The sequence below is a fragment of the Flavobacterium urumqiense genome (assembly GCF_900108015.1).
Taxonomy (GTDB): Bacteria; Bacteroidota; Bacteroidia; order Flavobacteriales; family Flavobacteriaceae; genus Flavobacterium; species Flavobacterium urumqiense.
Map to the genome: position 1 here is coordinate 57,672 of NZ_FNVP01000011.1, position 43,406 is coordinate 101,077.

General features: G+C 32.6%; 35 protein-coding genes and 1 pseudogene (1 of these 36 only partly in view). 21 read left to right on the plus strand and 15 right to left on the minus strand.

Annotated elements, in window-relative coordinates; genetic code table 11:
* The 4 genes in view from C4S35_RS12730 to C4S35_RS12745 are tightly spaced (at most 59 nt apart) and all read left to right on the plus strand, a layout consistent with a single transcriptional unit that may run on beyond the window.
* Nucleotides 1-1,077: the 3' portion of an SRPBCC family protein gene (locus C4S35_RS12730; RefSeq protein ID WP_104000541.1), read on the plus strand. 177 nt of this gene lie to the left of the window's left edge; only the last 1,077 of its 1,254 coding nucleotides appear in the window; its start codon lies off the left edge, out of view; the stop codon is at nucleotides 1,075-1,077.
* A gap of 59 nt (nucleotides 1,078-1,136) precedes the next feature.
* Entirely contained in the window at nucleotides 1,137-1,679 is a 543-nt protein-coding gene (locus tag C4S35_RS12735; protein ID WP_104000542.1) for an RNA polymerase sigma factor, read from the plus strand.
* Between the two features lie 33 nt (nucleotides 1,680-1,712).
* The gene (locus C4S35_RS12740; RefSeq protein WP_104000543.1) at nucleotides 1,713-2,126 is read left to right on the plus strand and encodes a hypothetical protein; all 414 of its coding nucleotides are present in this window, start codon (nucleotides 1,713-1,715) and stop codon (nucleotides 2,124-2,126) included.
* A 31-nt stretch (nucleotides 2,127-2,157) separates the two neighbouring features.
* A complete protein-coding gene (locus C4S35_RS12745; protein ID WP_104000544.1) occupies nucleotides 2,158-2,619 on the plus strand; it encodes a sensor of ECF-type sigma factor in 462 nt (153 codons plus the stop codon).
* 53 nt (nucleotides 2,620-2,672) lie between these two features.
* Here the strand turns inward: C4S35_RS12745 and C4S35_RS12750 are convergent, their stop codons facing one another.
* Complete coding sequence (locus C4S35_RS12750; RefSeq protein ID WP_104000545.1) at nucleotides 2,673-3,737, minus strand: WD40/YVTN/BNR-like repeat-containing protein; 1,065 nt, start codon at nucleotides 3,735-3,737, stop codon at nucleotides 2,673-2,675.
* A 115-nt stretch (nucleotides 3,738-3,852) separates the two neighbouring features.
* On the opposite strand from C4S35_RS12750, the gene C4S35_RS12755 reads away from it, so the two are divergent.
* The 3 genes from C4S35_RS12755 to C4S35_RS12765 all read left to right on the plus strand — a co-directional run bounded on the left by C4S35_RS12755 (nucleotide 3,853) and on the right by C4S35_RS12765 (nucleotide 8,712).
* Nucleotides 3,853-5,259: a hypothetical protein gene (locus C4S35_RS12755; protein WP_104000570.1), complete on the plus strand. Its 1,407-nt coding sequence runs from the start codon at nucleotides 3,853-3,855 to the stop codon at nucleotides 5,257-5,259.
* A gap of 125 nt (nucleotides 5,260-5,384) precedes the next feature.
* The gene (locus C4S35_RS12760; protein WP_104000546.1) at nucleotides 5,385-7,346 is read left to right on the plus strand and encodes a KUP/HAK/KT family potassium transporter; all 1,962 of its coding nucleotides are present in this window, start codon (nucleotides 5,385-5,387) and stop codon (nucleotides 7,344-7,346) included.
* Between the two features lie 118 nt (nucleotides 7,347-7,464).
* Nucleotides 7,465-8,712, plus strand: a complete 1,248-nt coding sequence (locus C4S35_RS12765) for an RsmB/NOP family class I SAM-dependent RNA methyltransferase (RefSeq protein WP_104000547.1) — start codon at nucleotides 7,465-7,467, stop codon at nucleotides 8,710-8,712.
* A gap of 667 nt (nucleotides 8,713-9,379) precedes the next feature.
* On the opposite strand, the gene C4S35_RS12770 is transcribed toward C4S35_RS12765, so the two are convergent.
* Nucleotides 9,380-10,423: an RluA family pseudouridine synthase gene (locus tag C4S35_RS12770; RefSeq protein ID WP_104000548.1), complete on the minus strand. Its 1,044-nt coding sequence runs from the start codon at nucleotides 10,421-10,423 to the stop codon at nucleotides 9,380-9,382.
* Nucleotides 10,413-11,036, minus strand: a complete 624-nt coding sequence (locus tag C4S35_RS12775) for a PASTA domain-containing protein (protein ID WP_104000549.1) — start codon at nucleotides 11,034-11,036, stop codon at nucleotides 10,413-10,415. Before C4S35_RS12775 ends, C4S35_RS12770 begins: the two co-directional genes overlap by 11 nt.
* A gap of 304 nt (nucleotides 11,037-11,340) precedes the next feature.
* Here C4S35_RS12775 and C4S35_RS12780 point away from each other — a divergent pair, with 304 nt between their 5' ends.
* From C4S35_RS12780 to C4S35_RS12800, 5 genes are all read left to right on the plus strand, one after another.
* Nucleotides 11,341-12,315, plus strand: a complete 975-nt coding sequence (locus tag C4S35_RS12780) for a D-alanine--D-alanine ligase (protein ID WP_104000550.1) — start codon at nucleotides 11,341-11,343, stop codon at nucleotides 12,313-12,315.
* Between the two features lie 38 nt (nucleotides 12,316-12,353).
* Nucleotides 12,354-12,578 (plus strand): DUF433 domain-containing protein, encoded by a 225-nt coding sequence (locus C4S35_RS12785; RefSeq protein WP_167386525.1) that lies wholly within the window; start codon nucleotides 12,354-12,356, stop codon nucleotides 12,576-12,578.
* Complete coding sequence (locus tag C4S35_RS12790) at nucleotides 12,575-12,916, plus strand: DUF5615 family PIN-like protein (RefSeq protein WP_104000551.1); 342 nt, start codon at nucleotides 12,575-12,577, stop codon at nucleotides 12,914-12,916. The genes C4S35_RS12785 and C4S35_RS12790 overlap by 4 nt, the downstream gene beginning before the upstream one ends.
* Before the next feature lie 109 nt (nucleotides 12,917-13,025).
* Nucleotides 13,026-13,493, plus strand: coding sequence for a pantetheine-phosphate adenylyltransferase (coaD, locus tag C4S35_RS12795; RefSeq protein WP_104000552.1), 468 nt, complete (start codon nucleotides 13,026-13,028; stop codon nucleotides 13,491-13,493).
* Between the two features lie 92 nt (nucleotides 13,494-13,585).
* A complete protein-coding gene (locus C4S35_RS12800) occupies nucleotides 13,586-14,164 on the plus strand; it encodes a PhnA domain-containing protein (protein WP_104000553.1) in 579 nt (192 codons plus the stop codon).
* 175 nt (nucleotides 14,165-14,339) lie between these two features.
* Here the strand turns inward: C4S35_RS12800 and C4S35_RS12805 are convergent, their stop codons facing one another.
* Complete coding sequence (locus C4S35_RS12805) at nucleotides 14,340-15,686, minus strand: DEAD/DEAH box helicase (RefSeq protein WP_104000572.1); 1,347 nt, start codon at nucleotides 15,684-15,686, stop codon at nucleotides 14,340-14,342.
* A 137-nt stretch (nucleotides 15,687-15,823) separates the two neighbouring features.
* Here C4S35_RS12805 and C4S35_RS12810 point away from each other — a divergent pair, with 137 nt between their 5' ends.
* The gene (locus C4S35_RS12810) at nucleotides 15,824-17,554 is read left to right on the plus strand and encodes a M14 family metallopeptidase (RefSeq protein ID WP_104000573.1); all 1,731 of its coding nucleotides are present in this window, start codon (nucleotides 15,824-15,826) and stop codon (nucleotides 17,552-17,554) included.
* Nucleotides 17,555-18,053: 499 nt separating this feature from the next.
* Here C4S35_RS12810 and rho read toward each other — a convergent pair whose 3' ends face one another.
* Entirely contained in the window at nucleotides 18,054-19,865 is a 1,812-nt protein-coding gene (gene rho / locus C4S35_RS12815) for a transcription termination factor Rho (RefSeq protein WP_104000554.1), read from the minus strand.
* A 182-nt stretch (nucleotides 19,866-20,047) separates the two neighbouring features.
* Here rho and C4S35_RS12820 point away from each other — a divergent pair, with 182 nt between their 5' ends.
* The 3 genes from C4S35_RS12820 to C4S35_RS12830 all read left to right on the plus strand — a co-directional run bounded on the left by C4S35_RS12820 (nucleotide 20,048) and on the right by C4S35_RS12830 (nucleotide 23,036).
* Nucleotides 20,048-20,461: a DUF4293 domain-containing protein gene (locus tag C4S35_RS12820; protein WP_104000555.1), complete on the plus strand. Its 414-nt coding sequence runs from the start codon at nucleotides 20,048-20,050 to the stop codon at nucleotides 20,459-20,461.
* Nucleotides 20,462-20,612: 151 nt separating this feature from the next.
* A complete protein-coding gene (locus tag C4S35_RS12825; protein WP_104000574.1) occupies nucleotides 20,613-21,275 on the plus strand; it encodes a response regulator in 663 nt (220 codons plus the stop codon).
* 66 nt (nucleotides 21,276-21,341) lie between these two features.
* Complete coding sequence (locus C4S35_RS12830) at nucleotides 21,342-23,036, plus strand: tetratricopeptide repeat-containing sensor histidine kinase (RefSeq protein ID WP_104000556.1); 1,695 nt, start codon at nucleotides 21,342-21,344, stop codon at nucleotides 23,034-23,036.
* 4 nt (nucleotides 23,037-23,040) lie between these two features.
* On the opposite strand, the gene C4S35_RS12835 is transcribed toward C4S35_RS12830, so the two are convergent.
* Nucleotides 23,041-23,538 carry a metallophosphoesterase family protein gene (locus C4S35_RS12835; protein ID WP_104000557.1) on the minus strand — a complete coding sequence of 166 codons (498 nt, stop codon included), beginning with the start codon at nucleotides 23,536-23,538 and terminating at the stop codon, nucleotides 23,041-23,043.
* Nucleotides 23,539-23,759: 221 nt separating this feature from the next.
* Here C4S35_RS12835 and truA point away from each other — a divergent pair, with 221 nt between their 5' ends.
* The 4 genes from truA (at nucleotide 23,760) to C4S35_RS12855 (ending at nucleotide 29,017) form a co-directional block, all read left to right on the plus strand.
* Complete coding sequence (truA, locus tag C4S35_RS12840; protein ID WP_104000558.1) at nucleotides 23,760-24,500, plus strand: tRNA pseudouridine(38-40) synthase TruA; 741 nt, start codon at nucleotides 23,760-23,762, stop codon at nucleotides 24,498-24,500.
* 110 nt (nucleotides 24,501-24,610) lie between these two features.
* Nucleotides 24,611-26,365 carry an ABC transporter ATP-binding protein gene (locus C4S35_RS12845; protein ID WP_104000559.1) on the plus strand — a complete coding sequence of 585 codons (1,755 nt, stop codon included), beginning with the start codon at nucleotides 24,611-24,613 and terminating at the stop codon, nucleotides 26,363-26,365.
* A gap of 160 nt (nucleotides 26,366-26,525) precedes the next feature.
* Nucleotides 26,526-27,914 carry a dihydrolipoyl dehydrogenase gene (lpdA, locus tag C4S35_RS12850; RefSeq protein WP_104000560.1) on the plus strand — a complete coding sequence of 463 codons (1,389 nt, stop codon included), beginning with the start codon at nucleotides 26,526-26,528 and terminating at the stop codon, nucleotides 27,912-27,914.
* 320 nt (nucleotides 27,915-28,234) lie between these two features.
* Entirely contained in the window at nucleotides 28,235-29,017 is a 783-nt protein-coding gene (locus tag C4S35_RS12855) for a hypothetical protein (protein ID WP_104000561.1), read from the plus strand.
* 417 nt (nucleotides 29,018-29,434) lie between these two features.
* Here the strand turns inward: C4S35_RS12855 and C4S35_RS12860 are convergent, their stop codons facing one another.
* From C4S35_RS12860 to C4S35_RS12895, 8 genes and pseudogenes are all read right to left on the minus strand, one after another.
* Nucleotides 29,435-30,985, minus strand: a complete 1,551-nt coding sequence (locus C4S35_RS12860; RefSeq protein WP_104000562.1) for an SDR family oxidoreductase — start codon at nucleotides 30,983-30,985, stop codon at nucleotides 29,435-29,437.
* Between the two features lie 229 nt (nucleotides 30,986-31,214).
* A complete protein-coding gene (locus C4S35_RS12865) occupies nucleotides 31,215-31,577 on the minus strand; it encodes a response regulator transcription factor (RefSeq protein ID WP_104000563.1) in 363 nt (120 codons plus the stop codon).
* Nucleotides 31,578-31,629: 52 nt separating this feature from the next.
* The gene (locus C4S35_RS12870) at nucleotides 31,630-33,984 is read right to left on the minus strand and encodes a hybrid sensor histidine kinase/response regulator (protein WP_104000564.1); all 2,355 of its coding nucleotides are present in this window, start codon (nucleotides 33,982-33,984) and stop codon (nucleotides 31,630-31,632) included.
* 14 nt (nucleotides 33,985-33,998) lie between these two features.
* Nucleotides 33,999-34,415 (minus strand): response regulator, encoded by a 417-nt coding sequence (locus tag C4S35_RS12875; RefSeq protein ID WP_104000565.1) that lies wholly within the window; start codon nucleotides 34,413-34,415, stop codon nucleotides 33,999-34,001.
* 20 nt (nucleotides 34,416-34,435) lie between these two features.
* Nucleotides 34,436-34,846, minus strand: coding sequence for a response regulator (locus tag C4S35_RS12880; protein ID WP_104000566.1), 411 nt, complete (start codon nucleotides 34,844-34,846; stop codon nucleotides 34,436-34,438).
* 4 nt (nucleotides 34,847-34,850) lie between these two features.
* Nucleotides 34,851-35,579, minus strand: coding sequence for a sensor histidine kinase (locus C4S35_RS12885; RefSeq protein WP_104000567.1), 729 nt, complete (start codon nucleotides 35,577-35,579; stop codon nucleotides 34,851-34,853).
* On the minus strand, nucleotides 35,580-39,089 hold the full coding sequence (locus C4S35_RS12890; protein ID WP_104000568.1) for a PAS domain S-box protein: 3,510 nt from the start codon (nucleotides 39,087-39,089) through the stop codon (nucleotides 35,580-35,582).
* Nucleotides 39,090-39,473: 384 nt separating this feature from the next.
* Nucleotides 39,474-40,294: pseudogene (locus C4S35_RS12895) on the minus strand (IS982 family transposase).
* A gap of 235 nt (nucleotides 40,295-40,529) precedes the next feature.
* Between C4S35_RS12895 and C4S35_RS12900 the strand changes: the two are divergent.
* On the plus strand, nucleotides 40,530-42,551 hold the full coding sequence (locus tag C4S35_RS12900; RefSeq protein ID WP_244175278.1) for a DUF349 domain-containing protein: 2,022 nt from the start codon (nucleotides 40,530-40,532) through the stop codon (nucleotides 42,549-42,551).
* A gap of 529 nt (nucleotides 42,552-43,080) precedes the next feature.
* Here C4S35_RS12900 and C4S35_RS12910 read toward each other — a convergent pair.
* Nucleotides 43,081-43,406: IS30 family transposase (locus tag C4S35_RS12910; protein WP_159916751.1), on the minus strand; the 326-nt coding region annotated here is incomplete at its 5' end.

Sequence of the window (43,406 nt, forward strand, 5' to 3'; positions counted from 1 at the left end):
TGGACCGCCCAAGATCCTGAAATGAAAATAAATTACCCGCAAAATACTATTGGTAAAGGAGCCTCTTATTCATGGGAAGGAAAAGAAGGAAATGGAAGCATGAAAACGATTTTTGTAAAAGAAAATGATAGTATAGCGCAAAAAATGAATTTTGAGGGAACCGCTTCAACTGTTTTTTGGAGTTTTAAGGACACGGTTGGCGGAACAAAAGTAACATGGAAAACTACAGGTAAAATGAGTTTTCTTTTCAAAATTTATACTGCTTTTAATGGCGGCGTAAATAAAGTTATTGGCAGCATGTATGAAAAAAGCCTTGCTAATTTAGACAAAATTCTCGATTATGAAATAAATACCTACACTGTAAAAGTTAATGGTTTGATAAAAATGCCTGAGACCTTTTATTTGCATCAAACCTTCACCAGTGAAATTTCAAAAGTCATTAAAAATTTTAGAATCGTTACTCCAAAAATTATTACTTTCTGCGAAAAAAATAATCTTCCATTAGCAGGAAAACCTTTCGTAATATACCATACTTATGATCTTGTGAATGGACTTACTAAAATATCTATTTGTGTACCAATCAAAAATCAGATCTATACCAGTGAGGGAAGCGATCTCTTAACCGGGAAATTAGAAGCATTCGAAGCCGTAAAGACAACTTTGACTGGAGATTATTCACATATTATAAAAGCAATGGATATAACTAATGCGTATATTGCTTCGCGACAAATCGCCATTAATCCTTCGCTATCTCATATTGAAGTGTACACTGCTGGTAAAACTGAGACAAAAAGTCCTTCAAAATGGGTAACAGAAATTTACTACCCAACAAAACCAACATTAGTGGCAAATCCAATAAATGCTGTGCCAAATAAAACAGCAATTATTCCAAATACGACAGCTATTTTAGCCCCTAAAACCGACATTGTTGTTCCAAAAGCCAGACTAGAAGTTATAGTACCAAAAACTAAAACAGACGTTGTTGTGCCAAAAGCCAAAAAAGACGCTGTTATCCCTAAAGCAAAAAAGACCGTCCCTACTCCTGTCAAGGAAGTAGAGATTCCTTCTGAATTTTAATTTTTTTTAAGATCCGATTAAACCTATTTGATAAATTCCATTCTAACAGATAAAAAACCTTGCAAGAAGAACAGGAATTCATTAAAAAATTATTGAACCCTAAAACGCAAAACGAAGCGTTCAAAGAACTCTTGCGGGATTATCAAAGGCCTTTATACAATCATATTCGAAATATTGTTTTGAACCATGATGATGCTGATGATGTTTTGCAAAATACTTTCGTAAAAGTGTTTCAATATTTAAAAAATTTCAAAGGCGAAAGCAAACTTTTTTCATGGATGTATCGCATCGCTACGAACGAAGCGCTAACTTTTTTAAATCAGAAATCAAAAATTAACGGAATTTCATCAGAAGAACTACAAAACAAAACTATTGATAATTTACAAGCTGATGTATTTTTTGACGGAAACGAAATTCAACTAAAATTACACAAAGCCATTGCCATTTTACCCGAAAAACAACAATTAGTTTTTAAAATGAAATATTTTGAAGAATTAAAATATGAAACAATATCAGAAATTCTAGGAACATCTGTTGGTGCCCTAAAAGCTTCTTATCATCATGCAGTAAAAAAAATAGAAGCCTTTGTAACGGCAAATTAAACCTTTTATATCTAATTAAGTCTAATGAGTATTATGAAAGCATTTAAATTAGAAAACGAACCTAAAATAGCGTCGGGATTCAAAACTCCAGAGCATTACTTTGATCATTTTTCGGCTAAAGTTTTACAACAATTCCCCGAAAATGAACCTATAGTGATTTCGATTTTTCAAAAAAGAAAAATGGTAATCATGATGGTTGCAGCCCTTTTAATCCTGGCATTGATGATTCCAATTTATATTAGTATTTCAACAAATTTAAAAGAATTAGATGAAACCACTTTGGAAAATTATTTAGCCTATCAAACTAATTTGAATCAATATGATTTAGTTAGTGAATTAGAAACTAAGGATATTAGTAAAATGCAACCTGTTTCTTCTACAGAAGACAAAGTCATTGAAGATATTTTAGCTGCAGACTCTGATATAGAACATCTTCTTACTGAATAAAAATTAAAATTGAACGTGAAAAATTAAAACAATGAAAATTAAAAAATTATTTCTAATCCTATTATTATTATTTTCTTTCAGCTTTTACGGTCAAGGTGAAGGAATGAGAGGGAAGAGAGAACAAATTAGAGCGATGAAAGCTGCTTTTTTGACAACCGAATTAAAATTAACTTCCAATGAAGCAGAAAAATTTTGGCCAGTTTACAACTCTTTTGATGACAGGCAATTTGAATTAAGACATCAAAAAATGAGATCATTCAGGAGTAAAATGAATGACGAAACTTTAAATAAAATGTCTGAAAAAGAAGCCATTGCATTCTTAAACCAACTGGAAAGCACGGAAGAAGAATTATTTTCTTTGCGAAAAAATTTCATAGCGACACTCAAAGGAATTGTTCCAGCTACAAAAATCATTAAACTCCGAAAATCAGAAGAAGATTTCAATAGGAAACTTTTGCACCAATATAGAGATAAAGGTCATAGAAAAGATTAAGCTCTTTCTTTAAAAAAACCCTAAACAAAAGATTTCTTATCGTTTAGGGTTTTTTAATTCTTGAAATTAATGCGAATCATTTTATTTTTTCCTGCAGCAATAGCAGTATGATTATTTATAAATCGTATTGTAAAAAGACTGGAATCTTTGGATAATTGCTTCCAGGAATTCCCCTTATCTGAGGAATAATACAAACCTGATGCACCAACTGTAACTAATGCTTTCCCATTACTATTGGGAACATATTGTACACAAGAAGCATAACCAAAACCTTGATTTTCGGCACGCAATTCCCAATTTTTTCCACCATCTTTTGTTGAAGCTTTATTACCGAAATTTTGGTTTAGCAATTCATAATTACCGCCAGCTATAAATCCATTTTTCGCATCATAAAAATCTGCTGTAAAAATCCCAGTCATTGTTTTACCTTGAATTATTGGAGTATCAAAAACCTCCCAAGAATTTCCTTTATCCGGCGAATAAAAAACTCTTGCTTTTTTGCCTCCGGAAACAATCCAAGTTTTATTTCCCTTAATTACTATGTTTGTGTTACTTGCTGCAAATGCTGCTTCACCTTCATTAAGTTTTGGTAATTTATCACACGGAATTTTATTCCATGAATTACCACCGTCGTGCGTCATTATTATATTAAGACAATTGGTTATTGGATCACCTATAGCTATTCCTTCCGCATCATTCCAAAATTGCAAACTGTCATAAAACACTTTTTCATGATTTTCTTGATACACTAATTTTGTTTCTAAGCCGTCTTTCGAGATTTTATAAAGCAAAGCTGGATTAGAAACATTTAAAATAAAAATGTTTTTTGTTGTTTGAGCAATACTTCTAAACTCTGCTTTCGATTTATCAGTGCCAATAGTACTTTCAGTCTTTTTATTTTGTTCCAAATCAAATAATCCAAATCTTGAGTTATCAGCGGCATACCAAACTTTTTTTCCATCAATAACAATGGCCCGAATACTGACTTTATCTTGAAAAAGCGTATCAATTTGAACTGATTGATAATTCGTTTTTATCGATTTTTTATTGTTGTAATTAGTTGTTTTACAGGAACATAAACAACCAAAAACCAATGATATTAAAAAAAAATTCTTCATTTATTATAATTATTTAGGCTAATTTACGATTTATAACGGGAATACAAAAGGGTCTTCAAATTTATTGGCACAGTAATTGGATATTGAAAAAATAATAAATTTAATTCCATTAATTATGAAAAGCAAACTACTACTATTGAGTCTATTGACTTTTGTTTTCGCAACACAAATACAAGCGCAAGGCAGAACTTCAGTAAACGCAATGAATTCAGAAATTAGCGATAACTTAGATCTGAGAGCTATTGCATCAATTTTTGGTGATTCTCGCGATCTTCAAGATTTTGAAAGACAATTGAATGATCCTAAACTTCAAATATCAAATTTAGATTTGAACAATGATGATGAAGTTGATTATTTACGGGTTATTGAATCCGTTGAAAATAGAACTCACGTAATTATTATACAATCCGTTATTGATCAAGATTTGTATCAGGATGTAGCAACTATTGATGTTGAAAAAGACAGATACAATAATGTTCATGTCCAAGTCATAGGGGATGAATTCTTGTATGGAGAAAATTACATTTATGAGCCGGTTTATTATACCACGCCATTCTTTTATGCATCTTTTTGGTCTTTTAATTATCGCCCTTATTATTCAACTTGGAACTGGAATTATTATCCAAGCTATTATTATGCATGGAATCCATACCCAATATACAGATACAGAAGCAACATTAATATTTCCTTGAATATAAATAATAATTATAATTATGTTAGTTCAAGAAGAAGCAGCATAGCCTTGAATTTATATAGTTCTCGCCGTTCTAATGGCTACGAAAGACAATATCCAAATTATGCGTTTTCAAGAAGAAATGCTCAAGTAACAAATCGCTATGAATTAGAGCAAAGAAGAGATAATAGAAATTTAAGTTCCCGAAATGAAACTGCAAATTCTGGAAACAGAACCAATCCTTCGAGAGAAGGGGGTACACAAAGACAAGGTCAACAAAGAGATTATTCTCAAAACAGAACCAATCCTTCCAGAGAAGGGGGTGCAGAAAGACAAGGCCAACAAAGAGATTATTCTCAAAACAGAACCAATTCTTCCAGAGAAGGGGGTGCAGAAAGACAAGGCAAACAAAGAGATTATTCTCAAAACAGAACAAATTCTTCTGGTGAAGCTGCTCCGCAAAGACAAGGACAACAAAGAGGAAATTCTGAAAACAGAAATGATACTTCAAGAGAAGCAACTTCGCAAAGACAAGTACCACAAAGAGACTATTCTCAAAACAGAACAAATCCTTCTGGTGAATCTGCTTCGCAAAGACAAGTACCACAAAGAGACTATTCTCAAAACAGAACAAATCCATCTGGTGAAGCTGCTCCACAAAGACAAGCACCACAAAGAGACTATTCTGAAAACAGAAATAATACTTCAAGAGAAGCTGTTCCACAAAGAACAGAATCACAAAGAGGAAATTCTGAAAACAGAAACAATACTTCAAGAGAAGCTGCTCCACAAAGAATAGAATCACAAAGAGGAAATTCTGAAAACAGAAACAATAATAGAAGATCCTAAGGCAATAAAATCAGATTATAAAAACACGGTTCCTACGATCGTGTTTTTTTTTGTGCCTTTTTTTAAATAAACAGCTTTATTTTATTTTAAAAGAGTAAATTTGACGAGTTTTTTAAAAAATATACATGAGCGCATCGCACAAAGACTTGCACAGTAAATTAACATTAGGCGGGTTATTAATTTCTTTAGGAATAATTTACGGTGACATAGGAACCTCTCCATTATATGTTATGAAGGCCATACTTGGCGATCATATTATCAACGCGGATATTGTTTTAGGTGGGATTTCAGCAGTATTCTGGACGCTAACTTTGCAAACAACGATAAAATACGTAATTATCACCTTGAGTGCTGATAATCATGGTGAAGGTGGAATTTTTGCGTTGTATGCTTTAGTAAAGAAAACTAAAATTAAATGGCTGATTGTCCCCGCAATTATTGGAGGAAGTGCCTTATTAGCTGATGGAATTATAACCCCTCCTATATCTGTATCATCTGCCGTTGAAGGAATTAGAACATATTATCCTCAAATAAATACAATCCCAATTGTAATCGGTATTTTATTTGTGTTGTTTACTATTCAACAATTTGGAACAAAATTGGTTGGTAAATTCTTCGCTCCAATGATGATGATCTGGTTTGGAATGCTTGCAATTCTTGGCGTCGTACAAATTTCACAGCATATGGAAGTTTTCAAAGCATTAAATCCATATTATGCTTATCATTTATTATCTATTCATCCCGAAGGCTTTTTTGTGCTTGGTTTTGTTTTTTTATGTACTACTGGTGCAGAGGCACTATATTCAGACATGGGTCATTGTGGCCGAAAAAACATTAGAATCAGTTGGATTTTTGTAAAAACGGCATTAGTTCTTAATTATTTTGGACAGGGAGCTTATTTAATTCATCACGAAGGACAAACATTGGAATCTTTAGGTGGTACAAATGGAAATCCATTTTATCTAATAATGCCAGATTGGTTTCAGCCAATAGGAATTATAATTGCCACACTTGCTGCAGTAATAGCTTCTCAAGCATTGATTAGTGGCTCATTTACATTAATAAATGAGGCCATGCGTCTAAATTTTTGGCCAAAAGTAAAAATTAAATATCCAACTGAATTAAAAGGACAACTTTATATTCCGTCAATAAACTGGTTGTTATTCTTTGGCTGTGTTGGTATCGTATTACATTTTGAAGAATCCAGCAATATGGAACATGCTTATGGATTGGCCATTATATTATGTATGATAATGACAACCATTTTACTCAATTATTATTTGATATTAAAAAGAGTAAAATTATATTTTATAGTTCCATTAATAACCATTTATTTAGCAATTGAATTTAGTTTCCTTGCAGCCAACATCACAAAATTTGCAGAAGGAGGCTATGTAACCCTATTTATTGCGGCAATATTAATATCCATTATGACTATTTGGTATTTAGCCAAAAAAATCAATAAAAGTTATACTAAAATTGTCAAAATTGAAGATTATAAAAAAGTACTTGTTGAACTAAGTGCCGATTTATCAATCCCAAAATACGCAACGCATTTAGTTTATATGACTAACGCCGGCAGAGTTGACGAAATAGAAGAAAAAGTAATGTATTCTATTTTACAAAAAAGACCTAAGAGAGCTGATATATATTGGTTTGTACACGTAAATATATTAACAGAACCTTATAAGACAGAATACAGAGTAACAGAAATAGTTAAAGATGATCTATATCGTGTTGACTTTAATCTGGGCTTTAGAGAACCTACGAAAATAAATTTGATGTTTAGAGAGGTTATCAGGGATATGGTTAAAAAAGGAGAAGTAGATATTACCAGCAGATACGAATCTTTGAATAAAAATAACATTATAGGTGATTTCAAATTTGTATTATCTGAAAAGTTCCTTTCTAATGACAGTGACTTAAGATGGCATGAAAAAATAATTATGAACTCTTATTTCTTTATTAAAAAACTAAGTTTATCCGAAGAAAGAGCATTTGGCCTCGATAGTAGCTCTGTAAAAGTGGAGAAATTCCCAATGGTATTTCATGCACCTCAAAATATCGGTTTAACAAGAGTAAAATAAAGCTTTTTCACATAAAATTTACAAAAACACTGTTTTTTAAAACAGTGTTTTTTTTATTAAAAAATTTAAAATAACATTCAATCAAATTAATAGTACCTTTGCACCTCAATTATTTAAAATGAGATTACACAGAAATTTAGTTTATACTACCATCGATGCTTTGAACGCCATATTTAATGAAGGCGAATATGCTGATAAAGTGGTGGCAAGATCCTTAAAAAAAGACAAACGTTGGGGAAGCTCTGACAGAAAATTTGTTGCCGAAACCATCTACGAAATCGTACGTTGGAAAAGATTATATGCCGAAATAGCTGAAGTAAAAGAACCTTTTGACAGGGATAATCTTTGGAGAATGTTTTCGGTATGGGCGGTTCTAAGAGGATACCCAATTCCGGATTGGCGTCAGCTGGAAGGAACTCCTGAACGAAAAATTAAAGGACGTTTTGACGAATTATCTAAAGTAAGAGCTTTGAAAGAATCTATTCCAGATTGGATGGATGAATTAGGAGTTAAAGAATTAGGTGAGAAAGTGTGGGCTACGGAAATAACAGCTCAAAACCAACCTGCTAAGGTAATCTTAAGAGTTAACACCCTTAAAACAACCAGAGAAGCACTTCGTGCTATTTTAATGGATTTAAACATTGAAACAGAAACATTAAAAAATCAACCGGATGCTTTAGTTTTAAAAGAAAGAGCTAATGTTTTCTTAACTGATGCTTTTAAACAAGGTTTCTTTGAAGTACAAGATGCAAATTCACAACTGGTGGCTGCTTTTCTTGATGTAAAACCAGGAATGCGTGTTGTTGATACTTGTGCAGGCGCCGGAGGAAAAACATTGCATATCGCTTCTTTGATGGAAAACAAAGGACAATTAATAGCAATGGATTTGTATGAAAGCAAATTGAAGCAATTAAAAATCAGAGCCAAAAGAGACGGCGCCTTCAATATTGAATACCGTATCATTGACTCTACTAAAATCATTAAAAAATTACACGAAAAAGCAGACCGTGTTTTAATTGACGCACCTTGTAGTGGTTTAGGAGTACTTAAAAGAAATCCGGATGCCAAATGGAAATTAAAACCAGAATTTATTGACAACATTCGTAAAGTACAGTCGGAAGTTTTAGAGAGTTATTCTAAAATTGTAAAACCGGGAGGAAAACTAGTATATGCGACTTGTTCAATATTACCATCAGAAAATCAAGAACAAATTGCTCGTTTTTTAACTACCGATATTGGTCAACAATTCAACTTTGTTAAAGACCAAAAAATATTGGCTTCAGAATCTGGTTTTGACGGATTCTATATGGCTTTGTTAGAAAGAAAAGAAGCGGCAGAAATGCCCGCAAAAATAGAAAAGGTTTAAGGTTTATTCCCGTAAAAAAAGTCTTCTTAATAGACTAAAAAAAAAATTCAGATAAATCTATAATTAATTTTTATAATAATGAGCTCGATATTGTATCGGGCTTATTCCTTTTAAATTCCTTTTACTCTTTCATAATTTTACTATAGTATTACCATTTAATTCCCAATTTTAAATGGTTTATTTCTCTAAATTTCGTAATATAAAACACTTCTGATTTTATTATGCCAAAGAAATTTTATAGCATTGCAGTATTTAAACGGTTTCCTTTTCTTGACATACCCTGCACTACTCCTTTTTTCCTAGCGCATTTAATTTTGTTTCATTTGATTTTGCCAGCCTTAATCGGAATGAAATATTAAATAAGTATTATTAGATATTTTCCTTAAAGCCTTTTTTAGCGTATTAGTTGTAGGATTAAAATTTGGTTTTTCAGATAATTCATAACTTCTTATTTCTCTTACTATAGTAATTAATTTCAAGTTAAAGATTGGAACCAGCTATGCTATTCTGTTGGCTTTAGTGCTTACTGGTAAATGTTTTTTTTAAAACTTCTTCAACACTGCCGCCTTAAAATTCATAATAGTACTGAATTTTACTTTCCATAAAAATGCCCCCAAATAGTGTCTAACTTTTTTGGGGGCGATTCTAGTTTGGATGCCTTTATATTTTAATTTTCGTCTTCTTCCGTACTATGGGATTTCGAATATCCTCGCCATTTTTCGATGCAATCCTGAAAATCCTGCGGCATTTTCGTATCAAAACGCATCAACTCTCCTGTTGTAGGATGCACAAAACCCAAGGTTTTGGCGTGCAATGCCTGTCTTGGTAATGCTTTAAAACAATTGTCAATAAACTGTTTGTATTTAGTAAACGTCGTTCCTTTCAAAATCAAATGACCGCCATAACGCTCATCATTAAATAAAGTATGACCTATATGTTTTAAGTGAACACGTATTTGGTGCGTTCTACCGGTTTCTAGTTGACACGATATCAAAGTCACATACCCAAAACGCTCTAGAACTTTATAATGTGTCACAGCAGGTTTTCCTATTTCCGGATCCGCAAAAACTGCCATTTGCATACGGTCTTTTACGTGACGGGCCACATTTCCTTCAATCGTACCTTGATCAGCAATTACATTTCCCCAAACCAAAGCGATATATTCTCTTTCAGAAGTTTTGGCTTCAAATTGTTTGGCTAGATGCGTCATCGCCGCTTCAGTTTTGGCAATCACCAATAAACCCGAAGTATCTTTATCAATTCTATGAACGAGTCCTGGACGTTCGCTGCTGTTCATTGGCAAATTATCAAAATGATACGCCAAAGCATGCACTAAAGTCCCCGTGTAATTTCCATGTCCAGGATGAACTACCATTCCTGGTTCTTTATTTATCAGTAACAGCGCATCGTCCTCATATACAATATCAAGCGGAATATTCTCCGGGATAATATGATTTTCAAACGGTGGATGCGATAACATTACGCGTACCACATCATTGCCTTTTACTTTGTAATTTGACCTAACGATAACGTCATTTACAAAAATATTTCCTTCGGTGGCGGCTATTTGTATTTTATTCCGAGTCGCATTTTGTATCAAACTCATCAGGTATTTATCAATTCGCAAAGACGCTTGGCCTTTAGGAACTTCAAATCTAAAATGTTCAAATAACTCCTCTTCTAAATCTATTGTTTCTATATTATTGTTCATTTGCTGGTACTTGTTCTTCTACTGGTGTTGCTACACTATCTACTACACTTTCATCTACATAACTCGCTTTTCCGTCTCCTAAAACCAAATCAATTTTAGACGATTTCAATACTCTGTCCCCTACTTTCAAGTTTCTTCCTTTGTAACGCATCTCCAGAACCATATCTTTTCCAAGATTCGGAATATAAGTAATCGTTCCTTCTTCAAGTCCCAATGCTTTCAAAGTTGGAACCGCTTCACGGTATGTTTTTTCAATTAAATCCGGAATTTTTACGGATGAAAACCCTGATGCATTAATTTTGATATATACTTTTCTACCCACTTTTACTTTAGCGCCTGGCAAAGGATCCTGCTCCACCACACTAAACTTAGGAAATTCATTTCTAAAATCTACGCTATCCAAAAGCACATAATCTAAATCCAGCGCATCAAGCTTCTCCTCCACCTGTTCCACAGTCAATTTTCTCAAATCCGGCACCGTTATCTCATGACCATGATCAGTCGTAAAAGTTAACCAATGAATAAACAAATAGCCCAAAACGGCAATAATAGCAAGAGCAGATAATGCTTGTAGAAAAAATACACGGCTTGTAAGATACTTACGTAAACTCATAAATTTATTTTTATATGTGGCAAAGATAAACCTATTTCGTTTCAAAAAAAATGATAATTTTGTTTAATAGTATTTGTGATTCATTTGTAATCCTGAGCGTAGTCGAAGTACGGAGCCATTTCCCGCTATTCGTTGCAATCTTTTTATCCGCCGAAAAGGCGTACAAAAAGGATTTCCACTGCTATCGGGGCTAAAAACAAATAGCATGCAACAAAACTGTTCTTATACCAATTCTAAAATAATCCGTTTTCTTGTCCCGCTCCTTTGGAAAGGGCTGAGGAGAGGATAAACTTAAACTAAAACAATGAAAAACATTGCTATTATCATGGGCGGCTATTCCAGCGAGTACAAAATCTCACTAATTAGCGGAAACGTCGTATATCAATTTCTGGACAGAAATAAATTCAACGGATTCCAAATCCATATTTTCAAGGAAAAATGGGTTTATGTCGATGTTAATAATGTTGAATTTCCTATTGATAAAAATGATTTTTCAGTAACAGTAGATGGAGCTAAAATCACTTTCGACTGTGTTTTTAATGCTATCCACGGTACTCCGGGCGAAGATGGATTGATGCAGGCGTATTTCGAATTGCTGAATATTCCACAAACATCATGTGATTATTACCAAGCCGCATTAACGTTTAACAAACGCGATTTACTATCTGTCTTAAAACCATACGGAATCAAAACAGCTATTTCCTATTATTTAAATAAAGGTGATAGTATCAACACCGAAGAAATTGTGACCAAAGTTGGTTTGCCTTGTTTTGTAAAACCAAATAAAGCTGGTTCCAGCTTCGGGATTTCAAAAGTTAAAACTGCAGCTGAATTACCAATTGCAATAGAAGTAGCTTACAAAGAGGACAACGAAATCATTATAGAAAGTTTCCTTGATGGCACCGAAGTTTCTGTTGGAGTCATTAATTACAAAGGAACTATAACCGTTTTACCCATAACCGAAATAGTTTCCGACAACGATTTCTTCGATTATGAAGCCAAATATTTGGGTAAATCACAAGAAATTACACCAGCGAGAATCTCGGATGAAATGACCCAAAAAGTCAGCGAAATAGCCAAACGTGCTTATGAAGTGTTAAAAATGAAAGGCTTCTCCAGAAGTGAGTTCATCATCGTAAACGGTGAACCGCACATGCTCGAGATGAATACTATTCCCGGACTAACCACTGAAAGTTTGATTCCGCAACAAGCCAAAGCTGCCGGAATTTCATTGGAAGATTTATTTACAAATTCGATAGAATTAGCGTTACCAGAATAACTGATTATTTCGTTAACTTTGTATAAAACAAAATCATCATGATTGATTACAAACAATATATCGCTATAAATTCACAAGTTCGTTTTGGTAAACCAACAATAATTGGTACCAGAATTACAGTTTTTGATGTTTTAAATTGGCTTGCAAATGGAATGACAACAAATGAAATCATTGAAGACTTTCCGGAACTTAATGAAAATCAGATTAAAGCTTGCCTAGCTTACGCTGCCGATAGAGAACATAAAATTCAAATTGCATCGTGAGCTTGTTGTTTGACCAGAATATTTCTTTTAGAATCATCTCTAAAATTAAATTCAATTTCCCTGAAGCAAAACAAGTCAAACAACTCGGAATTGAAATTTATTCAGATGTTGAAATATGGGAATATGCCAAAGAAAACAAATTTACTATTGTAACTTTCGATGCAGATTTTTTTGATTTATCCAATTTTAAAGGCCATCCACCAAAAATAATTTGGTTGCGTTTTGGAAATACAAAAACTGATTTTCTAGCAAATATTATAAACGCTAGAAATACAATCATTACAGATTTTATAAATTCCATTACTTATTCCGAAATCGCCTGTTTAGAAATTAAATAATTTTAGTGTGAATTTAATTGATAATTATTTCAGCATAAAGTTGTCATTTTACAAAGGATAAATCCCTACAATAAGTTACTTCCTTCGTCGGAATAACAAAGAAAAACAAATGAGAAAAGCCATATTTCCCGGATCATTTGATCCCATTACCTTAGGACATGAAGATATCATCAAAAGAAGCATTTCGTTATTTGATGAAATCGTAATTGCGATTGGTATCAATGCCGAAAAAAAATACATGTTTCCCTTAGAAGAAAGAAAACGTTTTATCGAAGAAACATTCAAAAATGAACCCAAAGTTTCGGTGATTACGTATGAAGGTTTGACCATTGATTTGTGTCATAAAATAAAAGCCGATTTCATACTTCGTGGTTTGCGCAATCCGGCCGATTTCGAATTCGAAAAAGCCATTGCCCACACCAACAGACGTTTGTCTAAAATAGAAACTGTATTTTTATTGACTGCTGCAAGTACTTCTTATATCAGTTCCAGTATTGTAAGAGATGTAATTCGCAATGGCGGACAATATGAAATGCTTGTTCCAGATGCCGTAAGAGTAAACGATTTATATTTATAAAAATATAGAAGTCACACTTTTCCTAACTTCAATATAAATTTGTGAAAAGGGCTATTTAGCCGTATTTTTGCCAAAAATAAAAGCCATTAGACATGAGTATAGAAAGAGAATTAAATAAACGCAGCGGATCAAAATGTGAACTTTGTGGAGCAACTGAAAACCTAAAAGTATATGAAGTGCTTCCAACAAAAAAGGGTGGAATAGATGAAAGTATATTGGCTTGCAGTACCTGTATAGACCAAATAGAAAACCCGGATAATGTAGATTTAAACCACTGGAGATGTTTAAACGACAGCATATGGAGTGAGCACACAGTTGTTCAAGTGGTCGCTTGGAGAATGTTGAGTCGTTTACGTTCAGCAGGTTGGCCTAAAGAATTATTGGACCAAATGTATTTAGACGAAGACACTTTAGCGTGGGCTCAAGCAACTGGTGAAGGTGAAGAAGATGATAATAAAATTATACATCGTGACAGCAACGGAGTAATTCTGGAGCATGGTGATTCAGTAGTTTTAATCAAAGATTTAAAAGTAAAAGGATCAAGTATGGTTGCTAAACAAGGAACCGCAGTGCGTAACATTCGATTAGATCACGAAAATGCGGAATATATAGAAGGAAAAGTAGATGGTCAGACTATTGTAATTATTACACAATACGTTAAGAAAACATAGTCATCAATTTTAGTGATCAGAAAGGAGCCTGATCAGTGACTTCATTATAGCAAAAAATCGTTAACAGTAAAATTGTCTTACTATTAACGATTTTTTTATAAGTCTATTTTACTGCTCACTAGAAACTGAACACTGATTACTAATCACTGATCACTTTTTTTTAAATGAACACAAATTACTCCTCTTCTTTCTTGATAACTTTTCTAGCCACTTCAATTTTAAACTTCTTGCCTTTCATTTTTTCATCTTTAATGGCATTAAGTAAATCTTTCACTTTATTAAATTTCACGGCAGCAAAAGAGATAAAATCTTTCACTTCAATCAAACCTAAATCGCCTTTTTCCAGTTTTCCTTTTTGGGAAAAGAAACCTACAATATCAATTTTATTTAGTTTATTTTTCTTTCCGCCACTGATGTAAATCGTTTGAAATTCAGGTGGTTTTGGCAACGAAGTAGAATTTTCAACTTTCAAAGCTTCCATACCATAATCAATATAATCCATCTTTTTCTCGCTTTCGTGAGCAATGATGTAAGCGGTTCCAGAAGCCAGCATACGTGCCGTTCGACCGTTCCTATGCGTGAATTCGTCTTCTTTGGATGGCAAATGATAATGAATAACATGATTCATTTCAGGGATATCAAGTCCTCGAGCAGCCAAATCTGTTGTAATTAAATAACTCACACTGCCGTTACGAAATTGGATTAGCGCCCGCTCTCTTTCGTCCTGATCCATTCCGCCATGATAATACGTAGAATAAATTCCTTTTTGGTTTAACGTATCACTGATGCGTTCTGCAGCGTCACGGTGATTGCAAAAAATAATAGCTGATTGCGATTTCAGGGAACAAATCAAATTGAACAAACTTCCTATTTTGTCTTTTTCTTTCGAAACCACCATTTTCACGGAAAGATTTGTTTCTTCTACGTTTTCTGGAATAAAATCTAAAATTGTTGGATTTACGACTCTGGTATATCTTGGAATTTCAATATCTGAAGTTGCTGAAACCAAAACACGTTTGTTCAATTTCGTTAATTTCCCAATAATAAAGGACATTTGCTCATGGAAACCCAATTGCAATGATTTATCAAATTCATCCAGAATCAACGTTTGAATTTTATCGGTACGGAAAGTTCCTCTGTCAATATGATCGGCAATTCTTCCTGGTGTTCCTATTAAAACAGCAGGCGGATTGCTTAAATTCTTTATTTCAGTATCAATGGAATGTCCGCCATAGCAAACATTTACTTTATAATCAGTTCCCATTTTTTTCCAAACTTGTTCAATCTGCAACCCCAATTCACGTGATGGAACCAAAATCAAACATTGAACCGATTGAAATTCAGGCTGTAACATTTCTAAAATAGGCAATAAAAAAGCTAGGGTTTTACCGGAACCTGTTGGCGAAAGCAATAAAACATTATTATCATTCAAGATAGCGTCTTGGGCTAATTCCTGCATTTCATTCAGGCTTTCGATGCCTAAATTCAAAAGTATATTGTTGGAATGGTGTCTCTTATTCATTTTTTCAATTTGGGCAAAGGTAATTTTTAATTTTGAGTTATGAATTTTCATTTTTATTATTATTTACATAGAAATTGTCATTTACATTGACCTTGAAAAAAATAGTATATTTGGATTCTGCTTTTAAAAACTTAAATATGAGATTTTTTACTATTCCACTAGTACTACTTACAGTTTCGCTATTCGCACAAAACACGAACAAATACGAAACTTTTTTCGAAAAAGGAAACGGAAATCAATCCGCTACCTATCAAGAAACAATAGCGTATTACAAACTTTTAGCAAATGATTTTCCTACAATAAAAATGCAGGAAATGGGCTTGACAGATAGCGGAGAACCTTTGCATATTGTGACTTTCAACCCTGAAAAACAATTTGATTTTGAAGAAATTAAAAAAAACAAAGTAGTGCTTCTCATTAATAACGGTATTCATGCCGGCGAACCGGACGGAATTGATGCAAGCATGCAGTTGTTTCGGGATTTGGCTTTAGGAAAGATAAAAGCGCCAAAAAATACCGTAATCGTCTGTATTCCGGTATATAACATTGGTGGTGCTTTAAATAGAAATTCCACTTCAAGAGCCAATCAGGACGGTCCTGAAGAATATGGCTTTCGTGGCAATGCAAGAAATTTCGATTTGAATCGTGATTTTATCAAATCAGATACAAGAAATACGAAAAGTTTTGTCGAAATTTTTCATAAAATTAATGCAGCTGTTTTTATTGATAATCATGTCAGCAATGGCTCCGATTACCAGTACAAACTAACGTATATCATGACACAACACAACAAACTAGGTACTGTTTTGGGTAATTTTTTAAATACCGAAATGATGCCCGCTATAGTCAAAGATTTACAAAAAAAGAAAATAGAAATGACACCTTATGTCAATTCGTTTGCAGATACACCAGATAAAGGTTTTGGTCAGTTTTTTGAAAGTCCAAGATTTGCAACCGGTTACACTTCTCTATTCAATACCATTGGATTTGTTGTAGAAACACACATGCTCAAAAAATATGCGGATCGCGTGAAAGTAACTTACGAATATATGAGATCGGCTATTGATTATACCGATGCTAATTTTCAAAAAATCAAAGACTTGCGTTTGAAAAATGAAGAGCAGTACCAACCAAAAAAATCATATACGATAAAATGGGAAATTGATAGCACAAAAAAGACAACTTTTCTGTTTTTAGGTTACGAAGCAATTTATAAAAAAAGTGATGTTACCTCAGGAAACCGTTTGTTTTATGACCGAAAAAAACCATACAAAAAAGACATTTCTTACATCAAAGAATTTAAATCTGTAAAAGAGATAATTATTCCAACTGCGTATATTATTCCAAAAGGATTTTGGCCTGTAATCGATTTGCTAAAGAACAATACAATTATCTGCAGCCAACTTAAAAATGATACCGTAATAGAAGTCGAAAGTTATAAAATTTCAGATTTTAAAACGACAACATCAGCGTACGAAGGTCATTATTTACATCGAAATACAAAAACAAATTCTAAAATAGAAAAGGTGGCTTTCGCCAAAGGGGATTATATTATTTCAACACAGCAAAAGGGAATCAAATACTTATTAGAAACTTTAGAGCCTGAAGCAATTGATTCATTTTTCAATTGGAATTTTTTCGATACCATGCTACAGCAAAAAGAAGGATATTCTGATTATGTTTTTGAAGATACGGCAACCCAAATTCTAAAAGAAAATCCAAAACTAAAAGCAGAATTTGAACAACAAAAGCGTACAGACAACGCCCTTATTAATAAACCTGAAGCACAATTAGATTGGATTTACAAGCATTCCGTCTATTATGAAAGCGCCCATTTGCAATATCCCGTTTATCGTGTTTTGCAATAAAAAAAAGTTAGTATCATGCTACCCTCTGGACACATTTTTTTTCTTACATAAGAAAAATACAAAACAGATACTTTCTTGAGATAAATGAGAAACGATTAATAAATAAAAGCACTTTTATTCATTAATCGTTTGTTTTCTTATATCATTATTTAAAATATCAGTTAGCCCGTAGCGATTCTTAAGCAAAAAGTATTTGCCATTTATTGCAAAATGACAGTATTATCCTAAAAAATGAAAAACCTACATAAATGACTGATTTAAAACAATATATAGGGATTAACGCTAAATTAATTAAATATAAAGACCATCATATTGAAAGGAAACCAGGAATAACAACTTTTGGGATTGGTATTCAAAAATTTTCCTCAATTATGCAGAACTGCAAACTCTTTAAAGATATGTACAGACGGTAGTCTTTTATGGGCTTTTTTTGTCGCTATTTTTCAGCTTTATCCTTTTCTAACTTTATACCTTAAACTAAAAAACCTTAAATATTTTCTTAATCATTCATTGATATTAAAAACTCTTCATTATTTTTTGTTTTCTTAAAACGGTCATTAATGAAATCCATAGCTTCTACCGGATTCATATCAGAAAGGTATTTTCGCATAATCCACATGCGTTGCAATGTTTTTTGATCCAATAATAAATCATCTCGCCTAGTACTCGAAGACGTTAGATCAATAGCAGGGAAAATACGTTTGTTTGCAATTTTTCTATCCAATTGCAATTCCATATTTCCTGTACCTTTAAATTCTTCAAAAATAACTTCATCCATTTTAGATCCTGTTTCCGTCAATGCTGTTGCAATAATACTCAACGAACCTCCATTTTCAACGTTACGTGCAGCACCAAAGAAACGTTTTGGCTTTTGCAATGCATTAGCATCTACACCTCCACTTAATACTTTTCCAGACGCCGGCTGTACGGTATTATAAGCTCTTGCTAAACGAGTAATAGAATCCAATAGAATCACGACATCGTGACCGCATTCAACCAAACGTTTCGCCTTTTCGAGAACGATATTCGCAATTTTCACATGTTCTTGCGGTTCTCTGTCAAAAGTAGAAGCAATTACTTCCCCACGCACACTGCGTTGCATGTCCGTTACCTCTTCTGGACGTTCATCTATCAATAAAACTATTAAATAAACTTCGGGATGATTCGCTGCAATTGCATTTGCAATATCTTTCAGCAACATCGTTTTACCGGTTTTAGGTTGTGCCACAATCATACCACGTTGGCCTTTCCCAATTGGTGAAAACAAATCGATAATTCGGGTTGAAATAGTACTTTGCTTTTCAGCCAATTTGAATTTTTCAGAAGGAAAAACGGGAGTCAAGTGTTCAAATGAAACTCTGTCACGAACCACTTGAGGGTCGTGTCCGTTTATTTTTAACACTCTTACAAGTGGAAAAAATTTCTCTCCTTCTTTTGGTGGCCGAACCACACCTTTTACAGTATCTCCAGTTTTAAGTCCAAATAATCTAATTTGTGATGTCGATAAATAAATATCATCTGGTGAAGCTAAATAATTATAATCCGAAGAACGTAAAAAACCATAACCATCAGGCATCATTTCTAGTACACCTTCACTTTCTATAATCCCGTCAAATTCAAAATCAGAATCTTTAAAATTACTTTTCTTGTTTTTAAAGTTTGGATTTTGATTCCCATTCCCATTCCCATTTAGATTTTGATTAGGGTTTGGATTTTGCTTGTGCAATTGATTTGGATTAATCTTCTTTACTGGTGCAACTGGAACTTCACTAATTTCCTCATTTACTGAATCGGTAATTTCCTCGCTTTCTTTAGGAGTTTCCTTAACTTCTTCTTTATCCTTTTTTAAGGCAATTTTCTTCTCGTAAGCTGATTTACTAAATTTTACAATTTTGCCTACTTTATTTTCAGTTTCAATCGGTTCTTTAGATTCAGGACTATCCACTGGAGTATTACCTGCTTCTGGAATAATTAGTTCGGCTGGAGAACTCTCTTCGGCAGGAGTTTCTTCCATTTGTTTAACAGAACTTGTCGGAGTTTTTTGAATTGCTACTTTTTTTACTGGCATGATTCGCACTCTTTTAGGCTTATCATCCTCCACTATTTCTTTTTCTTTTTTATCAACAATTGAAACAACTTTGCTTTCCTTATTTTCATCTAATGTCGAATCAACGCTAGCAGTTTGATGTTCTAAAATTTGACTAATTAAGGTCTCCTTTTTTACACCGTTAAACTTTATGGTTTTAGCTGATTTAGCTATTTCTTGAAGCTCAGATAGCTTCATTTCTTTTAATGCAGAAATATCAAACATGAATGTTCTATGAGTTTAATTAATTTGGAAAATCTTAAAGATAGGTAGTAAACTATTTTTTTTTGAATCAACCGCAGTATGAAGTGCTTACGGTATTGTCATGCAATAATACGAATAAAATTTAATCATACAATAGTATTTATTAAAAAGAAAAATATATTTTTGTAAAACAAATTCAAATCATGATACAGAGAATTCAGACCATATATTTATTTCTTGCTTTTGTAGTCACAGGAATCCTTCCCTTCTTTATTCCTTTATGGACAATGAATGATGGCAGTGATTACTATTTTATGCAAAACCAATTTTATGTTATTATATTGGGCCTAAGTACTACGCTTTCTGTATTGAGTATTGTTTCCTATAAAAAAAGACAAAATCAATTTGTTATTGGCAGATTGAACATCATATTAAATTTGATTTTATTAGGATTGTTTGTATATCGTTCACTAAATCTATCTGGAGAGACTCATGTGGTTTCGGAGAAAGGTATTGGGATGTTTCTACCTATCTTGGCTATCGTATTATTAGTTTTGGCTAATAAAGCCATCAAGAAGGATGAAGATCTTGTAAAATCTGTGGATAGATTGAGGTAAACCTATAAACTTAGTTTATTAGTGCGAAGGAAACCCGAATGTAATAGTTCGGGTTTTTTTGTGCCTAAAATTTTTATATTTAAAATAATAAAAATCTTATTAAATGATATGTTCATCATTTTTTTATAAATTTGATTTAAGCAAAAAAAATATGACGCCAAAAATTAGAATTTATTTAGCCGATGATCATCAAATACTTATTGACGGTATCAGTTCACTGTTACAAACCATCCCAGATTTTGAAGTGGTTGGATTCTCATTAAATGGCAATAATCTCTTTGACGAGGTCATTCAAAACAAAACCGATATCCTTATTTTGGATATAAATATGCCCCAGAAAGACGGTATAGCAGTCATTAAAGAATTTGCAGACAAAGGGTTTCCATGTAAAGTTATAATTCTCTCCAGTTACGATGATTTAAAGTTGATAAAAGAAATCATGAAATTAGGTGCCAATGCTTATTTGACTAAACAATGTGCCGGAGAAAATATTGTTGAAGGAGTTCAGGCTGTTTATCGAGGTGAAGAATATTTTTGCAAAACCGTAAGAGAAAAAATATTTTATAATGTCACAAAAGACAATCCAAAATTAAATAGGATAAACTCAAATATAAATTCGCTGCTGACAGGACGAGAATTAGAAATCGTTACTTTAATTTCATTGGAATATAGCGGCAAAGAAATAAGCGAACAATTATTCATCAGCACTAATACCGTAGAAACCCACCGAAAAAATATTATGAAAAAACTAAAATTAAAAAATATAATCGGTTTGGTTAAGTACGCTCTTAAAAATAATTTGATCACGTCTTAGGTTTTTATTTTAATTCTATTTTCACATCCATAACCTATTCTTTTTTTAATAGCTACTACCTTTTTTATGCCACAACAAGCGCGAATCATTTTATTGTTTTTGTTACTACTAAATATTTCCGGTTTGGGTGTTCTTGCTAAAGAAAAAATGCCTTCTAAAAAAGAAATTACAGTTTTAACAAAAGAGGCATGTCAAGACATGAAAGAGGGTAAATTTGAAAAATCCTTAATTAAGTCCAGAATTGCTTTACGGTTTGCCATTGCTATTAAAGATGACAATCTAATTGCCACTATTTACAATACTATCGGGGCAAATTTTGATGAAATGTCAGAATTTGACAAAGCCTTTTTTTACTATAACAAAGGTTTAGTGTATGCGAAAAAAACCGATAATTATCAATTAAAAAATTGGCTATACAATAATTTAGGAAACATCTATTGCTTTGATAAAAAACAGTACGAAAAAGGAATCTTCTATTATAAAAAATCGCTTGAATACAGCAAAAAAATAAACGATATCAGTCAAATAGTTTTTACAAAACTAAATATAACGTGGGCCTATTTTGACATTGGAAGTTTTGACGAAGGATACAACTATTTACAATTTATTAATAAACATCATGAAAAATATGGCGACGAAAGCACTATCGTTGCCTTAAACATGCTCAATGGAATGTATTACGGGCATAAAATGGATATTAAAAAAGCAAATCGTTTTTTTGAGAATGCCATTAAATTAGGAAATAAGGGTAAGGAGAAATCAGATTTATCTTTTTCGCATATGGAATATTCTAAATTTTTATTAAAAAATCGTCAGTATCAAAAAGCGTATGAAAACCTTGATAATTACAATACCATTTCTGCTGCACTTAATAATGAGGAAAAGCTCAAAAAAGCGAATGTGGCCGGTATAAATCTCGAATTAGATCAATATAAAAGAGAGATTGACATTATCGAAACTAAATACCAGACAAAACAACAAATATTGATAGAAAGACAATATAAAAACAAACAAATAAGTGTTATTATAATAGCGTCTTTACTATTGATAATCATACTTTTTTACTTTTTCTTTCAAAATACAAGACTAAAACAAAACAGCAAACTAAAGGATATTCAAAGTAAAATTCAAGAAAATATCATCAATGCCTCCATCAACGCCCAAGAAACAGAGCGAAAAAAAATCGCCTCTTTTTTACATGATAACATTAGCGCCATACTTTCTTCAGCGGGATTACATCTAACTGTTTTTACTTCACAAAACCAATCACCACCTGAAGAAATAATAAAAACTAAGTCCTTATTAAAAGAAGCACACGATAAAGTACGTGATTTGTCCCATGAACTTATGCCCACACTTTTAGCACGATTTGGTTTATTTTATGCAGTGGAAGATTTATGTGAAAAAAATTCAAATTCTGCTATTGATTTTAAATACTCAAGTGTAATACCTGCAAAAATACGTTACAATGAAGATTTCGAAATGAAAATTTATTTCATCATTACAGAACTCCTGAACAATATAACAAAACATAGTCAAGCCAGTAAAGGAACTGTTACTATTCAAGAAAATAATCAATCACTGTTCATTGATATCAATGATAATGGAAAAGGTATTGACACTGAAAAGTTTGAATTCATTGAGGGTTTTGGTCTAAACCAAATTCAAGCCAGGATAAACAATTTAAACGGCATTTTTTCCATTAGTTCAAAACTATATAACGGCACAGTAGTTTCTATCGTCGTTCCCGTCGTCCACTAAAAAATTATGCTTTTTTTTCGATTTCAATAATCTCGAGGTCTTTTATTTTATCCCCATCAATTACAAAACGTAACATGGTACGCACTTGGTGAAAACCGCTTTTTCCAGCAGCTCCGGGGTTCATGTGTAAAAGATTGTGTTTTTTATCGAAGATTACTTTAAGAATATGTGAATGTCCGCAAATAAATAACTTTGGGGGATCCGAAGCCATCTCTACTTTAATATTCGGATTATATTTCCCCGGATATCCGCCAATATGCGTAATCCACACATTCACTCCTTCGCACATAAAACGATTATGCAATGGAAATTCTAACCGCGCTTTGGCATCATCAATGTTGCCATAAACACATCGCAACGGTTTTAGTTTTTTTATCGCATCAGTCACCGCCAAATCGCCAATATCTCCCGCATGCCAAATTTCGTCAGCCAGAGCCACATATTTTAAAATCGTATCGTCAATATGACTGTGCGTATCGGAAAGCAAGAGGATTTTTTTCAAACTAGTTTTATTTGGAGCTATTTCCCGCTTTTCTCTTCAATCTTTTTATTCGCCGAAAAAGCGTATAAAAAGGATTTCCGTTGCAATCAGGGCTAGGATTTTGTTGCAAAATTAAACATTCCGATCCCAAATAAAAAATAAGTTTCAGACCAAAAACATTACTCCTTTGCCTGTTCGAGAAAAAAATTTATAAGTATCTTTGTATCTTCAAAAAAATTGACTTGAGGTATTTTATAAAATTAGCATACAACGGAACCCATTATCATGGCTGGCAATGCCAACCTAATGCTTCGTCAGTGCAGGAAACGATGAACAAAGCCGTTTCTACTTTATTAAATACCGAGATTAATCTCATGGGAGCGGGACGAACGGACAGTGGTGTTCATGCCAAGGAAATGTATGCCCATTTTGATTTAGAAACTTCTTTTGATATTCCCAATCTGGTACACAAACTCAACTCCTACTTGCCAAAAGACATTGCTGTTTATGACATTATTCCCGTTCAGGATGAAGCGCATACTCGTTTTGATGCCACAAAAAGAACTTACGAATACTACATAAACACTTTTAAAGATCCTTTTTTGCAAGAACAAAGTTGGTATTTCCATCAGTCGCTAGATCTAGATTTGATGAATGAAGCCGCTCAGTTATTGTTTAATTACACTGATTTTCAATGCTTCTCTAAAGTAAATACCGATGTAAATACGTTTGATTGCACGATTTTTGAAGCCAACTGGAAACAAGAAAACGGAAAGTTGATTTTCACCATTTCGGCCAATCGTTTTTTACGAAATATGGTTCGCGCCATTGTAGGCACTTTGATAAATATTGGTTTACACAAGATCACATTAGCTGATTTTAATGCTATTATAAAAAGCAAAAACAGAGACAAAGCTGGTTTTTCGGTTCCGGCTCATGGTTTGTATTTAACCAAAATAGAATACGATTACATTACGAAATAGCCCTGATAGAAGTGAAAATCCTTTTTAGTCTTGAACTTGTTTCAGGATCCTGAAACAAGTTCAGGACTAAAAAGATTGCAACGTATAGCAGGAATTAGCTCCAAAAAAAAATGAAAGCAAAAGCATTTGATACCCGATTATTCAAACGAATATTACAATATACTAAACCATACCAATGGCGTTTTAATGGCGTAATTATTTTTGCCATATCGCTTTCGGTATTTGCGGCTTTGCGCCCTTATTTACTGAAGCAAACCGTTGATGGCTATATAAAAACGCAAGATCAGCATGGATTATTACTGTATGTAATCCTGATGGGAATTGTGCTTTTGCTGGAAGTATTTTCACAATTTTTCTTTGTCTTTTGGGCCAACTGGCTTGGGCAAGACATTGTTAAGGACATTAGAACCAAACTATTTCGCCATATTCTAAGTTTCAGAATGAAATATTTTGATCTTGTACCTGTAGGACAATTGGTAACGCGTTCTGTTTCGGATATTGAATCGATTGCCCGTATTTTCAGTCAGGGACTATTTATGATTATTAGTGATCTGATGAAAATGCTCGTTGTTCTTATTTTTATGTTTTACATGAACTGGACCCTGACTTGGATTGTTATTGTTGCCATGCCAATTCTTGTTTTCATCACCCGAATCTTCCAAAAGAAAATGCAAGTGGCTTTTGAGGAAGTGCGTACGCAAATTGCCAATATGAACTCCTTTGTTCAGGAACGAGTGACGGGAATGAAAATTGTCCAACTATTTAACAGGGAAGACATTGAGTTCGAAAAATTTAAAGAAATCAATGACAAGCACAACAGAGCTTGGATAAAAACCATACTTTATAACTCCATATTCTTCCCTATTGCCGATATCATTTCTTCCCTAACCTTAGGATTCATAGTGCTTTATGGCGGAATGAAGATCTTAAACGGGGATCATTTTACCACTTTTGGTGATTTGTTTTCCTATACTATGTTCATAGGAATGTTGTTTAATCCATTGCGCCAAATTGCAGATAAATTCAACGAAATGCAATTGGGGATGATTTCCGCTAATCGTGTTTTTGATATTTTGGACACTCAAGATCAAATTCAGGATACAGGAACAATTGAAGCACCTCTTTTTAAAGGAAATATTAAATTCGAAAACGTTCGTTTCGGGTATATTCCTGAAGAAGAAGTAATAAAAGGAATTAATCTTGAAGTAAATGCAGGTCAAACCATTGCGATTGTGGGTTCTACAGGTGCCGGAAAATCAACGATTATAAACTTGTTAAACCGTTTTTATGAAATCAATAGCGGTTCTATTTATATTGACAATCACAACATCGAAAATTACACCTTAAGTTCTTTGCGCAATCAAATTGCGGTAGTTTTACAGGATGTTTTTCTTTTTGCTGATACCATTTTTAATAATATTACCTTAAACAATCCTGCTATTTCTCGCGAACAAGTTTTGGATGCAGCGCAAAAAATTGGTGTACACAATTTTATCATGAGCTTGCCTGATAATTATGATTTTGACGTAAAAGAACGCGGTGTTATGCTATCGTCCGGACAGCGCCAACTCATTGCCTTTTTGAGAGCCTATGTGAGTAATCCAAGTATCCTTATTCTGGATGAAGCCACCTCCTCAATCGACACATATTCTGAGGAATTGATTCAACGCGCCACCGAAACCATTACCGAAGGTCGAACCTCGATTGTCATTGCACACCGACTTGCAACTATTGTCAATGCTGACAAAATCGTGGTCATGGATAAAGGATTGATTGTAGAACAAGGAACGCATCAGGAATTAATCAACCGCGAAAGTGGATATTACAAAAACTTGTATGATTCCCAGTTTTCGGTAGCTAATTAAATTTTTTAACCGCAAAGGGCGCAAAGATTTAATTAACGAGTTTGAGGAGCGTGAATTTTTGAAAATTTGTTACTTTACTACTTTATTTCTTTGAAACTTTCTCAAAACAGAATAAATCCTTAAATTCGCCATCACAATTAATTTAGAAAAACACACGAAAATGAAATACGATATTATAGTTTTAGGAAGTGGTCCTGGAGGATATGTTACCGCCATTAGAGCATCACAATTAGGCTTTAAAGTTGCCATAATTGAAAAAGAAAACTTAGGTGGAGTTTGCCTAAACTGGGGTTGTATTCCAACAAAAGCATTATTGAAATCAGCTCAGGTTTTTGATTATCTAAAACACGCTTCTGATTATGGATTGACTGTTTCATCATTCGATAAAGATTTCCCTGCAGTAGTACAACGCAGTAGAAACGTTGCTGACGGAATGAGCAAAGGAGTTCAATTCCTGATGAAAAAAAATAAAATCGACGTAATAGATGGTTTTGGAAAACTAAAACCAGGAAAAAAAATTGATGTAACGGATAAAGAATCAAAAGTTACTGAATACGAAGCAGACCATATTATCATTGCCACTGGAGCGCGTTCTCGTGAGTTGCCTAACTTGCCACAAGATGGTGTAAAAGTAATAGGATATCGTCAAGCAATGACTTTGGCTACTCAGCCAAAATCGATGATAATCGTAGGTTCTGGAGCTATTGGAGTAGAATTTGCACATTTTTATAATTCTATGGGCACTGATGTGACCATTGTAGAATTCATGCCAAATGTTGTTCCTGTTGAAGATGAAGACATTTCGAAACAAATGGAACGTTCTTTGAAAAAAGCAGGAATCAAAATCATGACCAGCTCTTCTGTAGAAAAAATTGATGCTACTGGGGCAGGTGTAAAAGCATTTGTAAAAACAGCAAAAGGCGAAGTAGTTGTGGAAGCAGAAATCTTGCTTTCGGCAGTTGGTATAAAAACAAATATTGAGAACATTGGTCTTGAAGAAGTGGGGATTGCCACTGACAAAGATAAAATTTTAGTAAACGATTACAGCCAAACCAATATTCCGGGTTATTACGCTATTGGTGATGTTACTCCAGGACAGGCATTAGCTCACGTAGCTTCTGCCGAAGGAATAAATTGTGTAGAAAAAATTGCAGGCCTTCACGTAGAACCTATCGATTACGGAAACGTACCAGGTTGTACCTATGCTACTCCAGAAATAGCATCAGTAGGTTTAACTGAAAAACAAGCTAAAGAAAAAGGATACGAATTAAAAATTGGTAAATTCCCATTCTCAGCTTCTGGAAAAGCGAAAGCTGCCGGAACACCGGATGGTTTTGTAAAAGTAATCTTTGATGCCAAATATGGCGAATGGTTGGGTTGTCACATGATTGGCGCCGGGGTTACGGATATGATTGCTGAGGCGGTTGTAGCACGTAAACTGGAAACTACAGGACATGAAATCTTAAAATCAATTCACCCACACCCAACGATGAGTGAGGCTGTTATGGAAGCTGTGGCTGATGCCTATGGTGAAGTAATTCATTTATAGACTGTGCTCACGTAAAGACGCATTTCAATGTGTCTCTACCACAATGCTTGTTTGCGATACGTTTCAAAAAATGAATACCGAATCCGATTTGCTCTCGCAAGTCGGATTTTTTTTGTCCTCCATTCTAGAGATGCACTTTAATCCGCTTCTACATTGCGTATTTACATTTAAATCTCATTACATATTTACTATTAATTATGAAACTTTTCTAAATAATTTCGTAACAAAAATTTTACACCTAATTCCGTACTTTGAATATTAAAAGAGTTAAAATAAACAGAGTCCATTTTTCTTTTTATAATTATTTAAATATCCATCCTATGAAAAATATTTATCTAAATACCGGAACAATAAATGAAGTTTTCAATGAACTTGAAACCTCCTTTAAAGGGATTTTAAATTCAAATAATAACGAATTTAAATTGGCCTTAGATTCCGATTTGATTAAAGGAAATATTGATGGAGTTACCTTTATAAATGGCATTACTTCTGTTCAGGTTAGCCTAACATTTTTTGATGACACCTTGCTAAGTATTGAATCATTTAGCAAATCGTCTGTTTTATTTGCATACTGCACGGAGGGAACCATGCAACATAGTTATGGTATATCTGGCTACAAATCAACGCTTAGAAAACACCATTCAAGAGTAGTAACCACTAAACGAAGTATAAATACTATATTACATTTCAAAAAAAATAAAGCTGTAAAATTTTTTCTAATAAAAGTGGAAACTGAACAGGCAGCTCCAACCAACAACTCTCTAATTTCAGAACTGAAAAAGACATTTTTACAAAAAGAACCAAATTATAACTATCACGGTCTTCAAAATCTAAAAATAGCAGCAAAATTCAAGCAATTGACTGCCGTTACAGCGCATGGAATGACGGGACATATTATGAAAAAAGAAATCTTAGAATCCATCTTAGCGCTGGAAATTGAAGACAATACTGATAATTTACTTAAAATTTCACAAGCAATAAGACGTTCGACTCTAAACCAAATTAACGAATTAAAAAAGATACCTAATTTTATTAAAAACTATGCTGTTGAAACAATTTATAGTAAAGTTATTAATTCAAAAAACAGGATCATTATCAAGTAAACGTTAGAAGGTTTGTCCTAATCTATTTTGTCGACTCCTACACCTAGTCAAAGAGATCCCACTTATAATCCGATTTGTCAAAGCAAATTGGATTTTTTTATGCTTATAAATTAACCAAAAAAAAAGCTAGATTCAAGTTACAAATGCAACTTTTTGATTAAACATATAATTTGGTGTTTCAAAATTAAATCTTTTTCTTGGATGGTTATTTAATTTTTCAAGGATTGATTTACTAGCTTCCATTGCTGGAATTACAATCATTATTGTCATCGAAAATTATTATTTTAAAAAAGAAATAAAATATGCATCTAAGCCATAACTAATAAATATTTTATAAAAAAAACACTCATTTATTCCTGAATTGGTTTAAACCATTGTTTGCGTTTTACAGCTTTTTTATTTAGGAACTCCCGATCATTACCAAGGAATAGGATTGTAATCTTTTAAGAATTTTCCACACCAATGTTTCCCTGTATTAATACCGTCAAACAAAGGGTCCATAACGCGTGCGGCACCGTCAACAATATCCAGAGGAGGTTGAAAGTCCTCTAATTCTTGTTTCTTCTTGGCTAATTCCGCCGGATCTTCATCCGTTACCCAGCCAGTATCTACAGCATTCATGAAAATACCGGCTTTCGCCAATTCTCCTGCAGCGGTATGAGTAAGCATATTCAAAGCGGCTTTGGCCATATTAGTATGTGGATGTCTAGCTTCTTTAAAAAAACGATGGAACTTACCTTCCATCGCTGAAACATTTATGATGTGTTTTTTTCCCGTATTGTCTTTCTTCATAACTTCAGAAAGGCGGTTACACAATACGAAAGGTGCCACCGAATTAACGAGCTGTACTTCAATCATTTCGGTCGTTTCTATTTGCCCTAACTTTAAGCGCCAGCTGTTTGTCTTCCTTAAATCTACCTGCTGCAAATCAGCATCCAATTCCCCTTCCGGGAAAACTTCATTCGCCACCAGTGTATTATCAAAACTATAAGGAATTTGAGATAATTTGGCAGAAGCACGTAATCCAATTCCTGGTTCTGGTCCATGCCACGTCACTGGCATATTTTGATTTGAAGAAACGCCTGTAGTCAATACTTTTAATTCGTGTAAACAATCCGTATGATCCAGCAATAAATCCTGTGCGTATTTTGGTAAAAAGGCTATTGGGCGGTCTTCGTTATCCATTAAATGTGTATAAAATCCGGCTGGACGTCTCACGGTTTGCGCAGCATTATTAATCAAAATATCTAAACGTTCGTATTTTTGCTCAATAAAATTGCAAAAAATCTCTACACTCGGAATATGACGTAAATCCAATCCATGAATCTTCAGTCGATGTCCCCAATCCATGAAATCTTCTTCTTTAGCAAAGCGCAATGCTGAGTCTACCGGAAAACGCGTTGTTGCAATAACTGTTGCTCCTCCTCGCAAAAGCATTAATGTGATGTGGTATCCAATTTTTAACCGAGAACCTGTTATAACCGCTATTTGTCCTTTTACGTCAGCAGTTTGAAAACGTTTTGCATAATTAAAATCGCCACAATCAGTACACATTGTATCGTAAAAGTGGTGCATTTTAGTAAACTCGGTTTTACAAACATAACAATTTCTGGGCGTCTCTAATTCTAATTGCTGTTTGTTAACCAAATCGTTCAAGGCCAAAAGTTTTGGCGCAACAAAAATACTTGCTTCGCGGGCATGACGGATTCCTGTTTCTTTACGAGCCGTTTTGTCTTTCTTTTCTAATTTGCGTTTAGTTGCAAGTTTACCGTCCTTAACTCTTCGAGAAAACTCATCCCGATTTGGTCTTGAAAATTGACCTGCAGCCTTAATCAGCGCTATTCTTTGGGTAGCGGGAATATCAAATATTTGGTCTGTGTTCGTATTTAATTGTGCCAATATTGCGATGCACTTATCGATCTCTTCTGAAGTAATTGCACTCTTATTATCTATTTCACTCTTCATCATCATAAAAAAACTTGTATCGATCTTAGCGGAAATACCAAGGCCGCAAATATAGTTCTAAAATTTTGGCTGTCCAATGGCAATATAATCTACTATTCCCAAATTGAAAAACTAGTTTACAATTCTATAAGAAGTATTATTTTAGATATTTACTATTAAGCGCAATATCTGGATAATCGCTTTTTAAATATTATTGCTTTAAATGCAAGAAACCTACGGCCAAATTCGAATATTACTTATTCATTAATAGTCGTTTTACTCTTACTATCAACTCGTTTGGGCTAAATGGTTTTGTTATAAAGTCATCCGTTCCTAATTCAAAGGCTTTAAGTACCGTTTTTTCTAGACCTACGGCAGATAAAATAATTATTGGAATGTCTAGTTGCAATTCTATTTTTACTTTATTTACTATATCGAGTCCTGAAACAAATGGCATTTCTATGTCTGAAATAATCAAGTCTGGATTTTCCGAAACAATTTTCTCTAATGCTTCTTTACCATCACTACATGTAATGACTTCATATCCTTCTCGAATTAGTTTAAATTCCATGGTTTTTAACATCATCTCATCATCTTCGGCAATTAGTATTTTCATTTTTTTGATTATTTAAAAGCAAAATTAAACCATTGTAAATTAAAACAATTCATTATTTTTCAGAGTAGCCAGAGAGAATTTGCAACTCTGTAAAAACCTCTAGACATATTTCATTAAATTTTTCAACTTCTTCTTTCCTATTCTTTCCAAAGGGGTTTATTTTAATCTCATTTTCAATTATCTCAATAGATTTAGATGCCGAAGCAATGCCCAATAAACTAATAGAAGATTTCAATTTATGGATTTCTGCTTTTAGAATTTTTATATCATCCGTTTCGTTTGAATTTAATATTATTTCTAGCGACACAGGAAGATTGTGCATAAACAAATCTACCATTGATTGAATAAAAGTATCGTCTCCATCAGCAAATTCATTCAAATAGGAAAAATCAACTAGTGTTAAAACATTTTCTCCCTGCTTTGCGTAATCACTTAAAATATTCTCGTTCGTATTCATTAAATTATAATGTATTTTTTCAATTAACTCATTAAAATCAAAAGGTTTAGACAGATAATCATTCATCCCACTTTCCAAACATCGCTGTTCTTCTAGTAATGTGGCATGTGCTGTCAATGCTATTATTGGTATTTTTGATTTCGGTCCAAAGTTTGTTCGTATATATTGTGTGAGTTCAATTCCATCCATTTCAGGCATTTGAATGTCCATCAGAATAATATCGTAATTATTTTTCTCAATTTTTTCAATAGCAATTTTCCCGTTATCGGCAATATCAATTGTTTTGTCAAATTTCTCAAATACTTTAACCGTTAAAAGCTGGTTCAGTTCATTATCTTCAACCAAAAGGATGTTAATATCTTTCAAGAAATCTGTAGATGATAGCTCTTTTTCTATTTTTACCGTTTTAACAATTCCATTTTGGGCCTTTTTAAATTGAATTAAAAATGAAAATTTGCTTCCTTTTCCAATTTCACTTTCTACCGATATTGAACCTCCTTGCAATTCAATAAGTCTTCGGGTAATGGTAAGCCCCAAACCTGTACCTCCAAATTTTCTGGTCATTTCATTTGAAGCTTGATTAAAACTCTCAAAAATAGAATCAATTTTATCATGAGGAATACCTACACCGCTATCAATTATTGCGAATTGTAAAAAAGTTGCTGTTTCCGTTTCTTTCACTTGCGAAACGATTAATTCGACATATCCTTTATCAGTAAATTTCACGGCATTCCCAATCAAATTGATCAAAATTTGTGATAATCTTGTAGGATCTCCAATCAAAAAATCATTTATTTGACTGTCAATATCAAAAATTAATTTTATTTTTTTATCTGTAGCAATTGGTGAAAGAAGTTCTATCACTGCTTTTATATTATTTGACAAAGAAAAATTCACTTCTTCAAATATCATTTTGTCGGCTTCTATTTTAGAGAAATCAAGTATATCATTAATAACAACCATTAAATTATTACCGGCTCTCTTTATTGCATTTACACTTTGTCTCTGTTCTGAATCTAAATTAGTACCCTCCAGTATTTTAGCAAACCCAATAATTCCATTCATAGGTGTACGAATTTCATGACTCATATTAGTGAGGAACTGTTCTTTTACACGAGTTGATTGTTCTGCTAAATCTTTTGCTTTTATTAATTCTCTTTCAATTTCTTTCTGATTGCTTACATCTTGAATAGTACCTAAAATTTTGACTGGTTCATTGTTTTCCCCATTCATACATTTTATATATTCATTGATATATTTAATTGTTCCATTTCTACTGATTAAGCTATGGGTAAACTGTACTTCTGAATTATTTTCTTTGACATAATTAAGATTTTTTTCAAATAGTAATACATCCTCCCTATTGATCAAACGTGATTTTAAAAGATCGATAGTTGGAAAATTATTTTTTTCTATTTCAAAAATAGTATAGAATTGATCCGAAATAAAAACTTCTCCGTCATTTAGATTGATTTCCCAACTCCCAATTTTAGCCAATTGCTGCGCTTCAAAAAGTCTATTCGCATTTAATTTCAAAGCTAACTCCGTCTTCTTACGAAGAATAAGACTTTCATGGAGTTTAAGTGCATTTCTAATACTTTGAGAAATACCGTCAGGAGTTAATAAAGATTTTGGAATATAATCAGAGGCGCCTCCTAAAATAGCTTGGCTAGCAATTTTTTCATCTCCTTGAGAAGTCACAAAAATAACCGGGGTTTCAATACCCAAATCCCTCAGTTTTTTTAGAAAAGAAATTCCGTTACTGTCCGGCATCATATAATCTAAAAATATTAAGTCATAATTAAATGATTTAATCTTTTCTATACCTTCTTGAGCTGAAAAAGCATTTTCAACGTCTGCAACAATTCCGGAATGTGATATCGAACGAATTATTGTGACCGTATCAACTTTGTCGTCATCAATAATTAATATTTTTAAAGTAACAGCCATGTTTTTTATTTGTTTTACCTCGAAAATTCTATACTATTCCAATAATCATTCAAAATGGAAAAAAAAGCAACAATTTCTCCTTTTTCAGATGGTTTATGCATGTACCCTGCAATATTCAAATTTAAAGCATCACATTTTTTTTCTACATCATCTATGTTGCTAACCACAAATATTAAAATTGATTTTAGTTCAAAATCAAATCTGATTTTATTTATTAAATCAATTCCGTTGATGCCTTCAGCATTAATATCAATCAACATAATTTTTGGAAGTGGCAATAATTTATTTTTACCGTGAAGCATTGACCATGCTTTGCTGTCATTTTCGGCAAAACATAAAGTTGATTTAATACCAATTTGAGAAAAAGCATTTACTGTATTTTCAATGAAAATTTTACAGTTATCTACAATTAAAATGTTTGCGGCTACCATAGATCATATTGATTTAAAAATTACATCTCACATAAAGACCAAAAATTCTTTAGTGTAGCAACTGAATTAATAAATTTTTCAAAAGACAATGGCTTTAAAATATAGCCCGCAACATTCAGATTATAAGCATTAATCTTGTCACTATCTTCATTAGAAGTGGTCATTACGAAAACGGATATATTTTTAAGATTTTCGTCTTCTCTAATGATTTTAAGGAATTCAATTCCATTCATCTTTGGCATATTAATATCCAAAATAATGATTCTGGGTAATGGAATAATCGAACTACGTAACATATCTAATGCTTCCACGCCATTACCAGCAACAAAAAGTTCATTTTTGATATTATTTTTTGTAAATGCTCTCTTTACATTCATTACATCAACCTCATCATCTTCGACCAATAAAATATTCACCAATTTTTGTATCATAATTTTAATTTTTTACGCTTATTATTTTTGGCCAATTAATTTGAAAAATTGAACCATTATTTACTGACGGTGTATATTGAATCGCTCCACCCACCATTGCTACTATTTTGCTGCTAATTGTTAACCCTGCGCCTGTCGAATCTAAAACGTCTTTTGAATTCACGGTGTAAAAAATAGAAAAAATTTTCTGTCTTACCTCTTCTGCAATTCCAGGACCGTCGTCACTTATTTTTATTTGATACTCTGTTTCATTTTCACTAATATCTATAAACACATTTTTAATTTGTTTATCATGAAATCGAACTGCATTGTCTAGTAAATTAAAAATAACTTTGTTCAATTTTTTTCCTAAGGTAATACAGTTTTCATTGTACAAATTATAATTTTCATGAAACTTAACATTTGTTTTATTATCCAAAGTTGCCATGCATTCCTTCACAAGTTTTGGAATATTCACCTCATACTCTTCCATTTCAGTTCTATTAATTCTAGAGAGCTCCAACAATGCGTTCAACATGTTTTCGAGACGTGCGACTCTATTTTTTAATAAACTGAAATTGTTTAAAATATCTATGTTTATATCGGGGCCTAAATCATCTTCAATCCATGTTGCAATATTAGCAATTGCTCTCATGGGTGTTTTTATATCATGAGAAACAATATAAACAAAATCTTCATATTCTTTTTTAAGAGCTGAGAGCTCTTCCTGACATTTTTGTGCTGACTCTGTCATTTAGCTTTCTTTAGGAATTGTAAAAATAAAACTCGCTCCTTTATTTTCTTCAGATTCTATACGAATGGTACCTCCGGCTTCGTCAATTATCTTTTGAACGATTGACAATCCGATACCAGTACTTTCTTTTTTGTCTCGCGCTTCAATGGTTTGAAAAACTTTAAATACTTTTTTATGATATTCTTCCTTAATCCCAGGACCATTATCTTTTATTGTAAACTGATGAAAATCAGGCAAAGATTCATAGAGACATTCTATTTTCCCAATTGGTTTATCATTATATTTTACAGCATTACTGATAAGATTGCTAAATATCTGTTGAAACAATATTCTTGCAATTTTAATTTCAGGAATGTTGTCGGCAATGTAAATTTCAAATCCTTCCGTTGAAACAATTGAATCAACAATCTGATATAACATTTTTTTTAAGTCAGTTGTTTGTTTTTCTATTTTTGTTCGTCCGATACGTGAATAGTCTAATACTGCATTAATTAAATTCTCCATGCGCAAAATTCGGCCACGTAATAATCCGAAATTAGTATTTACTTCCGGAGGCATTTCAGGCATGTCTTCAACAATCCATTCTGAAAGATTGTTTATGGCACGCAATGGTGCCTTAAGGTCATGCGAAACAATATAAGCGAACTGATCTAATTCTTTATTCGTTTTTTCAAGATCTACTAGCGCGCTATCTAATTTTTGCTTGGCTAATTTTTGTTCCGTTATATCAGAACTTATAGCAATATACTGATAGGGTTTTCCTTTGTTATCCAAAAATGGGACAATTGTGGAATTCACCCAATAATAAGAGCCGTCTTTTGCCCTATGTTTAATATCTCCCTTCCAAACTTTTCCATTGGCAATGGTTTTCCAGATATTTTTTATGAATTTATTTAAATGGTATTCAGGGTTGTTTACATAATGATATTGCCCAAGAAGTTCTTCTTTCGAATATTTGGAAATGGAACAAAACTTATCGTTTACAAAAGTGATTACTCCTTTTTGATCTGTAATTGTTACAATTGTAGATTCATCTAATGCGGATCTGATATCATTTATTTCTTTTGCTTTTTCAACAATTTTTTGCTCTGCAAGTGTTTTTTCAGTAATATCCATGATAGAACCTTGCAAACCAACAACTTCCCCTTTTTCATTTCTAAATGGTTGGCCAATTTCTGATATATATTTTATTCTATTATCAGGAAATAAAATTCTATAATTTGTTTTATAATCTTCCCCTGTTTTTATACTATTTTCATCTAATTCATCCAGCATCGTTACATCATCATAATGTATTCTGCTGCGGTAGGATTTATACAATTGATCCTCAGGCACACCCTCCAATTCAAAGATGCTGTAATGTCCTTTAGACAACATAAGATCTTTTGTGATTAAATTAAATTTCCAACTCCCGATTTTAGCGATTCTTTGTGATTCATCTAATAAGGTATTACTGTTTACTATCTTTTGTTCTGCAAGTGTTTTTTCGGTAATATCTTGAATAGAACCTTTCAATCCAATTATTTTTCCTTTTTCATTTTTAAAAGGGCTTCCTATTTCTGATATATATTTTATCCTGCCATCCGGAAGTAAAATCCTATAATTAGTGGTAAAATCTTCATCACTATTTAAATTATCTAAAACCTGTAAATCAGCGGGAAATATTCTTGTCCTATAGGCATCAAATAGTTTATCAGAACTTAACTCTTCCATTTCAAAAATACTATAATGCCCTTTCGACCATACTAAATCATTGGTAACTAAATCAAATTTCCAACTCCCAATTTTAGCAATACTTTGAGATTCATCTAATAATCTATTGCTATCTATTAAATTTTGCTCGGCGAGTTTTTTCTCAGTTACGTCCTGAGTACTTCCCTGAGCACCAACTACTTCTCCAAATTCATTTTTAATAACCTTACCCAATGTTAAAACATATTTTAATCTGTTGTCAGGAAAATCGATACTGTTCATAAACTCAAAATCTTGCCCCGTCGTTATGCTTTTTTCAATAGCAATATCCATCTGAACTACTATTTCTGGACGAAGTATTTTCCTGTAGGCATCAAATAACTTGTTCGCAGGTAGTTCTTCAAATTCAAAGATTTTATAATTTCCTTTTGACCAAACTAAATCCTTCGTGACTAAATCAAATTTCCAACTCCCAGTTTTGGCAATACTTTGCGATTCGTCTAATAACTTATTGCTATTTATTAAATTTGATTCTGCCTCTTTTTCTTTAGTAATATCCTTAGATATACCTAAATAACCTGTTAGTTCTCCCTGAATATTCTTTATCGCCGTAACTGATAAAACTATTGGAAATGTACCGCCATCTTTTCTGACATAGGTCCATTCATTGGAATCGGCTATCCCGAATTTTTTTGCCTTTATAACAAATACATCGAATCCAGGTTCAATTTTCTCACCAAGTTCAATAGTCAGGTCTTCAGCTCGCTTGACCACTTCCTCGATAACGTGAATAAAAGCGGGAGTTTTTTTGCCTACAACTTCATCTGCTGTATATCCAAGTAATATTTCAGCTCCTCTATTAAATTGTTTTATTGTTCCGTCAAGCTCAGTCGCAATTATTGAAAACTCTGCAGAGTTAAGGATGGCAGACAATTCGTTCGTAGTTTTAACAAGCGTCTCTTTCTGATTATTTTCAAAAGTCATTTCCCTGGCAATACAATATAAATTTCCAGAAACTGGGTCAGGGGATGCATTCCAGCTTAACACTATATATTCTCCATTTTTACAGCGGTACCGATTTTCAAAACTGATTGTTTTGTGTCCTTCTGCTAATTTAGCAAATTCTTTATAGGTTTTATCTAAATCATCCGGATGAACAAAATTAACAAAAGGTGTACCTTCTAATTCTTCTTTTGAATATCCTAGTGCAGCTGTAAAAGCAGGATTCACTTTGTAAAACAGTCCATTTACATTTGCAATGCAAACCAAATCTTTTGACAAATCAGTAAAATTTTGAAACTCTTTTTGAGTAGTATTTAAATCCGCATTCTTTTTACGCAATTGCAGTAATAAAACAACTTGGTTTGCCAACAGTTTTAATGCATTTTTTTGTTGTTCAGTCAATACCCTTGGAATGGTATCAATAACGCAAAGGGATCCTAAGTTAAACCCTTCGGAGTTCTGCAAAGGGGCTCCAGCATAAAATCGAATGTCAGGGTTCCCGGTAACCAGCGGATTATCCGCAAATAATTTATTCTCTAATGCATTGTTAACTTCATATACGTCATCTCCCATAATGGAATATTGGCAAAAAGAAATCTCTCTGGGTGTTTCAGATACTCCTAAACCAACACTTGATTTAAACCATTGCCGATCTTTATCCAACAAAGTAACTAAAGCTATTGGAGTTCCGCAAATATATGAGGCCAGCTGTGTTATTGCGTCATACTCTTTTTCAGGCAAAGTATCCATGATTGAATAGCTTTCAAGAGCTGTAAGTCGGTCAGATTCATTCAACGGTAATAGTGGTATTTTCATTTTATTGGGGCTTACTCTTTTTTAGTTGTAGCAATAATTGATTCCTATGATAATCTAACAACTCTTTTCTACTTATTTTCAAAGCAGTAGCAATTAAGAATCACACACATCGACAAAAATAAAATTAATTTTGAACTATAAGTATTTTTTTCATACTAAAAGATCCCTAAGAATTGTCTTTATTTTAGAAATTTCTAATTAAAACGTTTTTTTATTAGAAAATATTAGAATTTTTTTTACTAAAGTAAAATTAAAAAAACTATTATTCTTACTTCTTAAAAATATAATAAATACACAAAATACCTAAATTCAACTCGTTGAATGTAATTAATTGATTTGATTTTTGATATTATTTAGTGGTCTATTAAAAATAAATTTATTGATCTATTCTACCAATTTCAATGCTGTTATTTTTGCTAAAATTCTTGTTTCAAAACCTTCAAGATTTTTAGCATAATTGTTTCTAATTATGAATTGATCACATAATTTCGAAAACAATGTTTCGATTGTTTTCCTTGATTTTCTGAAAATATTAGATCGTGATTTATAGTCATTTTGATTTTTTTTCGAGGTTTCTAATTTAACATTTGAAATAAATCTAACTGAATGCTTTAAGATAAGTAAACTTTGTCCCCAAGCAAAACACAATCTGACATCTGTTGTTTTATATTTTTTTAAAAACGACCTCATGAACCTCTGCATTTGTACTATCTAAGGACTGAAAAATTGCATTTACTGAACAAATTCCTTGCAGATTATACCCATAAAACCACTTGTTTTGAGAAGCAGTAAACCCTATTGAAAATGCCGTTTCAAACTCATTTTTACAGATTTTAATTCTACTATGCCGAGCAAATTTGCATATCGCCAATGGCATAGTATCGACAATATAATAATCTTCAAATTCTAAAAACCTTGAGGCAATTTTGTACTTACTTCTTACACGAATAAAACAATTTTCTTCTCCTTTCAATAAACTGACTTCGCTCCCTAAAATTAGGAACTTGTTGCTTATAAATCTCTTTAAATAGAGAATCCGCACTGTCAATAGACATAAATTCAATTGTTAAACTTAATGCAACTACTTGTAAATCATACATTTTTTATTTTCTAAATAACTCTGATTTATTTTCTAACTCACAACTTAAAAAACTAATAATTTCTAAAACTCTAAAATAATTTTTTACTGTATTCGAAGTGTAAATTGGTTATTTTGCGAGTTCAAAATACTAAATTTCAATGTCTTGATCAAGATCTAATCCATTTATTTTTTTTCAAATAATTACACCCAACGGATTATTATATATAATTCAGAACGAATTTAAATCTATAATTTTCAATAAAATTAATAGATTATCAAAGGATTTATTTTGTAAATTAGTACTGCTTTCACTATCTTTCGCACTCGGAAAAAAATAAAAACCTTAAACATTGAAAAAAATGTTAGAAGAAATGAATGATAACCTGTCCCGTCACGAAAATGAGACAGATGGAAATTTAGCACACGATTCAGCTGAATCAAATCAATCTGAAACAGAAGTATTGGAGACAAAACCTGTAGCTGAACCAATTGATGTGCCTGCAGAAGATAATGTTGTAATTCCAAAAAAAGAATTACCATTTACCGACGCTGCTTCAGAAACTGATAACCAAACAGCTCTTAACGCCATTGCAAATACAAACGCAGAAGAAAGTGAAGACGAGACTCTTAAAGACCGTCATGACATTCCTATGCAAGATTATGATACACTATCATTGGAATCATTGGTAGATGAATTAAAAAATCTGGTGAGCAATGAAAAAGTGCTATCGGCTAAAGATCATATTGAAGAAATCAAAAAATCATTCTTAGCGAAATACAACCATCTTTTAGAAGAGAAAAAAGAAGAGTTCCTTGCTGAAAATCAAGATCCGAACGAAGAATTTCAATATCATTCTCCTTTAAAAAGCAATTTTGATAAATATTACTCTATTTTTAGAGACGCAAAAAATACACATTTTAAAAGTTTACAAACGAATCTAAAAACTAATTTAGAAAATCGTTTAGCGATTGTTGAGGAATTAAAAGAGTTAATCAATCCGCAAGAAAACATCAAAGACACCTTAAAACATTTTAATGATTTAAGAGAAAGATGGAAAAATGCAGGACCAATCCCAAAAGACAAGTACAATCACGTTTGGAATAATTTTCACTTTCATGTTGAAAATTTTTATGATTATTTACATTTAGACCGAGAAGCGCGCGATTTAGATTTTAAACATAATTTAGAACAAAAGCAGAAAATTATTCTTCGAGTTGAAGAATTGGTAAATGAGGCTGATGTAAACAAAGCTTTTCGTGAATTACAAGATTTACATAGAATTTGGAAAGAAGACATCGGTCCAGTTTCTAAAGAACATCGTGATGAAATTTGGAACAAGTTTAGCGACTTGACTAAAAAAATGCACGATATACGCGAAGTTCTGTTTGAAAAATTAAGAGGAACTGAAGTTGAAAATTTAGAAAAGAAAAAAGAAATTATTTCTAAAATTGAAGTTTTAAAAACCGAGAAAGTAAATACTCATTCGCAATGGCTCGCTCAAATTGAAAAAGTAGAGGCATTACGTACTGCTTTTTTTTCTGCGGGAAAAGTACCTTCTGATGTAAATGAACAAACTTGGTCTAGTTTTAAAACTGCTGTCAAAAATTTTAATACTTTTAAAAATGCCTTTTATAAAGATATTAAAAAAGATCAAAATGACAATTTAAACAAAAAAAATGCTCTTGTTGCCAAAGCCAAAGAATTGCAGGAAAGTCTCGATTTTGCTATCACAACACCAATAATGAAGCAAATTCAAGAGGAGTGGAAACAAATAGGTCATGTTCCTAGAAAATATTCTGATAAAATCTGGAAAGACTTTAAAGATGCGTGTAATCACTATTTTGAAAAACTAAAAGAGCAAAAAAACGAGGAAAATGTCGACGAAGTGGAAGCTTTCAATAATAAAAAAGCCTACTTGGAAACGTTGCGTGAATACGAATTGACAGGAGACCATAAAACGGATTTGGATGCTATCAAATTACATATTGAAACCTGGAAAAATTTCGGAAAAGTTCCTTTTCCCAGAAGACATATCGAAGGTAAATTTAATAAAATCCTTGATGCCCTTTTTGAAAAATTGAGTTTAAGTAAAAAAGACACTGAAATGCTACGTTTCTCTAATAGAATGGACCATTTATCAGAAAGTAACGATACAAGAAAATTAGATAATGAAAAGATTTTCTTAATGCGTAAAATTGAAGAAGTTAAGAATGAAATTTTTCAACTAGAAAATAACATTCAGTTTTTTACCAATACCAGAAATGCTAAAAAAGAAAATTCTATAGTTATAGAAGTTCGTAAAAATATCGCGTTACACAAAGAGACTTTAGATGTTTGGAAAGAAAAACTAAAACAATTGAGAAATTTGAAACAAGAATAAAATTTCAAAAAAAGTTAAAATTAAACCTCTATATATATTCTATGTAGAGGTTTTTTTATGTAAAAAAATATCTAAATTTTAACTTTCATTTATTAGAATAATGTACACAAAGTTAAATACATATTATAAAATTACAAAATGAATTGGATTTGGCAAATCGTTATTCTTATTGGATTTTCAATAGCTTTTTAGTCCCATGTACGAAAGAGAAAACTTGTATTAAAACCAATCAATTAGAAAAATCCAGTTCAACTTTTTCTAACGACAGAATTCATTCTTCGGTTTTTATTCAACCTCAAATCATTACCGCATTTGCTTTAAATAGGAAAACCATTACTACTGAAATTGGTAAATGGTCAGAAAATTTTCTCATTTAAATTCCTGATTCTAAAGCTCTAAAACACTTTAATACATTCCTAAACCAAAACAGCAACCGACGTCATTTCCGGTTAACATCAATTATTATCCACCGAAAGAGGCTCAACAGGGTCTCTTTTTTTCATATCATTACTTTTTTTTAATGCAGGATTCAAGTTATAAATGCAACTTTTTGATTAAACATATAATTAGGTGTTTCAAAATTAAATCTTTTTCTTGGTCTATTGTTTAATTTCTCTTGTATTTCTATAATTTTCTCTGGAGTTATTTCATCAAATGATGATGATTTGGGTATGTATTGTCTTATTAATCCATTTAGATTTTCATTTGCACCACGTTCCCAAGGGCTGTAAGGGTTGGCAAAGAAAAAATCTATTTCAAGTGCCAAACTAATCTCTTGATGTTGCGCAAACTCTTTTCCATTATCAGAAGTTATTGTATTTATAAAGTGTTTCCAGTTCTGTAGTAATTCGATTG

What these genes read in the sequence shown, in the direction of transcription:
- C4S35_RS12740 (WP_104000543.1), top strand. Translation starts at nt 1,713, where the DNA reads ATGAAAGCATTTAAATTAGAAAACGAACCTAAAATAGCGTCGGGATTC.
- C4S35_RS12745 (WP_104000544.1), top strand. Translation starts at nt 2,158, where the DNA reads ATGAAAATTAAAAAATTATTTCTAATCCTATTATTATTATTTTCTTTC.
- C4S35_RS12750 (WP_104000545.1), bottom strand. Translation starts at nt 3,737, where the DNA reads ATGAAGAATTTTTTTTTAATATCATTGGTTTTTGGTTGTTTATGTTCC.
- C4S35_RS12755 (WP_104000570.1), top strand. Translation starts at nt 3,853, where the DNA reads ATGAAAAGCAAACTACTACTATTGAGTCTATTGACTTTTGTTTTCGCA.
- C4S35_RS12760 (WP_104000546.1), top strand. Translation starts at nt 5,385, where the DNA reads ATGAGCGCATCGCACAAAGACTTGCACAGTAAATTAACATTAGGCGGG.
- C4S35_RS12765 (WP_104000547.1), top strand. Translation starts at nt 7,465, where the DNA reads ATGAGATTACACAGAAATTTAGTTTATACTACCATCGATGCTTTGAAC.
- C4S35_RS12770 (WP_104000548.1), bottom strand. Translation starts at nt 10,423, where the DNA reads ATGAACAATAATATAGAAACAATAGATTTAGAAGAGGAGTTATTTGAA.
- C4S35_RS12775 (WP_104000549.1), bottom strand. Translation starts at nt 11,036, where the DNA reads ATGAGTTTACGTAAGTATCTTACAAGCCGTGTATTTTTTCTACAAGCA.
- C4S35_RS12780 (WP_104000550.1), top strand. Translation starts at nt 11,341, where the DNA reads ATGAAAAACATTGCTATTATCATGGGCGGCTATTCCAGCGAGTACAAA.
- C4S35_RS12785 (WP_167386525.1), top strand. Translation starts at nt 12,354, where the DNA reads ATGATTGATTACAAACAATATATCGCTATAAATTCACAAGTTCGTTTT.
- coaD (WP_104000552.1), top strand. Translation starts at nt 13,026, where the DNA reads ATGAGAAAAGCCATATTTCCCGGATCATTTGATCCCATTACCTTAGGA.
- C4S35_RS12800 (WP_104000553.1), top strand. Translation starts at nt 13,586, where the DNA reads ATGAGTATAGAAAGAGAATTAAATAAACGCAGCGGATCAAAATGTGAA.
- C4S35_RS12805 (WP_104000572.1), bottom strand. Translation starts at nt 15,686, where the DNA reads ATGAATAAGAGACACCATTCCAACAATATACTTTTGAATTTAGGCATC.
- C4S35_RS12810 (WP_104000573.1), top strand. Translation starts at nt 15,824, where the DNA reads ATGAGATTTTTTACTATTCCACTAGTACTACTTACAGTTTCGCTATTC.
- rho (WP_104000554.1), bottom strand. Translation starts at nt 19,865, where the DNA reads ATGTTTGATATTTCTGCATTAAAAGAAATGAAGCTATCTGAGCTTCAA.
- C4S35_RS12820 (WP_104000555.1), top strand. Translation starts at nt 20,048, where the DNA reads ATGATACAGAGAATTCAGACCATATATTTATTTCTTGCTTTTGTAGTC.
- C4S35_RS12825 (WP_104000574.1), top strand. Translation starts at nt 20,613, where the DNA reads ATGACGCCAAAAATTAGAATTTATTTAGCCGATGATCATCAAATACTT.
- C4S35_RS12830 (WP_104000556.1), top strand. Translation starts at nt 21,342, where the DNA reads ATGCCACAACAAGCGCGAATCATTTTATTGTTTTTGTTACTACTAAAT.
- C4S35_RS12845 (WP_104000559.1), top strand. Translation starts at nt 24,611, where the DNA reads ATGAAAGCAAAAGCATTTGATACCCGATTATTCAAACGAATATTACAA.
- lpdA (WP_104000560.1), top strand. Translation starts at nt 26,526, where the DNA reads ATGAAATACGATATTATAGTTTTAGGAAGTGGTCCTGGAGGATATGTT.
- C4S35_RS12855 (WP_104000561.1), top strand. Translation starts at nt 28,235, where the DNA reads ATGAAAAATATTTATCTAAATACCGGAACAATAAATGAAGTTTTCAAT.
- C4S35_RS12860 (WP_104000562.1), bottom strand. Translation starts at nt 30,985, where the DNA reads ATGATGAAGAGTGAAATAGATAATAAGAGTGCAATTACTTCAGAAGAG.
- C4S35_RS12865 (WP_104000563.1), bottom strand. Translation starts at nt 31,577, where the DNA reads ATGAAAATACTAATTGCCGAAGATGATGAGATGATGTTAAAAACCATG.
- C4S35_RS12870 (WP_104000564.1), bottom strand. Translation starts at nt 33,984, where the DNA reads ATGGCTGTTACTTTAAAAATATTAATTATTGATGACGACAAAGTTGAT.
- C4S35_RS12875 (WP_104000565.1), bottom strand. Translation starts at nt 34,415, where the DNA reads ATGGTAGCCGCAAACATTTTAATTGTAGATAACTGTAAAATTTTCATT.
- C4S35_RS12880 (WP_104000566.1), bottom strand. Translation starts at nt 34,846, where the DNA reads ATGATACAAAAATTGGTGAATATTTTATTGGTCGAAGATGATGAGGTT.
- C4S35_RS12885 (WP_104000567.1), bottom strand. Translation starts at nt 35,579, where the DNA reads ATGACAGAGTCAGCACAAAAATGTCAGGAAGAGCTCTCAGCTCTTAAA.
- C4S35_RS12890 (WP_104000568.1), bottom strand. Translation starts at nt 39,089, where the DNA reads ATGAAAATACCACTATTACCGTTGAATGAATCTGACCGACTTACAGCT.
- C4S35_RS12900 (WP_244175278.1), top strand. Translation starts at nt 40,530, where the DNA reads ATGTTAGAAGAAATGAATGATAACCTGTCCCGTCACGAAAATGAGACA.